Here is a 46,004-nt window from a genome sequence, read left to right as displayed (position 1 = left end):
ATCGTTTTGCGCTCAACAGGCCGGCTTTGCTGAGCGCGCCCTCTAAAAGATCGTTGGCCAGCGTCAGTTCGACGATCTTGGCATGCAGCGCCTTCAAATCGACCGGTGCTTCGTTCGCCCCGCCTTGTCCGGCCCGAACACCCGGCCGCGCTTTCCAGCAGATGGTTCTTCCAGGTCGTGACCTGGTTCGCGTGAACGTCGAACTGTTGCGCCAGCTCGGCCAGCGTCTTCTCCCCCTTCGCGGCGGCCAAACCTTGCCTTGAAAGCCGGTGAATGTGTCCGGCGGCTTCTCTTCTCCTGATTCGCAGCCAGAAACCTCGCCGCCGTCAGGCACGAAATCCACTTATGCCACTGTCCGAATTTGCGGAGCCAGCTCTCAGTTCCAGTAGAACCTCAACTTCAGGGCTACCAGACTGGGCGCGTCTCGCCACCGCGCGAAGGCGCGGATTTGTTTGCAGGGGCGCGTCATATGCGGGCGGTGTGGCTGTCACATGAGGGCACGTTACGTCCCCCGGCGCGGTCAGGTGGACACTTGGTACGTCTGCAGAGCGCCTATCCCTCTGGGGTAAGCCTTCACTGCCAGTCGATCGCAGGCTGGCCCATCGACGCGGATCGGTGCACTGATCGCCGCGGAAATGACGCACGCCGCCGTGGCGTTAGCCCTAGAGATTGGAAAGAGATCGAAGCCCCCATGACGCAGCGGATAAACTCCGGCTCCATGCCGCCGAACGCCCCCAAGTCGATGCCCTTGCACTGCGGCGGGTTATGCTGGTCGATCCGAGGCTGATCTACGAGAAGAAAGAGAGTGCGCTCTGCGCGAAGACCGAGCAACTCTCGACGATGCAATCCGTGATCGATCGATCACCATGACGGCCGACTTCAAAACGGTCTGGTGCGACCCCACCTTGCCCAACCGAGAACGCAAGCGGCTCCTTGCCTATCTCCTCGAAGCGTCACATGGCTCAAGTGCCAGGTCGACGGAGAGACCCGGATCCACATCCGCTTCAGAGGCGGATGGACCGAAACATTGACCACCCAGAAAACCTCCGCACAGCAGGTAACGACCCGGCCCGAGGTGGTCGAATTGGTCGACAACCTTCGCGACGACTGCGCTGAAATCGCTGACATTGGAATGCAAGCGAAATCCGTCCCGGCGGCTCAGCGCGGGGCGGCAAGGCTGCCGCCCAGTTCACCGACTTGCGCGCCATCTATTCGTCAAGCAATATGGTCTGCGCTCGCGCTACGACCGGCGGCGCGAGCGGGAATGCTGAAAAAGCAGAGCCTGCGCCAAACTCAGAATTACCGAATATGCCCTGGCCAGATGTGCGAGATACGGCATCGTGAAAAGACATGCCTACAACGGCTATATCTGCCTCTGTGAACTCCTAGACTACGTCCCAGCCAAGCAATCCAGCCGATGGAACCAGCTTGCCCATCGGGCAGCATGTCGGGGTGTCCGGTTGCCAGCCACACCCGCACCCCGCCATCGCAGCGCTTCCAGGCCGCGCATAATCCGAAGCAGCGCCTCCACGTCCAAGTCGGCTCGACGATGGCCCTGCGGCCATTCACGCTCACCACTTCCATGCGCCCGCCAGCCGGTTCTGAACCCTTGTTCGACTGCTCTGGTACAATCATCGCCGGCACGAACCGCAGACGCCCCATTCGTCAAGCCGACCCTCACGATGCGCCTTGCGCCAGGCAAACAGACGCGGGTTTGAAATCCCGTGACGCCGCGCTGTCGCGGATGCCTGCCGGGGAGCCGAATAGCTCTCCTCGAGGATCCGCAGCTTCTCCTCCTCCGAACCAGCGGACGGCGGCCAGTGTCAACGATCTCGAGACGGCGAATCTGCCCCTTAGCCTAGTGTGCTTGTAACCCAACTTGCGAGAAATAGCGACATTCAAGGAAGACGCATGAGGATTCTAGGGTATCTGAAATCAATTCCAATACACCACCCTCTCCATCACGGCAGAAAGTGACGGGATTTTATCTGGCGGCAAAGCTCACCAACACGGTCGAACAACAGGCTCTGGCTCCGCCACCCATCGAAGTCCGGCACATAAAAACGGATTGGCGCCTATCTGTTCACGCGACAGCGACGGGCATGAGAATCCCGCTCCGCCCGACGTTCATCACAGCATCGAAACTTGCGCGCGACTGAAAACCTGCTAAACGGCCACCGAATACATAACAGTCAATTCCATACGCCATCTTCTTGATTGAGCGGCTTGGCGGGTGCAGAGCCGTCAGCTCGCCGGGCCTGACGTACTCTTGTACGACGTATGGGTTGCCGGCTGCCCGGTCAATGTGTTCCTCCCACACTTCTGAAGGTGTGAGATGCCCAACCAAGACATGCTCGCCACGCGTCGCATTAGAGGGTTTCAGAACAAGACCGGCCTTGTTCTCCCGGATGTAACTGATGAGCTCGATCCGACCTCGCTCGGGGTGGGTTGTTACTCCCGGCCTAACAAGACGGGTCCATGGAATATGGCGCGCAATAAGTTCGACCTGCTCGGCGTTGAAGTTCGACTTAAATCTATCGTCGCTGAATACGGCAAGAATCGCTTTGTCAGACAATATCCACTGGGATATCCACGGATTTATCGAAACGACATCCCGCAAGGCACACGCATCTAGATATTCTTTGCATTCTCTATATTTAAAAACTTCTCTTACATCCAGTTTATTGTAAACAAGCTCAATGAGCTTTCCCTCCGGGCCGACTAACCCACGAGGCGTTCGCTTCATAGCGGTAACATCCAGCAACGCCGCTTCGACGCCCGCGTCCATTAGGCCTGTCACAATCCAATCTACTTCGTTTGTATAACGGCCGCGAAAGTTGACTACAGCAGCGGTTCTCAGCTCGGAGCCAGTTGCAGCGCGATAGGCAGACACCAGCTCCCTAACAAAGCAGTTCGGATCTCTCACGAAAGGCTGCTTACTCACGTCAAGCGCCAGGCCCTGTGCCAATGGATTGGGAATACGGCTCCAGACATTTGCAGCGAGCCCATTTTGAATAACGCCGCCCGGCCCTTCGGTATTTGTCTCAAGTATCTTATAATAGCCATCGCTACCGAATAAGCCGTCCAGTCGGCATATTCTTACAATCGGCCGATTTTTTGGGAGACTAGTGATCCAATGCCCCAAATGTTTATAGGCCGGAAACAGGTCGCGTACCTCTTCGTTGCAACAATACAGCTCAGCAGCGACATCAAGGAGCTTGACCACACCCTCAGCGGTTGTGCTTAGGTGATTCGCCAGATCGCAATCTATCGTAAGGGGCCGGAGACATACGGGATAGGCACGCCCCTCAAAGTGCATGCCGGCGTCTGCAATTGCGGTGGAAAGTTCGTCTTGAGCCTCCCAGATGGCGGTGGACTCGGAACTTGCGAAAGCGCAGAGTCGGCGCTCAATTTGTGCATCCGCCTCGCTGATTGCAGGCACTATTGCAATTTCCGCGGGGCCCGATCCTATCTGAGTTGTCACGAGCATCTCCTATCGGGTTGCTCTATTGTATGGCGGTGCGAGATCGACACGTTTTAAGACAACGCGAGTTTAGCTCTGAGACCGATCCCGGCCTTCTAGGCCGCACACGTCGGAGCGCACGAATCTCAGCTTCATGTACCGTCGAGTGGCAGCTTTTTTACCCGGTCGGTCGCTAACAAGACTTGAAAATAGCGTTTAGGTATTTGAGGAACGCCGGTAGCTCGACGCTTCCAAGACACCGCTGCCTCTCTTGCCGATACCGAAGCAAGTCGGCCCGCCGTGTGAAAGTCACGCTGGGATCGTGCGGCGGAGAAGCTCATTGCTGCGACTTCCAGCGTCATGTCCACCAGAGAACAAGATCCGGCCGCGCAAACCCGAAAAAGTTGTTCAGAAGAACGCGACGCTTTCCGCTGCCTGATTGACCGGTGACCCCATGAACGAAGCCGCCATCAAGTAGGGCGATATCCCCAGCCTCGAGCTTGACTTCGCGACTGGGTATGGCCTCGAGATACGTTGCGGAGTAGGGATATCCCGTGGTCTCCAAACCCTGCGATTTTCGGTCCGCGACTGTCGGTTTGTGACTCCAGAGCCTCAAGTTTCCACCTTCCTCAGGCATACTGGGATAAAAGTTGAGCGCTGCGACGGTATTGTGCGCTACCGCAGAGAGCTCGTAATCGTTCCCGGCACGTAGCACTTGAGCGACATCGTCGTGGGGGTCCAAGGCAAATGTGCCACTGCCAGACCAACTGAGAGCGCGACAGACGTTAGCCTGACCGTGTTCTGAACGGGCCAGCCGCAATTCGATGCCCTCTTTCTGAAGCTCGCGCTTCAGCGCTTCGAATAATGCTCGGACCGGGTCAACTAAATTGCCAAAAAGAGCCTCAACGTGCGGCCGCGCATTTTCCGCCTGCCTGAAATAAGTGGCTGCATCCTTCCTATAGTGGGAAGCGCCGACATATTGTCCAGGGACACCATCGTTGCGCTCGTTAATTCCGGGACTGCCAAAAAAATTCGCGGTGATCTGGTCAGCTATTTCGCTGCTGAAAGCTTGCTTGATATGCAGAGCCGTGATCTCACCCTTCAGGACCGAGATGATCTCCGCAGTGCTGATCGACCCGGTTCGTTCTTTGATCGTAATAGGCGAGATGGCCGGCGTTTGAAGTGCTTGGTTAGTTGCCATTTGTTTTCTCCTGTAGTGCCTGATCGAGAATGGCAATGCCGTGATCGAGTTCGTCATCTGAGATGGTTATCGGCGGAAGGACTTTGATGACGTCGCGATTTGGCCCTGAAGACTCGATCAGAAGGCCGTTTTGGAACGCGACATCGTGCACGCGACCGACAAGGGCCTGTGAACGGCACTTGAGGCCGGCCATCAGACCGCGGCCGCGCTTCTGTTCAATGGAATTAGGAAATTTCGCAACGAGGCGATCAAGTTGTTCTTGCAGTTTGACGGCCGTCCGCTCGACGGCTGTAGTGAACTGCCTATCGGACCACATTGTGCACATGGCCGCGGAAGTCACGAAGGCGAGATTATTGCCTCTAAAGGTCCCGCTATGTTCTCCCGGCTTCCATATATCCAGGTCGGGGCGAATGAGAACTATAGACAACGGGTTGCCTGAACCGCTTAGCGATTTTGAAAGACACACGATGTCGGGCTCGATTTTCGCGAACTCGAATGAGAAGAAATCGCCCGTTCGTCCCGAACCTGCCTGAATATCGTCGACGATGAAAACAACATCGTGCTTACGGCAAATGCGCTGAATTTCTGAGAGCCAAGGTGCGGATGCGGTGTTCATACCGCCTTCTGCCTGGATGGGCTCCAGGATGATTGCGGCCGGCTTTTCTATCCCGCTGCCTGGGTCGGCCAACACGTGATCGATGTAGCTCGCGGAATCGAAAGTTTGGTTCGGATAGTTCTCGTAAGGGACACGGATCACATCGTGGCGAGCAACGCCGCCAAGCTGTCTGGTTGACGCTGAACCCGACACAGCCAAGGAGCCGAGCGACATGCCGTGGTACGAATTTGTGAAGGCCATGACACTCGAGCGGCCGGTATATTTTCGCGCCAGCGCCAACGCCGCTTCGTTAGCGTTTGTCCCGGTCGGCCCAGGAAACTGTATCTTGTAAGAAAGGCCCCGAGGCTTCAGGATCGACTCAACGAAAACTTTGATGAAATCACGCTTTGCGACTGTATACATATCAAGCGACAAGACAATATTTTGCTCGGCGAGATATTCGATTGCCGGCGCCATGATACCCGGGTTATTATGACCGTAGTTGAGCGCGCCCGACCCTACAAGGAAATCAATATAGGGCTTGCCGGACTCGTCCCAGATTGTCGCCCCAAGTGACTTTTTAAAGACCGTTGGAAACGATCGTCCATAGCGACGAACGTTAGACTCGTAAGCTGCAAAAATGTCGATATCCATTAAAGGGCCTCTCTGTACGCGGCTTGCGATCAACGTTGCAGGTTCTATGTTCACGCATTCCAAACCGTTGAGTTGGACGATTAGCTACGGCCCATCTCGGACTTGAAGTAGCATGGTCGGCGACTTGCATGCGCAAAGAGTCTGTAAACTTGTTTGACGAATCTGTTGCATCGCTTTGGATAGGGATAGGGACCCGCCTTGGGGCAACTTTATCGGCGGGGTTGTTCACGGGGGCCAATGACATAACCACCCCGGTTTGCCAGCATGATTGAAACCACGATGCTTAGGTATTTTTCTATTCCGGCCGTGACGGGATCCTTGCCCACGAGTAGCTGTGACAGATAGCGATTTCTCTCCTTCGATGTGACGGCGAGACCGGTGCTCGCTCGAGTTTCGTCTTGGAGCGCGGACGAGCCAGACCGCGGTTTGCGATAGAACTGGAGCTGACCGGCGCGCCCTCTAATCGAAGCCGTGGTCGCCGTGCCAGTGATTGGGCCGATCCCTTGGGGGCGCGTTGGCCCACCTGGCTTGACGGCATTTACAATTCCTCAGTCGGCCCTCGCGAGTGACGGCCGCACTGCGGCCGCGGGCCGAGCACGCGAGTGGTGTTCGCCACCCACGAGGCGACGCAGACGGCGCCTGCTTCGAGAAGGCGCGATCAAAGCGTCATCAACAACCCCGGTGTTCGCCACCGCACCGGTGGTGATAACGGGGCGCCTTTGGAGCGCAGCACGACTAGATGTTCCCACCCGGTCCACGTTCATACATCGAAAGCGAGGCTGTGCTCAGGCGACGACATTGGCGATTTGTCCGATGCCGCTTTTTGTACGCAAGGTTTCACTCAGTCGGACATCCGACAAATTGTTGGATGTGAGACAGGGCGCAAAATCAGCCAACCGGTTGTTTTATCCAATTTCCTCTCTGGCACGTTCTGTGCAGCGCGGCTTGCGAACGCATCAGCAAGAAAATAGTCCATGATCACACTCACTGAAAACGCTGTCGCCGCCGTCAAGGCCGCGCTTTCCCGCGCCGACGAACCGGCAGAAGGCTTTCGCATCATGGTCGAGCCGGGCGGCTGCGCCGGCCTCAAATACCAGATGGGTCTGGAAAGCGTCTCGCGCGAGGGGGATGCCATCATGGAGGCGAACGGGGTCAAGGTGTTCATCGACGCAAGGTCCCAGCCCCATCTCGCCGGCATGACCGTTGACTTCGTGACGAACCTGGATTCCCCGGGCTTTGTCTTCGACAATCCCAATGCGCGGGACAAATGCGCCTGCGGCAAGTCCTTCGGCTAGGCGTCATAACGACAAGGATCGGCGCCGTGCGGGATGATACCGACAACGTCTACCTCATCAGCGACAAGGTCTATTTCATCAACCCCAACAATGTCGGCGCTTTGGACATCCCCAAAGCGGCCGGCAAGGTCGGCGCCGTCGCCTACGGCGATGGGCTTAAATTGACGATGGCTTTCGACCGTAAGACGCAGACGATCTCCGCCGCAACGTTCCAGACCTTCGGCCGCGGCTCGGACATAACCGCTTCCTCGCCGCTTGCCGAATTCATCGTCGGCAAGACCATCGATGAAGCCCTTCAGATCGCCGATGAGGACATGGCGGATTTTCTCGGCGCCATGCCGCCGGACACGACATACTCATCGCTCGACCGCCTCATTCTGGAGCGCGGCTTGCGGCTGATGAGCGAGTTCTTCCGTGCTGTGAGGCAGGCTTTCGAGGAGACGCCAGGATTCTCACGCCTGGTCCTCGTCAAGGCGTCATCACCATGAGCGACGTGATGGCGGCATTTTTCGTGGTGGTAGGCATCGAGGAACCGGAGACCCTTCCCCACCGCTTCCACCCGCTGAAACCTGATTCCGCGTGGAGATCGGGCGTGTGGGTGTTCCTTATCGGGCCCCGACAGTGGAACGAGCTGGAAAGCGTGCGGCGGGTCATCTCCCACCTTTTGCCGCGTCTCGGAAGCCGGCACAGATGTTCCATTGCTCACTCGAAGGCCGCCTGAGCAATGTCATATGCGGTCAAGGAAATTTTCTACACTCTTCAAGGTGAAGGACGAAATGCCGGGCGGGCCGCCGTATTTTGTCGTTTCGCCGGCTGTAACCTTTGGTCGGGACGTGGAGGCGACCGGGAAAGAGCATTCTGCGGATTCTGCGACACTGATTTCGTAGGGGTAGATGGCCCCGGTGGCGGACATTTTGCCACCGCGCGGGAGCTTGCGTTGGCGGTCGAGCAAGCCTGGCGCGGGTCGGGACCTGGGCAGCGTCTTGTCGTGCTCACCGGAGGAGAACCCCTCCTCCAGATCGATAAACAACTCCTGGAAGCGCTGCATTCCTTGGCGTTTGAGATTGCCGTTGAGACCAACGGTACCATTCCCGCGCTCCCCGGCATCGACTGGCTGTGCGTCAGTCCGAAATGCAATGCACGCCTCGTGGTCACGGCAGGGGATGAGCTAAAGCTTGTATACCCTCAGATGGCGCGGAGCCCGAACATTTCGAAGTTCTCTCGTTTGAGCACCTTTTGCTTCAGCCAATGGATGGGCCAGGGCGCGATACGAATACGGCCGCTGCAGTGGCCTATTGTCTTGCCAACCCACGTTGGCGCTTGAGCCTGCAAACCCACAAGCTTCTCGGGATCCCATGAAAATTACGCAAGTGTTCACCTTCGAGGCAGCGCACCGTCTTCCGCGTGTGCCAGAGACCCACCGCTGTCACCGCTTGCATGGCCATTCATACCGTGTGGAACTGCGTCTGGAAGGGCCTGTCGATCCAGACACGGGCTTTGTCATCGATTTCTTCGATGTTGAGGCTGTGTTCGGACCGCTTTTGCAACGTCTCGACCATCAGTATCTGAATGAGATTGAGGGTCTCGAAAATCCGACCGCGGAAAACATTGCAGTCTGGATCTGGAACCAAACCAAGCCGCTTATTGGCCAGATGTGCTCGGTAACGGTCTATGAGACGCCGCTGTGCTGGGCTGAATACGAGGGTTGACCTGATGCAACGAGATTCGGGAACGGCACTGGTCCTTTTCTCCGGCGGGCAGGATTCGACAACCTGCCTGACCTGGGCGCTGGAGAACTTCGAGCGCGTCGAGACAATCGGCTTCGACTATGGGCAGAAGCACCGGATCGAGCTCGATGTGCGGCCATACCTGCTCGGGCGCATTCGAAAAGACTTTCCGGCCTGGCGTGGACGACTAGGCGAGGACCACATGATTGACATGGCCGTGCTCGGCCAAATCAGTGATACCGCGCTCACGCGCGACGTCGAGTTCGCAGTAAACGCGAACGGCCAAGCAAATACCTTCGTGCCTGGCCGCAACCTTCTGTTCCTCGGCTTTGCGGCCTCGATAGCTTACCGGACCGGCGCTAAACACCTGGTGATCGGCGTGTCCGAGATGGATCGTTTCGGCTACCCGGATTGTCGAGATGACGCAGTTAAAGCGATGCAACTTGCCCTGAACCTTGGAATGGAGACGGGTCTCGTCATTCACACACCCCTTATGCGGCTGGGCAAGGCGCAGACCTGGGCGCTGGCGGACTCGCTGGGCGGCGAGCCGCTGGTGAAGCTCATCTGCGAAGAAAGTCACACCTGCTATAGCGGAGACCGCGAGCATCGACATAGCTGGGGTTTCGGTTGCGGGACCTGCTTCGAGTGTAATCTTCGCGCAGCAGGATGGGAGCAATTCCGATCGTCCAAAGAGGCACCCTTGGCCTCCCATGAATTGGCGTAAGCGCCCTGATTCAGGCCGACGGTGGCAATCTGCTCCATAGATCGTTTCCTTCTCTTGGTGGTGTTCAGCACGACCAGGGTACGCGCCTTCGATGCCGTTTCGAAGGACTGTTCCATCATGGACGTTGATCATCTTCGCCGTTCGCGTGGTGCTGTTTTGGCAGCACCATGGCTAGGAGGCTGCGGTTGTCTTGACCCCGATCAGATCGAGCGTGGAGCGTACTGCCGAGAAATAGGAGAGGTTGTGTGGTTTCGACGAGAGGCGGTTGATGCCCCAGCGTGCCCTTATGTGGAGATCGTCGATGCGCACCCATAACCAGCATGGCCGCACCATTCATTGAAGCGACGAATGACGGCCTCATCGGCAATCGATGCCGGCGCCTGTGTAAGCGGCGCGGCGCAGGCTCCTGCGGCGAAGCTTTGCGGATATCGCTCTCTGGCCTAGCTCGGTCCAACCAAAGGATTGTCAATCGCGCCTGCGAATGCGCCCAGTAGAGCACCTTGGCAGTGCTACACCGATAAGAAGCCAGTTTCGCTTTGAGAAGGTATCCCACTTGCTTGGCCGCAGCGAATATCCCCGGCAGAAATTGGCTGCAGCGCGTGGCGCTTAGCGCTCGCTGGGCGGAGCTGGTCCGGGTTGCGCAGCCCGGTGAGCGCGGATCGTCTTGGACTGGTGTGGTGATCAGCCGCGGTTGTTGAAGCGCCAGCATTCATGTCCGATTTCGATAATCTCACAATAATGTGGGATGATCGAGCAGCGCGCTCGTTGTCGCGTTGAAGAAGCGACGGCGCCCGCCGTCGCGGATGAGCGCGCGGGCGATGGCAATGGCTCGATGCGAGTTCCCGTTCCGGGCCAACAATCAGCACACCATCGAACAAACGCTTGCAGGGGGAGATCTCAACCGCCCGCGGTGGCGAAGAAGAGGAAGAAAATGATGGAACGCAAGCTTGCCGTGATCGCAGCCCTCCCTGAGGAGTGTCGGGAGCGTGTCGAGGCTCGTTTCGAAGGTTTAGATGATGCAGGTATCGAGAGCTCGGCGAGCCGCGCCGTGCGGCTGGGAAGGCTCAGGCAGAGATTGTCTCCGATCCGCAAGATCAACCACCTTGGGTCTCGAAGAGGGATAAGCAGGGCCGATATGTGACTGTCGACACCTGAAGATGGGGGGACAACTTGATCTCATCGTCGCCTCCCCTTGCGCGCCCCTTCCTATAGAGCGGCTCGGTGAAGTCGTAGCCCCAAACTTCGCTCCGCACGAGTGTCAAGAGAGCGCCAGATGGACGAATCCGCTCGAAGGCCATGCGCGCGCTGAACGCGCCGTTTCGGTCAAGACAGATGAAGGGACGACGGTCTGGTCGACGCTCGCAATAGCTATAAAGCAATCCGTCGTTAAGCCGTTAGGCCGGATATCGACCTGCCTGTTGTCACGCTCGCAGGGACGCCTTTTCGCCCCGCCCCTGCTGGCCCAGTTCACCTCCGCGCCAGGGTGGCCGGCGATGTGCTCGCCGAGCACGACCACGAGCACGCTTGGTCACAGCTTCCGTACCTGATCAAGTAGATGCCTGAGCGCCTGCGCGACACGTTCGTGGTTTGCAATTTATCAAATTCATGGCGATCATTGCCGCAGCCGCTAAATGACAAAAACTTAAACGGCCATGTCTGCTGTCTCTTATGCGGCTCCAGCCCACATTGAGCACAAGCAAAAACTGGTAAGCATGCCAGCGCCACGACCACCACGTGGCGGCGGCAGTCATCAGCCCACAGGGTTTCCCGACGGCCATCGGACAAACTTGGCGCAGCGCTGTCACGGCAGACACGGCACGTCGAGACCTGTCGAGCGTCAGCCGTTGCGAAAGGTGTAGCCGTAACCGTTGATCGCCGGCGCGCCGCCGAGGTGGACATAGAGGACCCGCGATCCCCCTGGAAAGAAATCTCTCTGGATGAGGTCAATCATCCCTTGCATCGATTTGCCCTCATAAACCGGATCGGTAATCATACCCTCGAGCCGAGCGCACAGGCGGATTGCCTCCTTGGTTTCGTCGGACGGAATGCCATAACACGGATACGCATAGTCTTCGAGCAACACCACGTCGGCCTCGACGAGGTCCGTTCCCAGCTCAACGAGCATCGCTGTCTGTTGGGCAATACGAAGCACCTGCGCCTTTGTCTTTGTAGGCGTGGCGGAGGCATCGATGCCAATCACGTTGCGCCGTCGACCGTCCTCGGCGAACCCGACGATCATGCCGGCATGTGTTGAACCGGTGACAGTGCAAACGACGATGTAGTCGAAGGCAAACCCAAGCTGTTTCTCCTGGGCGCGCACCTCCTCGGCGAACCCGACATAGCCGAGTCCGCCATTTGGGTGAACAGATGCGCCCGCTGGTATCGCATAAGGTCTGCCGCCCCTCGCCTTGACCTCATAGAGCGCTTTTTCCCAACTGTGGCGAATGCCGATGTCAAAGCCCTCGTCGACCAGGCGCACCTCTGCTCCCAAGATGCGGCTTAAGAGAATGTTGCCGACCCGGTCGTAGCCGACATCCTCATGCGGAACCCAGCTCTCCTGAACCAGAAGACATTTCATGCCGATCTTGGCGGCAACGGCGGCGACCATGCGCGTGTGGTTGGACTGCACGCCACCGATGGTGACAAGGGTATCGGCATCCGATGCGATCGCGTCGGGGATAATGTATTCGAGCTTGCGGAGCTTGTTTCCGCCGAACGCCAGGCCGGAGTTGCAGTCCTCGCGTTTGGCATAGATCTCCACGTTACCGCCCAGATGCTCGCCGAGCCGGTCGAGCTTCTCGATGGGTGTGGGTCCAAAGGTGAGCGGGTAACGCTCGAATTTTTCCAGCATATTCTCTCCGGATGATCATTCAGGTGAAATAGCCACGCCAAACTCGTCTCATAAGCGCTGCTTGGATAGTCGGCCGCGCTCTCCGATCACGTGTCAGAGCCTTGGGGAGTCCCAGCGCTTTCCTTTCGACTGAGACCAAGCGAATCCACATGTCGGCATGCTGCGGGTGAGGCGACCATGACCCAGGAAACCTACAACGACACCCTGTCGGCACCTGCGTTTTTGCCAGATTTGCGAGCGCAGCCAGACCTCCAAATCAACAGACTTCGATAAAAGAGCAATGGCTTCTTTTTTGTGATTGGACCGGCAGGAACCGCACAGTTGCCGAGCCGAATTCTGCGAGGCGATTTTGTGGCGCTCAACGGCTCACAGAAGTTTCAGCTGCTCGACCGAAGTGCTCGTCTACCTGATCGAGGCGGGTGCCAATGCCCTCGAAAGGCTGGCCTCCCCGCGTCCGTAAGTCGCCGCATCATAGTTGACGAGCGTGTCGGTCCTGGCTGTCTCCAGCAGCTGATTGGTGATCTGTGTCGGTGTCGCGGACGTGAATTTGCTGCCAAGGATGGCGGCATAGCCTGCAACCACAGATGCCGCGACAGACGTTCCGGTTAGGCCAGTCTTGTCGCTCTCGACACCCACCGTCAGGAAGTGGTTCTGCACCTCCGAATCTGAACCGGCGTAATTCGAATAGGAGGCGAGCTTTGCCTTGTTTTCGGGAGTGCCATTGCGCTCTAGCGCACCCACAAAGATTGTCGATTGCTTCCCAATCAGGTCGAGAGCAAGGAAATCAATATCCCCATCGGCAAGGGTATCTACCGCTACGGACCCGTTGCCGGCTGCCTTTGTGAAGACCGCAGCACCCGCCCGAGCCGCGTCGACAATCGTCTGCTCAAGCCGGTACCCGCTCACTGGTTCCTCAAGGCCATAGCTCAGATTAATGACATTGAGGCCCTGCTTCAGCGTGAGCGGAACCTGTTCCGAATAGTCAAGCTCGGTTATGCTTGCGCCAGGCGCGACCATGCCGGCTGCTTGAGCGACCCACTGCCCATGTCGCTGCCATTGGGAGCCATGGCCGAGATCCCCCACCTGTCCCATGTTACCTGTGAAATCATCTATGATAGTTACCGACACGCCAGACCCATTATAGCCCGAGGCCCATGCTGCGCCGACGTCCGGGCTCATCCAGCAAAAGGTGCCGTCGGCATTTTGTGGGCAACGCGAGCTGCTGCCGTCCATGGCTGGGCTGGCAGCCACGCCATCGCCGGCGACCCTGGATTGGAGGTCATCGGCGAAACCGGGTGGTGCCGACGTCCATAGGACAAGACTGGCAAGGTACGCCACCGGCAACAATCGCTTTATCTCCATTCAACTCTCCTGTTTGAACTGTTCTTCATAAACAAGACGAAGCATTTCACCCACGGTAGAAAGACTTGGGACCAGAGACCGATGTTCAGCAGGTTCAGATGAGCGTTCGCCGGGTATTTAATGTGTCCGCCGGCCGGAGCAGCGACGCCACGGACGGCAATTCACCGCCTGGGCGCCGCGATCCACACACGTTCGGACGCATGAGGGTAGGGGTGGCAGTCTAGTGAATCGAAACGGGTGCCAGCGCCCTTGAAAGGCTGGCTTCGCCGCGGCCGTAAGTCGCCGGATTGTAGTTGACGAGCGTATCGGTCCTGGCTGTATCCAGCAGCTGATTAGTAATCTGTGTCGGAGTTGCGGACGTGAACTTGCTGCCAAGGATGGCGGCATAGCCTGCAACCACAGGTGCCGCATAGGACGTGCCGTATAGGCCAGTCTTGTCACCCTCGACACCCACTGTCAGGTACTGGTTCCGCACCTCGGGGTTTGAGCCTGGATAATTCGAGTATCGGGCCAGCCGCGTCTTGTTCCCCGGAGTGCCATTATGGTCGAGCGCACCCACGAAGATTGCCGATGGCGCCCCAATCAGCCCGAGGGTTAGTCCATCGAAATCCCCTTCGTGGGGACTACCTACCTCGTTGCTGCGGTTGTCGGCACTCTTTGTGACGATGGCAGTGCCTGCCCAGGCGGCATCGACAATCGCCTGCTCGCGCGGATGCTGGCTCAGTGGCTCTATGATGCGGTAGCTCGCATTGATGATATTGAGGCCGTCCTGCAGCCCGATCGAAGACCCTTCGAGATAGCCATACTTGAATATGGTTGCGCCAGGGGCGGCCATGCCGGCAATTTCAGCGACCCAATCTCCATGCCGCTGCGTCTGCCGACCGCGACCGAGATCTGCATCAAATGGCTGTCCCGTGAAGTCATCTATGACATTTATCGATACGCCGGAACCGATAAAGCCTGATGTCCATGCTTCACCAATATCCGGGCTCATCCAGCAAAATGTGCCGTCGGCATTTTGTGGGCAGCCCGAGCTACTGCTTTCCGCGGCTGGAGTACCGGTCGTTCCTTTGCCGCTGACACCGGCATCGACATCACCAGCAAAACCGGGTGCCGTCAGCAGGCCCATGAAAAGACCGGCAACGAGTGCTACCGGGGACAATTGTATTTTGTGCATAATCAACTTTCCTATCTGATTGTTCTTCATCAACGAAATTTACGGCCTTGCCTTTACCATCGCTAAAATTCACCCCTGAACCGAAGGTCTAGTTTCCATCGGCTTGGCTTCAGGTTTGTCATGTATTTCAACGTGTCCGAGGGCCGGAGTTGCGAGGCGGCCAGACGGCAATTCACTGTATGGAAGCCGCCGACGGCGCCATAGTCAGCCGTGCAAGGTCGTTCCGTCAGATTCCCGCCCAAAATTGAACTGACGGTGAGAGAAAGCGTCGTGGACGGCGTCGGTCGCTTTTGCAGAATAAAGCCGAGTTTCACACCTGGGTCGATTCGGACCTTTTCGGCGCGTTGGCCGGTGCTCGCGCCCCACAGGAGACCGAAATCATCCGACAGCTGCGTCAACATTTCAAATCGCATGTCGATCCATTTGCTGTGGTACCACTTGTCGAAAGACACTTTGGTACCACCCGACAGCTCGTATCCGCCTTGTCCCAGATGGTTGGCGGCCGCGGTTAGCTCCGAACCCTGATAAATGCCGACAAGGCTGGTCTCCTGTGCGTTCGCTGTCATAGCGCTGACGAAGAATGCCATCACGAACAGGACGTAGCTCGCCAACCGTATGCACATCTGCAGCGCCCATTGTTGGACCCGCCAGCAAATCATGTAATCGACACGCGTACTGAAGTCCCTCGCCGCATCTTCAAACCGCACGGAGGCTCTCGCCGCAGACGCAGGGCCGCCAGCGGGCAACGTATTCATTCGCAACAAATCTGTGATCCCCCGCCCTTCAATTTTGTCGGGCCATCTCTTCGCTCTTTCCTGGCAAGCAGCTCGCGCCATCTCAACGGAATTAAGCGTAATTCATGCCAATCTGGAGGACGGGGTAAGGGAACAAATTGTCTGTTTGTTATCAGCGGCTTAGACAAAAACGTCCGAGATGCCTGCCAACCAAGGTTGTGTCGTCAAACCGACAAAGTCCGACACAATTGTCGGATGGCTACGACCACGCTGAGTGTGAACCCACCCGCATGGGCAACACTCGCTCCGGCCATGCATCGGAGAGCCTCGCGACGGCCATCAAGTTTCATTCGACGCGATCCTGTTCAGCCGGGCATTGCGTCGCCTAATTTGAAGTTTTGAACGCGAGTACGTCTGAAAAGGCATGCCCGGCAGAGACGGAGCTCTCTGCCGGGCCGGGTTCGCCTTGGGAGGTGGCGTAGCTAGCGACTTTCGCGGCGGTGGGCCCACTCAATCCGTGCGTTTTGCGCAATAGCGAGCATTTACTGTGCCAAGCCAAAAGCGCCTAAAAAACACCCGGGGGTCAGCTTCCTCACGTCGCGTCCCCGACATTGTCGGCTATCGGACAATGCCCGAACGTGATCTCGGCATCGACCTACGTCTGAACCAGAGCGCACCCGCAAAGTTTCGCTGCCATCTCGACCTGGCGAATTGGTGACAAGGTTTTAGCCCGAACTGTTCGCCGGCTGATGGCAGGGCGGATGTCGCTTTTTAAAGAGGAACTGACTGTACCTTCAATTCAAGAGGCAGGGTGCGGCCACGAGAGATGGCGCGGCGAACGCGGTTGGGCAGTTGATCGCGGTCGCCACGATCGGCATTGACGCGCCGTGGGCCAATCAGCCCTCCGGCGATCTCGCGATGTGACGCCCAGCAAGTAAGCCGCGAGCGCACGAAGAACGAAGGTTTAGACGCGTTTTTCCGGCTTGGCCCAGACTTAGAGGATTGAGGCACTCGAGCGCACCTCAGGCGGTGCTTCGGAAACATCGCGGGTCAGGTCGCCTCGGCAAGGAGGTAAATAGGGTGAAAGATATCCTCGCCTGAGATGGCGAGCGGGCGACAGCCAGGGCCGTCGCACGACATGGCAACGCCGAGAGCTCGAACGGCGGTACGGCGATGTCGCCGAGGATGCGGACAGCTGTTCTGGGACGCACCGTAGCGGAGACCTGCCAATCGGAGCCGAACTTTGACCCTGATCGGCCTCGACTTATACCCCCCGCTTGCATAAGCGCGACGAGGAGCGGGCGCCGGGGCGGAGCTGGTCGGGTTGCGCAGCCCGGCGAACGCGGATTGTTTGGGCGTAGGCGCGTCAGGCGCGGTTCTTCAGGCGTGTCATTCGCCGAATGCCAGGTCGGTGGTGACCATGATGGATGTGCGTTCGTAGTAATGAAATGGAAGAGAACCTACCCGTGGCTGCGGGCGAAGGGGACATAGTCGAATCGTCGAGGACGACGACGGAGGGCGAGGTAGTCAGCGATGCGCCCATGCTTGCCGTTTCGGTGCTCCTGACCTCGACAATCAACTTGAATGAAAGTGACGAATCGGAGCTCTGATGTTGTTACGGCGCCTCAAGGGAGGAGCAGCGATATGCCGAGCGTTTGATTGCGCTGTGGCACATCTTGAGTTTCATTCATAAGCTCATCGTCCCGCGACTGGTACCGAACCTCCTGGGGCCTGTCGAAAAGCTCAGCCTCTTGCCGGGCTTTGCCCGCGGAGCTGGATCGCCAAATCAGAAAGAGCACACTTGCGAAATAGCCCAGCTGAAGAAGTAGCGAGCAGCCCAGCGTCGTGATCACTGCTAGACGGAACGAATGCGAGGCGAAGTAAACCGTCACAGCGTTGCCGCACAGGACCAGCCCGGCGAGCCGACAAAAGGTGATGAAGCGCAATGCCGTTCTCCTGATTTCGTCTCGTCAATCATGCAGCTCATGCTGCGATCTGGTCGGCCGCGACATGGGTCTGGCAGTTCTTTGGGCAGACGCGGCCGCAGGCTCCGCAGCCAATGCAGCGGCCGGCATGGTCGACAACCATGACCATGCGATTGAGCTCACCATCGAAATCGTCGTCACTGCCGTCGCTGGCGCCGAGGATTTCACCCGTGTCATCGACGCCGTAAAGATGCATGACCTCGCGCGAGCAGACTTTGAAACAGCGGCCGCAGCCAATACAGATCTCGCCATCTATAACTGTCAGGTATTGCGGCACCCATAAGGAGCCGTCGCGGCGGATGAATGTCCGGATCGCCAATGATCGGATATTCCGCTGCAGTGCCTTGGCGATGATGAAATTGGCCAGCAGCCCGGTGTCCGATTTCCCTTGGCATGAGCCATGGAAGGCGAGCACGGATCAACCGCGGGAGGCGGATTGGCAGGCAAGGGCCTCGCCGTCCTGTGACGGCAGGGCCATGCGCCGCGTGCGACATTCGGTTTCCTCGATTTCAGGCCTCGATTTCTGCTTTCGGGTACGCCAACTCCGGGCCCGGTTGCGCAGCCGACGTCCGACCTGGGCGGGCCGATCCCACGCCATCCCTTGGGCTGACCACGTCCCGGGTCGTGACGTCTTCCGATAGGCCAAATTCGCCTCGAACATCTCTTCCGCGCCGACCCGGTGAGGGGTCACTAAGGTTCGAGCCTTGACCTCGAGCAAACGATCACCCCTGTGCTGCCTGGACATATTTGCTGCGGGCGCGCCGCAGAAACTGGCGGATTGACCAGTTTCTTTTTCACTTGTCGTCTCTTCGCTCATCAGGCGACTGCGCTTTGATTTTCAGGAGCCTTTTTGCGGAACCACGCAAAGGTCCCCGGAGCATGCGTTCTCACCCGTGTAGTTGGCCAGGGCTTGGAGCAATGGGGTAAGGTAGTATTGTTTGATATGGTCCGGCATCGTCCCTGGATTCCCCAGAGATTTCAGCGCCACCTCGATCAACTCGATCGCGCGACCCTTGTTTCCGCTCTCGTAATAATACTGAGCGACCGGGACGTACCACCGGAATTTAAGAGGTCCCTCGCCGTGCGGGGGATTCAGTGTCAGGATCTGTTCCGAGAGCTCGTCGCCCATCGCGAAGCGTTCAGCACGGGGGATATGAGAGTTGTCCATCTCGGGATCGAAGAGTTGGTTCAGGGCCATGACCATCCAAGAGACGGCCTCGAATTTTTTGTCGATGGCGTCCTCGACCAACTGGCGCATGGCTGGCAAGCCGGTCTGCATGTCGCGCAGCTTGTGAAGCAGTAGATCCGCGTGCGTTTCTCGGAACCCGATATAATCCGGCACTGAGGCGAGGCCTTCTTCGATGGCTGAGAGTGCCGCCGTCCAATCCTCGGCCTGCATCGCCGGCTGAAGCTTGGCGTAAATCGGTCCGGTCAGCGCTAGTTCGCGCGCCGTGCATTGGTTAGTAGCGATCCGCCTTGCATCGGCGCGTTGAGCTTGATCGCTGTTGCGCCAACTGCCGTTGAGAACTTTCGGCAAAACGTCATCGAGTTCCGCCGGGTGTCCTATGAAAGCGATGTGGCCGTCGCGGTCGACTAAGAACGAGGCGGGAATCCCGAGGGATGAACTGGGTTCCATCCACAGTCTATTCATTTCGCCTGTGTAATCGAACGCGATACGATAATTCAGATTCGGGAACCTCTCTGTCAGCCAAGCATCCAACCTAGTCCGCGCCTCCTCCGCGGTCGGGCCCTGTTCCCTAGCTGCAACTCCGACGACCTCAAATCCGCTGTCTTGATATTTCTCCTGCAGCTGCATCAGGTGGGGCATCGCCGCCACACAGGGTCCGCACCAAGTCGCCCAAAATTCTAGGAGGTACACCTTGCCGGGGTGAAAGTTGGCGAGGGGCTCGCCACGCAGCCAGTCGTCCACTTTGATCGGCGGAGCCGGGGACTCCCTACGCAACACCATGTTGTTCTCCAAAGCTCTACTATCACACCTTTCGGCCGTTTCTGACGAGCCGGTTCTCCTCTCAGAAATGGAAGAAACCGGCTCGGTGACCAGCACTCGTCTTGCGCGTTCGCATGCGGCTAGTCCTCACCCATTGTTGCCGCATCTCAACCAGCAATGGTCGTGCCAGCCCGCTTAGTGAACGGTAAGTGTGTGGTTAGCTCGGAAAACCTTTGAGCAGCGAAGGCGGCCGATTGTTTTGAACCCAACATGTTTCCTGCCGCTGTCTGGTTTTCGACACGCATCTCACGCTTCTCACGCTTGAGAACCGAAGGCAGCTTGGCTGTCTCGCCTGCGGCAATGTTTGGCGTCGGTCCGTCTAACAGCATCATTTCGGGGCCGGTCGAAAGTGCGCGGGCGATCTCCACGACCGGCTCCCGCCTGCAGCCACTGCGTCCTGGCCTTCTGATGGCCGAGCCTTCCTTCTTGGGACGGGTCGGTGAGGCGGTGAGCCCCAGCGCGTCTACTGCGAGCCGCCGCCGTTACCGCTTATGATGTTTCGCTAGACGGCGGATCCCGCATTCACCAGCCGATATTTCGTGAAAGAGCTTTGGAAGCATTGCAGGTTTCCTGCGTAGACCACCCGCTGCTGCGGGCATTCGCGACCGCTTCGCTGAATCGGAGGTCCAGGTGGGCCAGTCTGGTCTCAATTGTCTGGTGGCGGCCCGTAGAGATGTCGGCTTATGCCGCGCAGATCTCGTCAAGATTCGGTGGGTCATAAGGCCTTCGGTTCATTGAGCAAAGGATTGTCGGATCTCGCGTAGAACCCCAGTACGGGTCCGATATCAAAGATCGTCCCTGGCGGAAGGCGCCGGACGGACGCAGGCCATTTTTCGGTTGAGACGCCGATGCCGCTCGCAAGCATGCTGGCAAATCGGGGCATCAGCGGTGCGAGTGTCTGCGCCAGGATCGCAGCGGCTGTAGCCTGAAGCGCGAGCGAAGTGCGGGTGCGGGCGGGATAGAGACGTCGCGCCGCTGCATAGTCTTGCGCCTGACGGTAGATCAGGCAATCGCGCACAAAATCGCAGGCCTGCGCGGCCGCGCGACGGAGCGAGAAGCCATCGTCCGAATAGGCGCGTTCCATCGCCGCGCGATGGGTCTCTATCTGAGCAAAAAAGGCGCGATCGGCCGGAGCCCAGTCGCCTGCGTCAGGCACGCGGCCGCCAAAGTCCTGCTGGATGTCCCGGTATAGCGCATCAAGCCAATTCAGCCAGATCCCCTGAAATATCTCGTTCTCGGTGCGGCGCAGCGCGTCCAGCGTGAAGTTCCTCCGCTGACCTTCCGGGCGTGTCAGGGCCAAATGGAGACGCACGACGTCGACTGTCTTTGAGTCCAGAACCTCCTTGCCCCAGACCGCATGGCCGCGGCTGGTCGAGAACTTCTGGCCGTCGAGCAGATAGAACTCGTTCACATGATACCGGATACGCGGCGTCCAGTGGGAGAACACCTCAGCGTAAAGCGCGGGATAAAGTAGCGCGTGGTAGAAGGAATTGTCGAAGCCGAAGAAATGGACAATCTGCCAGTCATTGCTGGGCATCGCCGCATTCCAGTCGCGCTCCAGCAAGCGAGCTAGCGCCTGGATGCTGTAAAGGACTCCGAAAGCCATCTCCGGCCAAACCCAGATCACCTGCCCCGGGAGCCCTTCGGCCGCCAGGCCCCAGTCCGACGGGTGGGTGATGGGCACGGAAAAATCGCGACGTTGGCGTACACGCGCGAAGAGGTCCATGATCCGAGCGGGAGCGCCCGACGCCCTTAAATGCCGGTCGATCTCGTCGTAGCATCGATCCAGCGCAAGTTCGGGACGGCGCACGGAGCCGACCACCGGCGCCTCGGCCGAGTGCCGCGACCGGACTGCACCTAAGTCATGGCATAAGTTCGGCGCGCCGCATTCCTCGCAGATGTTGCCGCTAGTGGAGCCGCCGCAATCGGGGCAGTTGCCGCTTACATCCGGTTCATAAAGGTAATTGCCTGTCACTGCATCAAATAGCGCAGGGCTCTGGCGCAGATCTACCGCCGTGCTGCTCAGAAGAGTGCGGAAACACCTGGCTTGAAACTCTGCGTAAGCGTCATCCCCCAACGTGGGCAGGAAGCTGTGGACCTCACAGTCGAGAAGTGCAAGCGTGGCTCTGATCTCGTCTGCGTAGTGGCGCGCCACCTTTGCGGGCGTCGATTGATCGGCATCGGCACGGGTGGCGACGTAGCTCTGGTGATCGTCGCTCCCAGTCAGGTGGTAGGCTTCGGCCCCATTCATGCGCAGGAAACGCGTGTAGACGTCGGCGCCAAAATACGGGCCTGAAAGATGCCCCAGATGCAGATCGCCGTTGGGCGTCGGCGGCGTGGAGAAGACGAAGATCGGCCTGCGGGGAGCCGCGACCTGTGCAGCAGCTTCGAGGGCGGCCTTGCCGTCGCGCCAGTAGACATCAAGGAAATCTAGGTCTTCGTCCCCATCATTGCACAGCACATGCGCTTCAAAAGGGTGAAACAGAACGACGTCGCCGGCTTTGATCGGGATTTCCCCAAGGTCGGTCCTGACCTTGCCCACCCCAGACAGGACCACGAAGGCCTCGATTTCGTCGTGCCGATGAGGCTCGGATGTGACCCCCGGTGCCACCTTGCCGAATGAAAACCCGGTGCCCGCGCTTCCCGTTCCAAGCGTGGCCATGTCGATACCGAACGCACGCGACAGCTCCGTTCGAGAAAACCTGTATTTGCGCATGATGAAGCTCAGCCGTTGAAGCAGTGGTGTCTTCGGCTGCGAACGCAACAGCCTCTGCTGCAAGTTGCGAAGCCCGGACCGGTTGGCGGCCCCCGAGACAATCCCGGCTCTAGCCGCCGGGCGGGCTAAGGCTGCGCGCCAGTAGGAATTTGGCGTCAGAGAAGACCGCCCGGTGACTACCTCCATCCGACGTGCCGACGCATGCTCCCCGCATTTTTTTAGCGGTCGATCAGTTTCGTGTGCATGCCTCGCTCAGTCGCGATAGAAAATGCCGTTTGGCGGCTTGAGATTGTCTAGATCGGCCACTTTGCCCTCGGGCGGATTAAGAGCGCGCTTAAGCACGTTGTATTCAGCGCGGGTCGGTCCGCCGGTCGAAGCACGCTGGAACACCAAGTAGAGCGTTCGCCGCGAACGATTGCTTTTATTCGGCTGCGAGTAATGGGGTGCGTAATCGTCGAAGATGAAGATGTCGCCAGCCTTCCATACTACGGGTTCCCAGGAGAATTTCTCGGCGACCTCAGGATCAATCACCCCACCGGCATCCATGGAAAATACTCCCTTCTTGTGGTTGCCGGGGCTAAAGAAAAGGCCGCCATTGCCCGGGTCGGAGTCATCAATGCCTATGGCGACGACCGCATGGACCATTCGGTCGGGGAGCCTGTGTGGAATGTGATAAATGTCCTGATGCGGGCGATAGCCGCCGCTGTCGGGATAGTGGAAAATCAGCAACTCCTTGAGCCTGCGGGAGCCTTCCTCAAGCAGCTCCTCGACCGCAGAGTTAATGCGCTGATCGGCGAGGAGCAGATCACGCAACGGATCATGGAAGTCGAGAAAATTCTCGACCTTAGAGGTGATCTTTCGATTGTCCGTCGTCTTCTCGAACCACAGCATCCATTTATCATCGCTGACGTCCCAGCCTGAAATATCGTCGACAAAGCCGGAGATACGCTCCACAGCCGCGGGATCGAAGAAGTTTTCGATCCTGACATATCCGTCTTTCTGCCACTTTTCTCTTTGTGCATCAGTCAACATGCGAAAAGTCTCCTGTTGGAAAGACTGGTTGGCGAACATTTCGGTTAGGGCAATCGGGCGCTCGTCAGGTTGTGGGTCGACGGAAACAGTCCTCCACGGCATATGGGCGACGCTAAGTGGGGTCTCGTCTCCGGCCTCCGCTGCAGTGAAGGCGGAATCATCCCTTGGATGCCACCGCCAATGATCCGCAGTCGCCCGGTCATATCCCGCTGCCCATTTCTTCTGCGACGGTGTCGGACCAGCACTCGACTGAGGTAGGGCCGATGAAGCCGGGATGCTCGGGGTTGGCACGCGGCGCGCGCCCCAGAAGGCTGTCGAGGATGCGACGCGCTCGCCAGGCCAGCAGGCTTAGATTCGGATCAGCCAGCCCACGCTGTCCTAGGCTCGCGTTCTGTACGAAGATGCGGCTGTCACGTGGTCCGTCCCAGCACACCGAAAAATCTTCGCGAATAGCCAATTCGTTGTCGATCTTTTCAAGCCGGTTCGCCATCGGTTCCAAGAAGCCTGGCTCCGCGTTCTCGTAACCGGTGGCTAGGATGACGATGTCGGCGGTGACTTCTTCGACCACCTCCATGCGGCGCCGCAGAGTGAGTCTGTGACCCGCGCCGGCGTTGATGCAGTGCGAGACAGTGCAGCCCGGCCGCAGTGTGATTTCGCATTGGTTTGGCTCTAGAAACGCGTGACGGTAAAGCGCCTGGTAGATCGCGCGCAACGTGCTTTCCGAAATGCCGTCCGAAGCAAGCACGAAGCGCCGCAGGAACAGCTTGCGCCACGACTCGCTCATTGCGGCGAAACGATCCGAAAAGCAGGGCATGAACAACTCGTTTGTGAACGGGCTGTTGTCGATGGGCAGGTAGTTTTCGCGCTGTGAGACCCAGGTTATCGAGACAGGCCGCCGTTCTTTTGGCAGGCCAACAAGGTGCAACAGCACCTCGGCTCCGGACTGTCCTCCGCCGACTACGCAGACATGCTTTTTGTGCACCTCAGCATGAATGTGCAGCAATTCAGATGAGTGAAAAAGGTTGCGACCAGTCCAGCCCTGAAACTGAGGCGGAATATGCGCCTGCTTGCCAATGCCGACCACGACGTTTCTGGCACCGAGAACCGCGTTATCGGTGCGCACGCGAAACTCGCCGTCAAAGCGGATTTCGCGCACGGTCTCGCCGCCGCGGACAAGCGGGTTCCTGTGGAAGGCCCAGTTCAGGTATCGCTCGAACTCAGCTCTGAGCACGGCTTCGAACTGTGCATTCAGGAAGTGGTACAGACGCCCGTTCTCATGCAGGTAGTTCACGAAAGTGTAGGCTGATCGCGGGTTCACCAGCGTGACCAAATCCTTGAAGTGGCTGACCTGGAGCTCCGAGGAATCGAATGCGCTGCCTGGGTGCCAGCGGAAGTCGACTTGCCGATCCAGGAACAGTGCGCCTTGCCCAATTTGCTCGTGCATCTGGCACGCCAGGCTCAAATTCGACGGCCCGGCTCCCACTCCAATGCAAGAGAGCTCCACTTGTCTTGCTCCTTTAGGTGCTTCCCAGCTAGGCGATGTTCGCGAGGAATATCGGCTCTGGCCATCGGCTTCAGTCTCCACGCGGACGATCTCGCCTTCGGTGCCGGTGGGTTTGCTGGATTTTGTCCCCGCTTTCGCATGGTCGGGTATGAAGCCCATGGATCCCGGCCAAGTGATGCGATCGACACTCATGTCCACGACTTGTGGGCGTGGACGGGATTGACGTATCTCCGCCCGCTTCAATGATCGCTTCTCCGTCAGCGAAATGCTTTCGAGTCTTGTTCCGTGTTTCAATCGGCAAAGTCGCCCGCCTCCACAGTGACACGCCGACCTGTGACCGACTTGGGGATCGGCGAGGGCGCGGTCTAGAATGCCGCGACATTGAGCCTGCTCATAGGAGGGCATCCGCTGATGTTTTTCGGAAGATCCCCCGCATCAAACGTGCCAGAAGGAAACTTTCATGGAAGCAACGGTTAGCGGGTTTGTGGTCCTGTCGGGTGTCCGACAATGAGGGGGGAAACCTTGCGCCGGTGGCCGATTTGCCGCGTCGCCGTCCTCTTGCCATGAGCCGCTAGCTAATCGGGCAGCTCCGCATCGGAATTTTCTCTCAGGACGGCCAGCACCCAGGTTCACGGACTGTGGCGCGGTAAAAGGCTCTTGCCCTTCTCGCGGCCGGAGTCTGAAAAGGCGCCTTCGGAAGCCGGGGGGCTCAGGAGGTCTCTCCCGTCTTGCGGAAGATTGAGAGATCCGGATTTTGAGACGCAGAACCCAGCTAAAGGCGGTCACACCGCTATGTCGAGGCCGTGTGCCACATCCTGCAGCACCACGAGCCTGACGGTGCTCATGTGACCAGCGAGACGCATTCGATCCGCAGCTTTGTCGAGACTGCCCAAGGCGGGTCGGGAAGGAGATATTTTGGGAAGGCGAAGGTGTTGACGGGTTGCGCCGGAACGCAGGAATAACGAGGCGCTGATCCAAAAAGAAACGTTGTTTCGGGCCAATCGGGGTTGGACCTGCTGATTGTCGTCAGACGAAGCGAGCCGAATGTTGCGCTACGGTGCTGATGAACGAAATTCTCGCCGGCCCGAACTTTACCGCCTTACGAGGAGGTTGCACGAAAAGCGCGGCCTCGCCCAATCGTCACCACAAAGGGGGCCGACATGGCGGCCGCAGTGTGCAACCTAGTTAAGAAGCTGGCGCAACGGAGCCGAGCGAGGCGGAACTCGAGGGGACGAGGATGAAAGCGCCCAAATGCTCAAAGAGACGGCCCACGTCGAGAAAACCCGTGCCTGGCCGAGATCGGGCAAGGGTAGCCAAGGCTACCCAGCCGTGGCGAGGCCCGTGGTCACGCTTTAGGCACGCAATAACGAAATGGAAAAATCTGCGCGAAACGGTCGCACCGGTATTGACATTAATTGACACACCCCGCGAACACTTGCATAAGCCACATAGTGGTAGTGACTAGGTGCATGCCGCACCCAAATTTTCCCAAGGGGCGAGGTCTGATCTATGGCGGCACTGGCGAAATTCAGACCAGTTGATTCCGGCCAGCACGACAAGGACGAACTCCGCGAGATTGTCCGTGAGCGCTCTTTTCGATTCGGACGCTACACGCTCTCGTCGGGCATAGAGAGCGACATCTATTTCAATATGAAGCCTACCATGATGGTGGCGCGAGGCGCGCAACTTGCCGCTCTTGAGTTCCTAAAAATAGCCAAGCAAGTGAAAGCAGAGTACGTCGGCGGACTTGAAATGGGAGCGGTCCCCGTAATCGGATCGATGGCGGCTGTCAGCTCGGTGATGAACAATCCCATAAACACGATTTTCGTTCGCAAGGCTCCAAAGGCCCATGGCACAAGGGATGTGATTGAAGGTCTTGGGCCTAAAGAAGATCTTCAGGGAAAAGTGGTCCTGATCGTTGACGACGTTGCCACAAGCGGCAAGTCGATATTGAAGGCGATTGAAGAGGTTCGCCGCGTCGGCGGCATTGTGGGTGACGCTGCTTGCCTCGTGGACCGTGACGAGGGAGCTACGGCCCTGCTAGTCCAACATGGCGTCACGCTGCACTCCGTACTGCATGCGAGCGAATTTGTGGAACGCCACTGACAATCTCGTACAACGTCTTTCCGGCGACCTAGCCTTGGAGGACATTCCGCCGCTTTGCAGCGAGTGCAGGCGCCTCGCGAGTAAGAGCGATTGCCCTTGCCCATCTTCCCTGCTTTTGGTGCAACATATGCTCGCTGCCGTTCACCAGCGGCTTGACGCTAGTGACTACCTTTCAGAGCAACGCGCCCTAAGACTGAAGGCTTTTACCGGCTATCTGGCGGCGGTCGTTCGAATAGCTTCAGAGAGAGGCGACGCGGCACCCTGGATTGATCTAGCAACCCGGTTTAGCGCTCTTTTCGGTCCCGACGAGGTTGCCCATTAATCTCGCGCTTATCGCTTTTTTGTGGAACGAGCAGCCCTCCGTCGGGAACTGCGTCATCGATCGCGAGCGGCATGCCGGCGCATTGCGAGCGTAAAAGCGCCGAGCAGCCGGTGCTAGATCTCGAACGCGACGACGCCGATTGGCGCGATGCGCGTCGGTCGGGGGCCCTCGTGCCCAAGCATTGTGCGTGCCCATTCCGCAGCATCATGATATTGTTCGAAAATCGCCGCCGCTTGGCCTCACCCGTTGCGCTGCCGGGTGAGCGGAAATCGACCTGCCGATCCAGGAACAGTGCTCCTTGCGCAGTCCCTTCATGTATCTGACATGCAAGGCTCAAATTGGATGGGCCAGCATCGATACCAATGCAAAAGAGCTCCACTTATCTTGCTCCTCTGGGAGTGTTTTCCAACTCAGCGGGATGCACAGTAGAGCTTCGAACGGCATCGGTTCGGCTTCGCAACCGTCATCGGGCCAAAAACAGCGGCAATGTCGGCTTGTCAAAGATCCATCTGGTCACACCGCCAAAGAGCCGCTCACGCAGCCGACGGCTGCCATAGGCGCCCATGACTATCATGTCGGCAGAAATGTCGGTTGCGTGCTGCGCAAGCACCGTGGCCGCCGATTTGCCGGCACTTGGCAGTAGGTCAACCGACACCCGAGCACCGTGCCGGGTGAGATAGGCAGCGATGTCGGCTCCAGCCTCCGCCCCGTTCCCGTTATAGTGGGCCTTTGGATCGACCAGGGCGACACGAACTTCCTCAGCAACGCATAGCAGACCCAGCGCTTCGCGAACCGCACGGGACGCCTCGACTCGCGAATCCCAACCGACCAGGACGCGCCGTGGCCACAGCGTCGCCTTGGCCGCCTTCGGCACAACGAGCATCGGCTTTCCCGTGTCGAACAAGCAGCCGTTGACCACAGGAGGTCCGAGATTCTCGTCGTTGAGGAGCCCCGGTCCGGTGATCGTGAGGTCGGCGCAGATCGCCCGCTGTCGTACCAGTTCACCGAGGCTCGCCGGATCGTAATAGTCGGTGTCAACGTCGTAGGCGAGCGACATAGATTCCAGCAGTTTCTTGATATCTCTGGAGCGATTTTCCAGCCTGACCGCGTCCTGTGCACATCGATCGATTTGCCGCAACCGTTTGTTCGATATGGCAATTACCTGTCCACGTCCTACCGGCCACTCGAGGACACCCTCTCCGATCCGATGCCACATAAGGAGCGTCGGAGCGGGTATAATCAGTACGGAAAGATGAGCGCCGATTTCCGCACACAAGCCGGCAGCAGTTCTGACGTCCTGATCGGAATGGTCAGCGCCGGTCAGACAGAGTACGGTTCTATAGGCCATTTTCCTTCTTCTTCCTGAGTATTCGTTGAGGGCGTTTCAGGCCGCGAGACCGGCTCACAGCGCGAGGAAAAGGGAGTGGCACCACACCGGACACTTGATTCAGCCGTCCAGCTTCTCGAGCGAGTAGCCGGACGACCTCACGGTACGGATGACGATATCGGTCGAGGCCGTCTCCAGCGCCCTTCTAAGCCGACTGATGTGGACATCGACTGTGCGTTCACCGACATGGATATTGGCCGGCCAGGCCGCGCCGATCATCTCGTCCCGGCTGAAGACCTTGCCGGGAGTCTCGAGCAAATGCCGCAGCAAGTTGAACTCGATCGGTCCGAGATGAATGTCATGGCCATTGCCGCAAACCCGGCGGGCATCGAGATTCATCTTAACGTTGCCAAAAGAGAGCCAGCCGCCGTTTTCAACCCCGCTTGAACCCGGCTTCGGCAGCGCCAGCCTCGTGCGCAGACAATCGAGCAGCTTGGCCGGTGCCATTGGGCGCACAAAGCTCTCGTCAATGCCGGCCTTCAATAGATCCAGGTGCTGGTTCTCGGCGCCGGGCGCGATCAGGGCAATGATGGGCAGGCCGCCGGTCCGGGGCTCCCGCTTGAGCCGGGCGCAGATTGCGGACCCGGTAAGGCTCGTTGGACCGCAGTCCAGCACGACGGCCTGGAATTCCCGTTCGTCGGCCTTTGCAAGCGCCTCCTTGGCCCCGCCTGCCGGCTCACTGACGAAACCGTCCACCTCCAGTATGTGGCTGAGGAAGAGATAGAACTCCGCATCTTGCGAACAGATCAGGACGCGTGGCTTCATCGGCGCTACCCCGAGAACCAAATTGGCCTCGAACGCGTCGGGTGGCCGTAGCGGCTCCTCAAGGCCTGACATGATCCTCTTGCTCGAAAATGGGTTTCATGCCCGTGCCACCTCGGGATAGACGTCGATGGCTGCGATCGCATCGTCGACCAGTTTCGTACCGGCCGCGGCGAGTTTGCAGAACGTCTCGAAGCCGAACCGATGGACGTCGCGCAGGGTCTTAGACAGGACGACCAGCCGCCCGGCGGTGAAAAGCACGCGCCCGAAGCCCTCATGGCTCATTTCGATCATCGGCGATGCCATCAGGCCGGAGCGCTCCTCGATCGCAAGTGCGACGGCAGTGTAAAACTTGTCGAGTCTCCACAGCACGTCCGGATCGGGATCGCCGATGATTGGAATCGCACGGCGCTGTTCCTTGCTGACGATGAAGTCGGCCAGCAACTCGGCGTCCGCTTTGCCGTCCCAGGACCCGTGGGAATCTTGAGCACGGATCAGCCGCACGAGGCATTTGACGAACGGGCTGGCAAGGGCCGCCTCGTCATCGTTGACAGCAGGGCTGATCGCGACTTCAAACATTTTGCTCTTTCCTCGTTTCAGTCCTCGTCCTCGAAGGAGGGTTTCTTTTCGGCGACACCAGCGTCGGCCAGCACCTTGCGCAGCCAGGGCGGAGGACATGTCCTCAGCATCATCTGCGTGCGCAACAGCACCTCTTGGATCGTTTGTGGCTGCGGCGCCTTGATCGGATGGATTTTGGCAGAAACAACCTTGGCTGCCGAAGGCCCACCGATGGCCAGACAAAACAGCAGATGGCAGCCCTTCAGCGCCTCCACCTTCGGCGTGATGCGGTCATCGCCCTCGGTCCGACGCTTCCCGCTCTCATCGGAAACGTCATCGAAGGCCACGGCTTCCACGAGATGCCACTCCTCGCGAGTCACGTCGTAGACAGCAAAGCGCTTGGCCGACCCGAAATGGGCGTTGAGATTCTTCATGTCTTGCGTGGCGATGGCAACGCGCAATGCGCCTGCTCGTCGTTCTGGCATCGTTGCGCGAACTTCGTCAGTGACGAGTGAGAGGCGACGAACGGAGCTCATCTGGCATTTCTCGTTTCCGAAATGGATCAAGCGCCTCAGGCGTCGGCGCGTGCTGATTGGCCTGGAAGATGTTAGCAACCTCGAAGATCAGGTCGCGGGTCCCCTCATAGAGGATTGTGAGCTTGTGCTGGCTGCCGAGCCGGTCGAAGATTGGGAAGCCGACGCGCATGAGCGGAATGCCAAGGCGTTGCGAAGCCTGGCGACCGTGGGAGTGAGTAACGAGAAGATCCGCGCCCTCGGCAAGAGCTTCCAAATCGCCGAGATCGCCGATCTGAACCCACTCCGCCGGTACCTTTTCCAGAATCTTCGACATATCGGTCGTCGTGACCGCCGCAGCGATTTTGGAGCCCATGCCAGCGAAGAAGGTTGCGAGCTGATAGAGTTGGTCTGGTTCGGCAGCGATCGCAATTTTCTTGCCTCCGAAATGAAAATGTCCGTCGAGCAAAGCATCCTGCAATTGCGCCCGGCGACGGCGCACCCGGGTCGGCACCGCCGCGCCCGAAACCGCCGACAGCACCGAGACGAACCGGTCGACAGCCTTCAATCCGGTCAGCGACTGCAACACCACGTAAGGCACGCCGGTCAACCCGTGCAGCGTTTTCGCCGGGTGGCGCATGTGCTCGCCGATGACGATGCATTGCGCGGCTGTGCCAAGCTCGCGGATTTCTTCAACGCTGGTGCCGCCATAGGTAGTCGTTACCCAGCGGTCAGGGACCGTACCGTCGAGCGAGCCGGAGACGTCCGGCAGGATGATCGGCTTGAGGCCAAAACTTTCAACCATGTCACGCAAATGCTCGACGTCAGCGACAGTGAGGTTGCATCCGGGCAGGATTGCGATCTTCTTCGGTTGCCTGGTCCGTGCGCCCGACCGTGTAATCCCGTCGATCATCGCCGCGACAGCCTTGGCCCAGCCCTCTTCGATCGCGCCGTCAAAATCAGGCGTGTTGGCCAGCACGACCTCCGTACCTGCGAGCTCTTCCACGTGCTTCAGCTTGACGTTGGCGATATCACTCGCGCAATCTTCGCCACGGGTCTCGACCAGCGCTGTCGTGCAAACTCCTATCAGCTTTGGCTTAGTGCGAATTTTGAGGTTGAGGATCGCCTCTTCCAGATGGTCCGCTCCGCCGAGTATGGTGTTCACCTCGTCCATCGCCGTTGTCTGCAAGGGGATCGCTTCCTTGAAATGCCGCACGAAGAGCACGAGCGCGAAGCTGGTGCAGCCTTGCGTGCCGTGGAACAGGGGCATTGCACCGTCGACTCCAAGAAAAGCGAAGGCGGCACCCAGCGGCTGTGACGACTTCAGCGGGTTGACCGCCGCTGATTTGGTATTGCGAAGGATGCGGACCATCGGATTTCCTCAACGCTCGCCTAAGCGCTCAGCCGCCGCGCCGGCGAAATCATCGAGAGCGTTCACAGTATCGGTTCCGTTCTTCGTGCTCGCCAGATCGTCCTTCACGGCAGGCTGGCAATCCCACGGCGCCGGCTCCTGCACCTGGCTCCAGATCGGGTTGTGAATGGCGAGGTCGATCTGCCGTACAAGTTCCACCATGCCGTCATAGCCGGCATAAGGATGTTGGCGCTCCTGGTTGATATCCAGCCAGGGTGTCTTGGCCTTCAGGGCGATGAATTGCGTGCGCCCACCCGACAGCATGATATCGGCCTTGCCTTCTGAGAGCATGGCGTAAAGATCGCGCGCTGCCATCTGCTCGAACATGTGGTTTTCGTCCTTGAGGATGCGTTTGATCCGTTCCTTGTCTTCGACGGTGGATTTCTTGACCGAGGTGCCGACGATCTCCATGCCGATCTCCATCAGCGCGTGGACAACTGACCAGGACTTCACACCGCCTGTGTTGAGCAGCACGCGCTTGCCTTGCAGCCGCCGGCGGTAGGCCTCGAGCTTCTTCCACGCAATCGCCTCCTGCTCAGCAATCAGCGTGTCTGTGCGATCGAGGATCTCCGCATCGGCGCCCTTCCTCACCAGCAGCTCCGCAAGCTTGCGAAGTGCTTCCGACGTATCGGTTATGCCGTAGAAGGAGCCCTCGAAGAACGGGATGTCCCAGCGCTCCTCCATCTTGCGGGCCAGATTGATGAGTGCGCTTGAGCACACCATCATAGCCGCCCGGGCGCGGTGCGCGGATGCAACGTCGATGTAACGCGCATCGCCCGGGATGCAGGCGCGCACCCGGATGCCGAGCCGATCAAGCAGCGGCTTCACCAGCCAAAATTCGCCGGAGAGGTTGAATTCGCCAAGGATGTTTATGTCGTAGGGCCCGGCGTCGTCTGGTTCCACCGTGCCAATGACATGATCGAGCAGCGCTTCGGCGGCGAGTTTGTTGCCGAGGTGCTTGGAGCCGGCCAAACCAGGCGCATTGATCGGCACCACGGCCAAGCCGAATTTTTCGGCCGCGCGTCTGCACACGGCATCAATGTCGTCGCCGATCAGCGCCGTCACGCAGGTTGAATAGACGAAGATTGCCGGCGGCGCATATGTTTCCTTGATCTGGCGGATCGCTTTGAACAGCTTCCGCTCGCCCTGGCCCATCACGACGTCGAGTTCGGTAAGGTCGGTCGTGAAGCTTGTCCGCCACAGGGTTGGCCCGGACGAAGCTGCGCCTCTGTTGTCCCAGGAATTGCCCTCACAGGCGAGGGGTGCATGGACCAGGTGCGCAACGTCGGTGATCGGCTGCAGGACGATCTTAGCGCCGTCAAAGGCGCAGCCGCCGGCCGCCGCCCCGGGGGTCAGTGGCTTCGAGCAGCCCTCCTTGCGCGCCTTGGCATCCTTGCTGCGGTTTTTATCGCAGGCGGGCTCGTCGAAAACATCCTGGATCTTGACACTGAGCGAGGTCATTGCGTCAGTCCCCGAAGTCCATTGGGCGATGGGCGGCCACGGCGAAAAGCCGGCACCGGCTCTTAGCGGGTGAGGTCATAGGAATAATCCGTCACGCCAGTCTCGCTCGACTCGCGATCGAGCTTGTCGAATATCTTGTCGAGGATCGTCGTCAGCACGCGTAAACCGCCCTGGTAGCCCATCAGCGCAAAGCGATGGTGATGGTGTCGGTCGAAGATTGGAAACGTCAGCCGGATCAACGGCGTGCCGGTATCGCGCTCCAGATACTTGCCATAGGAATTGCCGATCAGCAGGTCCACCGGCTCTGTAAAAAGCAACGAGCGCATTGCCCAGAGATCCTTGCCCGCCCAGACCTGCGCATCCTGGCCGAAGGGCGAGGATGCAAGCAATTCCTTCATCTCGGCCTCCCAGGCCGATGTGCCGTTGGTCGCGAGGCAATGTGTCGGCTCGCCGCCGGTCTCCATGACGAAGCGGGCCATGGCGTAGACGAAGTCCGGATCCCCATAGATTGCGTACTTCTTACCGTGCAGCCATGACTGGCTGTCGGCCATTGCGTCAACCAGTCGGCCGCGCTCCATCCGGATTGTCTCGGGGATCTCCTTGCCGGAAATCGCCGAGACCTTCATCAGGAATTCGTCAGTCGCCTGGACACCTAGCGGATAATGGAAGGACGCCGTCGCCTGCCCGACCTCGTCGCAATATTCCAGCGTCTTGCGGGTGTTGTAACGCTGCAGCGACAGTGTCGCCTCGGCGTTGAGCGCCCCTTTCACGTCTGCAATTTTTGTGCCTCCGTCATACATGCGGTATTCGCCGTCCGACGGCGTGTCGAACTGATCGGAAGCGTCCTGAATGAAGGTATAGGTGACACCCATCAGGTCGAGAAGGCGCTTGAGTTCCCGGTTATTTCCGACGCAGAATCCGTCGAAGCCTGGAATGATGTTGAGGGTGCCAGTGACTTGCGAGCGCTCGCTGCCCTTCCAGAAATGCTCCAGCACGCCCTTCACCATACCGTCATAGCCATCGACATGGCTGCCGACGAAGGCCGGCGTATGAGCGAAAGGCACGTCGAAGTCCCCCGGGACAGAGCCTTCGTTCTTGGCGTTCTCGATGAAGCTGCGCAGGTCGTCGCCGATGACTTCAGCCATGCAGGTGGTCGAGACGGCGATCATATTGGGGTCGTAGAGCTTGTAGGTATTGGCGAGCCCGTCGACCATGTTCTTCAGGCCGCCAAACACTGCCGCGTCCTCGGTCATCGAGGAGGAAACCGCTGACGAAGGCTCCTTGAAATGTCGCGACAGATGCGAGCGGTAGTAGGCAACGCAGCCCTGGCTACCGTGGACGAAAGACATGGTCCGCTCGAAGCCCGCGGCCGCGAACACCGCGCCGAGCGGCTGGCATGCCTTGGCGGGGTTTATGACAAGCGCCTCGCGAGCGAGGTTCTTTTCGCGGTATTCCCAAGTCTTGGTCAATTCGCGTTGGTCGGTGACAATCTGATCAGGGTGCGGACATTCAAAATTCAGTTTCTTCTCGGCAAGCATTTGTCTGTATTCCGGCTCGCGGAACAGGGGAGCATGGTCGAGAACTTTTTCGGCCGATTGCGGCATGGTGGTCACCTTTTCCATCTGGCCGCGCCAAGCGGCAGCACAGGAACATCAAGACGTTAAGGGCCTCCGCGTGGATCGAGTGCCCAAAGTGTTTGTTGGCCTCCCTGCTTGGCACGGAGGCCAAGTCCTCATTCGGCGGCGACCGCCGTCGGCGGCGCGTCCTCTATCTTCTTCCACGGCGCGCGGTAGAGACCCCAGACCGGGTTGTTGATGGCCAAATCCATGTCGCGGGCGAAAATGGCGAAGCCGTCATAGCCGTGATACGGGCCGGAATAGTCCCAGGAGTGCATTTGGCGGAACGGGATGCCCATCTTCTGCACCGGGTACTTCTCCTTGATACCGGAGCCAACGAGATTAGGGCGGATGCCTTCGATGAACTTCTCCAGCTCGTACCCGGTGACGTCGTCATAGACGAGCGTGCCATTCTTCACGTAATGGCCGGTGCGCTGATAGTCGTCGTTGTGGGCGAATTCGTAGCCGGTGCCAACGATCACCATGCCGAGGTCCTCGTAGGCAGTGATGACGTGACGGGGGCGCAGGCCGCCGACATAGAGCATCACCGTGCTGCCTTCGAGTCGCGGTCGGTACTTGGCTGTGACGGCATCGACCAAGGGCCGGTACTTGGCGATGACCTTTTCGGTCTTCTCCTCGATTTGCGGGCCGAAATGCTTGGCGATGTTGCGCAGGGAGGCTTCGATCTGGGAGGGGCCGAAGAAATTGTATTCCATCCAAGGGATGCCGTACTTTTCCTCCATGTGCCGGCAGATGTAGTTCATCGACCGGTAGCAGTGGATCAAATTGAGTTTGGCCTTGGGCGCGCGCTCTATCTCGGCGAGCGTGGCGTCGCCCGACCAGTTGCCGACTACCCGAAGCCCAATCTCCTCGAGCAGGATTCGCGACGCCCAGGCATCGCCGCCAATGTTGTAGTCGCCGACGACGTTGACGTCATATGGGCCGGACTCGAACTTGACATCTTCCTTATCGAAGACCCAATCGCGGATCGCATCATTTGCGATGTGGTGACCGAGCGATTGTGAAACGCCGCGGAAACCTTCGCAGCGCACCGGTACAATCGTCTTTTCGTGCTCCTTGGCCTTCTTGCGCGACACTGCCTCGATATCGTCCCCGATCAGGCCGATTGGGCATTCCGACTGAACCGAGATGCCGCCATTGAGCGGAAACAGGTCCTCGATCTCGTCGATGATCTTTTCCAGCTTCTTGTCGCCGCCGAAAACGATGTCCTTCTCCTGGAAGTCGGAGGTGAACTGCATCGTCACGAACGTGTCGATGCCCGTCGTGCCGACGTAATAGTTGCGGCGTTGCGACCAGGAATATTGCCCACAGCCGACCGGCCCGTGCGAGACGTGGACCATATTCTTGACCGGACCCCACACCACGCCCTTGGAGCCGGCATAGGCGCAGCCGCGGATTGTCATCACGCCCGGAATGGATTTGATGTTCGATTTGACGTCGCATTCGGAAAGGCCCTTGTCCTCCGCTGTGGCCTCGTCCTTGCTCATTGCGACACTGAGGTGCTTCTTGCGACGCTTCGCCGCCTTGTCTGGATATTGCGACAGCACGTCTTCGATAAGCTTCGCATGCAAAGCGCCGTCATTCTCATAGTCGAGGCCCATGGGACCTGCCCCTTTCAAGGATCGTAACGCCTCGCCAACGAGGCCTTGTTTCGTATAAAGGGGCGCCAGATCACAGTCGGCGCCCCCTGTCGGGTAGGGGCCCTTACTGAGCGACGGCCAATGTCGCTTCCTTGGCCTGAAGCTCCGCAAGCATCTGCTCGTCGCTCTTCATGATGCCGAAGTCGAGCAGCATGTCCTCGAGCTCTTCCATGGTGATTGGGGTCGGGATGGTGCCCTGACCCGAATTGAGATGGATCTTCTGGGCCAACGCGCGGTACTCCCCTGCCTGTTTGGAGTCCGGCGCATATTGGATAACGGTCATCTTCCTTAGTTCGGCGTGCTGGACGATGTTGTCGCGCGGCACGAAGTGGATGAGCTTGGAATTGAGCCTGGCGGCCAACGCCTCGGAGAGGTCGAGCTCGCGGTCGGTCTGGCGCTCGTTGCAGATCAGCCCGCCGAGCCGCACGCCGCCCGAATGGGCGTATTTCAGGATACCCTTGGCGATGTTGTTGGCGGCATAGAGCGCCATCATCTCGCCGGACATGACGATGTAGATTTCCTGGGCCTTGTTTTCGCGGATCGGCATCGCGAAGCCGCCGCACACCACGTCGCCCAGCACGTCGTAAGAGACATAGTCGACATTGTCATAGGCGCCGTTCTCCTCGAGGAAGTTGATCGAGGTGATGACGCCGCGGCCGGCGCAGCCGACACCCGGCTCGGGGCCGCCGGACTCCACGCACTTGATGTCTTTGTAGCCGATCTTGAGCACGTCCTCGAGTTCGAGGTCCTCCACAGAACCTTCCTCGGCGGCGAGATGCAGAACAGTATCCTGCGCCTTTGCGTTCAGGATCAGGCGGGTAGAGTCGGCTTTGGGGTCACAGCCGACGATGAGGATCTTCTGTCCGAGGTCGACCAGAGCGGCGAGCGTATTTTGAGAGGTGGTGGACTTGCCGATGCCTCCCTTTCCGTAGAATGCGATCTGACGCAGACCTGACATGTTGCTTTCCTTCCTTCTTTCCATCCATAGCGGCTATCCGCGACTTGAAGTCCGGTCGGCAGAACCCGGCGCCTCGCACCGATCGTCTCAAAACTCGTGCCAATTTGGCCAGTTGGATCGAAGAAGAAATTTTATGTTTGCTTTTCAGCTATTTAACATTTGGCAAAAATATTAAATTGGCTAAATAAACTTGTGTGGCGGATCTGACAAAGGCGACAGTAGATGTCGGATGGCGATGAGTGAGACGTCGGCCGCAGAGGCCGGAAAGAAGCAAGTTGTCAAAATCTGATGGCGCCCCCTCCCGACGCCATGGCGATGTGCCAGTTTAGTGATTGCCAGAATCGACCAAGACAGAGAGGGCACCCATGGAACGAGGTGCTATCATTGGATTCGATCTCGCAAAGCGGGTCTTCCAGGTTCACGGCGCGGTGAGTAACCGGAAGGTTGTCTTTCGCAAGAAGCTGTCGCGCGCAGTTGCTGCCGTTTCTCGCCGGATAGCCCTGCTCGGGCATGCCGCTCGGCTCCTGCCGCCGGCCTTTGTGAAACCATTTGTAAAGCGGCAGAAGAACTTGGCTGACGCGGAGGCGATCACGGAAGTGGTCTCTAGACGACAATGCGCTTCGTGGCTGTCAAAACCGAGGAGCAAAAAAACTTGGTGCGCCAGCGCACGAGCCTAATCCCCTCACAGGGCTTCCTCAGCCGCTTGCGTCTCGACTTCTGCATGTCTTCGGTCCTGTAGCCATGCTGCCCGTTCATCCTCAGACTCCATGCGCTGGAAATAAACCGGAGAACTCACCTGCTCACACAGTCCGCCTTGAAAACTGTCAGAAAATCAAATTTGACAGGAGCATGGCCATGAGAAGGTTGACCGAACAGATTCTTGCCCACGCGAAAGGGCTGCCAGAGGGCACGCCGGTCGCAGCTAAGAGCTTGCTTCACCTCGGGAATCGCGCCGCGGTGGATCAGGCATTGTCGCGTCTAGCAGAGCGGACGCAGTTGATCCGGGCGGGTCGCGGCGTCTATGTCCTTCCGGTCACGAGCAGGTTCGGCATCCGGGCTCCCTCCGTGGAGCAAGCGGTCGAGGCGCTTGCCAGCCAGCGCGGGGAGATCATCGTCCCGAGTGGGGCCGCTGCCGCCAACATCCTAGGTCTCACGACACAGGTGCCGGTCCGGTCGGTCTATCTGACTTCCGGCCGCACCCGGAAGGTGAGCCTCGGCAAGCAGGTCGTCGAGCTTCGCCACGCGCCTAGTTGGCAGCTCGCCATGGCGCATCGGCCCGCTGGCGAGGCAGTGCGAGCGTTAGCTTGGCTTGGGCCGGAGAAGGCTGAAGCCGCCCTCCAGACAATGAAGCGGAAACTCCCGCCGGGTGCCTTCAGCGAGCTGGTCGCGGTAGCGCCGCAGCTTCCGACCTGGCTGGCGCGCAGCATGGGCAAGGCCGCACATGGCGGTGGCGATATCGACTAGCGCACGGCCGATCCCGCCTGCCGCTCCCTAATGGATGACGATGGGTCCTGCCTGCTTCATATGAACCTCTCCGAGCCAGATCTGGACGCGAGCCAGCCGCAAGACCGGTCGCGGCATTGCAAGGCGTCCTGTGACTGTCCATACCGGGTAGACGTGTTGCCTCCCGGGACCGCTCCAGCGATGCGGCTCCCGTTTGGGAGCCTTGGAAGGCATTGTGGTGACATGCGTTGGATTTTCAGTTTGATGACGAGCTGCGGCGCTTTCTGAGCGCGTAAACCGGGTCATTGGGATGCGCTGCTCCGATCGGTTGCCGTAGGCCGAACCGTTCTGCCTCGGGGACCGCTGGTGGGGTCTGCTCTTCGAACCAATCGTAAACCACGGTCCGTTCGGCGATGCGCCACGCGCCCTCCCTCTTCTGAAACAGATCGCAGTAACGGCCGCAGAGGAGCACCTGACGTGCTTCTCCGTCTTCGTCTGGTCCGCGTTGCAGCCCGGTGAAATAGCTTTCGACCAAGGCCTCCGTCGGGTCGATGAATTCGATCAATACGTTCGTGATCTGGTGGATTAAGCGCGGTCCGGTCTTGAAGACACCAAGCGCAAACTCGATGAAGCCCTCGGCTGAGCCACAATAGGCGCCGTGATTGTCATGCGCATCGGGCCAATACGCACTGCGCAGCGCAGCCTCATCGGCGCGGTCTATGCCGCGGCAATACCGATAAAGGCAGTCGCGGATCGCCTCGCGGTCGCCCAGTTCGGTGATTTTCGCATGGCCCATCGCTCTCTCGCAAAATCTGAGATTGGAAGAGGCGTTTCGTGCCTGTAGATGCGTCCAAAGACGAACCGATCGGCTTGAAGACGCCAGAATGGAGACGAACTTCACGTGTAGCAAGCGCTCATGGAGGCCTCGAGGCCGCAGAGGAGGCAGGCAGGCAAGCGGCCGGACACGTTGCTTTGCGGTGTGGGCCTCGTCATTCCACCTAAGCTTCCCCAGCTTTTGGTTGAATGGCGGCTGGATCGAACCGGGCCGCCGATGAGCTATCGACTTCCAGCGCGCGTTCGGGGCAGGATCGCACGGCCCGTGACGCGAGCAGTTCGTCCCCTTGCGCGACATTGATATCGCCAGGCAGGACGTATCCCTCATCATCTAGCGTGAAAATGCTTGGCGCTTGCGCCGAGCATCGCGCGTGACCCTGGCATTTGGCATTGTGGACGATAATGCGCATAGCGCTGACCTCCATTGTCTTGCCATGGCTCGGGACGGCCATGGTCATGACCAGTCCAGGATCAGATTTTCGATTCCGAACACATGGCCGCCACAGGTGATGGGCGCTGTACCTTCCTTGATCCGGAAGGTCGGAAGGCGCGCCAGCCACTCCTCCAGGCCAATGACAATCTCGCGCCGGGCAAGGTGTGAGCCAAGGCAACGGTGGGGACCATAGCCAAAGGCGGCGTGGCGGTTGTGCTCTCGCGCCAGATCAACCGTGTTGGGGGATTCGAATTCCTCCGGGTCGCGATTTGCAATCATCGTGGCGCAGGAAACATAGTCCCCCTTTCGGATCGGCGCGCCTTCGAAGTCGATATCTTTCGTAGCCACGCGGATCAACTGAATGGGCGGATAGGCCCGCAGCAATTCTTCGGTTGCGAGCACGATGCGGTCCGGTTCGCTGCGCAGCAGTTCCTGATCCTTGAGGTTGCGCGCAAGATAAGCTAAGTCAAAGCCTATAGATGCTGCGACGGTGTCAAGTCCCGCGACGAAGACAAGCACGCCGATGCCTCGGATTTCGTCGTCGGTTAGCCGCCGGCCCTCAACCTGTGCCTGCACGATGAAGGTCATGAGATCGTCGACCGGATCCTTGCGGCGATTGTTTGCAACTTCATCGATAAAAGCCACAATTTTGCGGGCAGCCACAGGTCGTTCCACATCGTTGCCGTGGAGCAGATCTTTCGCCCAGCCGACAAATGTATCGAGGCCCTGATCCGGCAAGCCCAGAAAGCGAAGGAAGATGCCGACAGTGAACGGAAAGGCAAAATCCTTCATGACGTCGCAGCTCGTGCCCGATGCGGTGATCCCGTCGATCAGGGCTATCGCTCGCTCACGGACAGCCGGTTCCAGTGCCGTCACCCGCTTGGGCGAAAGCAGCGGACTAAGTAGCGAGCGAAAGGCGCCATGGGCCGGTGGATCGAGCTCAAGCGGGATCGTCGGCCAGGTTTCGCCCAGTACGGAGGAGAAGATGCTGCGATGGCTGGAAAAAGTTTCAGCGTCCTGCAGCACCTTACGCTGGTCTGCGGCGCGGGTGATGACCCAGGTGCCCCGGCCATCTTGCGTGTTGTAGGGGGAATAGAAGATCGGAGGCCCGTCATGTGCGCAAGCTACCGCTGCGTGTGGATCCCCGTTGGGCGTTGGTGGCATGCCTGGCGACGTGAACAGGCTGAAGTCCCTCACCATTTCGCGCGGGACATGATCTGGAATCGGGTTGATCGCCATTGGGCTTCTCCTGCCGTCTAACCGCAAACTAAGGCCGCGCGGCATGGCACTTGGCCATCCGGCAAGCTTGTAACCCTCTTGGCCAGACTGCCGCCTGCCCGCCAAAGACCGACGAGCGAAATCGTCGGACACGGCATTTTCAGCTTCGAACGGCGAGCCGGAAATGAAGCTCTTCCCCACAACGGGTTCAGGCCGGTCATCTCTTCAGGATGTCTGTAGCGCGGCACGCGAGAAGCGGTACCCGTCGACATCGCTTTCGCCGATTCCCGCGAGCGCACGCGATGTGGGCATGAGCAAACATGCGGGTCGTATCTCATGCCCTGTTCGATCGATGGCCGTTGGCCGCTGCCAGGCGAACTGCTGGTGTCCACGCCAGCCACGCCGGTCGGGCTTTCACAGGCAGTGCCTTTGGACAGATCGGCTCGACGCGGACCCGAGATGTTGTCTTCCTTGGCTGCATTGATCGCGATGGTACCCACAACATGAGCTCCAGGCGGTAGCTGCCGCCGCCTCACGAGAGAGCTTCAAAAGTCGTGCCAGCGGCGCGGAAAGAGCCCTGCAGAAGATTTGTACATATCATTCAACAGTTTGATCGAATGCGCAGCCGCAAGCCTGGCGGCGCGCAGCCGTGTCGCGGACCTGACAAAGCCGACAGCAAAGTCGCGGCAGATTCAATGCTCCGCGAGTGCAAGGCGGTTTCCCGCCACCTCGGGACGGTGCCCGCCGGACGTGCTGGCTTTTTTTGTACCCGCTGCCGATTTCGAAGCTGTCTGGCGAGCGTCGATAGGGCGAAGCGCGTAAGGCCCGTATCAATCCTCGGGAACGAAGGCCACAGGGGCTCTCGTCAGGTTAGCCCCGATCGACTCCTGTCCTCCTCCCGACTATGAGCCCAGATTCTCGCTGCGAATTCGAGTCACCTATGCTCTGTGCGATCCGGCGACCCTTCGGTCCGACTTCCGACAGTTTTGTCCAGCTTCGGACAAAGAGGTTCGCGGCTTGAACGCATAAAGGCGATGCCCCTCTACCCAGAGCTCACGATCAGGTGATTACGGGCGCGCTCGGTCTCGGCGAAGGCAGGATCCTAGCCGCTCAAAGCAAAGAGTTGTCGCTGCAAAACACAGTGTGAATCCCAGCCTAAAAATCAAATGGCATGGCGCTTGCGTCGTACTGGGCAGAACCCATCACAAGGTGGCCAGGAGTAAGACCATTGCTGACATCGCGACGCCCCGTACAAGCGCGTAGTGAAACCCGTTTTCGTTGCCGCCAAATCGAGACCTCGTTCTTCAAACGCGCTCGCGAGCGGTTTTGCCAAGGCTGATCCAATGCCGACACAAAACGGGCGGCGCTCGGCCGAATTGCCGGCCGAGGTCGATGCCGCGTCAGTCTCAAGCGAAAAAGCAGCGCACCAGTTTTCCTCCAGGAGCACATTGATGACCGTCAAGAAAAAAGTTCCCTTCGTCACCTTTCACACGCGTGTTCGCGATGATTCCATCGAGGGGCCGAACCCGTACCGCTGGGAAGACAAGACATCCGAGGATTATTTCAGCGGCAAGCGCGTCGTCCTGTTCTCGCTGCCCGGTGCCTTCACGCCGACCTGCTCGACCTTCCAGTTGCCCGATTTCGAAACGCTCTACGAGCAGTTCGAGAAGGAAGGAATTGACACGATCTACTGCGTTTCCGTCAACGATGCCTTCGTCATGAATGCCTGGGGCAAGGGCCTGGGGCTGCAGAACGTCCAACTCATCCCAGACGGCTCGGGCGAGTTCACCCGCAAGATGGGCATGCTGGTTGCAAAGGACAATCTCGGCTTCGGCATGCGCTCCTGGCGCTACGCTGCCGTGATCAACAATGGGGTGGTGGAGCAGTGGTTCGAAGAGGACGGTTTCTGCGACAACTGCGAGACCGATCCCTATGGCGTATCGTCGCCGCAGAACGTCCTTGAAGCGCTGAAAGCCAAAGCCGTGACGGCTGCATGAGCTAGAGGAGTCAACGTCTCCCAAATCCCCTTGCATAAGCCCAGGGCGCTCGGAGAGGAGTTTCACGCTAACTATGGAGTCCTCAGCAAGCCTGCTTCAGCGTCAGAAGCAATCGTTGGTTTTGACGCCGCAAATGATGGAATCCATTCGCCTGTTGCAACTGGCGCATCCCGAACTGCATCAGTTCGTCGAGAAGGAAATCGAGAAGAACCCCTTTCTGGAACGGGCACCAAACCGGGCGCCGAAGGATGTTCCCTCGATTTCGGCCGGGAACCCGCGCATCGGGCCGACCGCGGGCGGTATGTCCGATCGGGCCTCGCAGTGGAAATCAATCCGCGGCAAAAACAATGTCGCATCGGGGGGAAACCATTCTTTCGAAGATTACTGCACGTCCATCGAAACATTGCACGACCATGTCGCTCGTCAGATCGCTCTCAGCGCATTCGCGCCGCTGGAGCGGCGAATAGCTGGCGAGCTTGCCGGTCATCTGGAAGACACCGGATACCTTGCGGTGAACCTTTCGGAACTGGCCCGCAGCCTGAATGTCCGGGAGGCTGTTGTGGAACGGGTTCTTGGAACCTTGCAGCAGTTCGATCCACCGGGCATTTTTGCGCGAACTCTCAGCGAATGCCTTGAGATACAGTTGCGGCAGCTAGACAGGTTCGACCCGGCGATGGCAGCGCTGGTCGCCAATCTTGAAGCGCTAGCGCGACGCGATTTTCAAACATTGAAGCGCCATTGCGGTGTCGATGAAGACGACCTTCTCGACATGTTGCACGAAATCCGCGCGCTCGATCCCAAGCCCGGAAACCGATTCCAATCCGGAGGGCCTGAATCGATCATACCTGATGTCTTGGTCCATCCCTCTCCTGGAGGTGGGTGGCAAATCGAACTCAATCCAGACACGCTGCCCAAAGTGCTGATGAACCAAAACTATTTTGCCGAGGTCTCGCGCCTAAGCGCCCAAAATTCGAAAGATCAGTCTTTTCTCAACGAATGCCTCCAAAACGCGAACTGGCTGATCCGCAGCCTTGATCAGCGCGCCAAGACGATCCTCAAGGTAACGGCTGAAATCATCCGCCAGCAGGACGCCTTTTTTGAACATGGGGTCGCCCACCTGCGGCCTCTCAACCTCAGGACTGTCGCGGATGCCATCAACGTGCACCAATCGACGGTAAGCCGGGTGACGTCGAACAAGTACATGCTGACCCCGCGCGGCGTGTTCGAACTGAAGTATTTTTTCACCGTCGCGATCGGCTCCTGCGAGAGCGGCGACGCGTACTCCGCCGAAGCTGTCCGCCATCAAATCAAGGCGATAGTTGCCATGGAATCGCCCTACGAGGTGCTTTCCGACGACGACATCGCCACCCGGCTCAAGGACACCGGCATCGACATTGCTCGCCGCACCGTCGCGAAATATCGTGAGGCGCTGAACATCCCGTCCTCCGCGCGACGTCGCCGCGAAAAGCGCCTGCGGCTTCGATGCCAATCAAGCCCAGGCGGCGGCGGCGGCGAAGGCGGCTCTTAATCCAAAGCGAACCCGTTCTTGATCCGTGCCAAGTGGCTTTCGCCTTCCTCCGGGCCAAAACAGCTTTCGAAATCGGGGCATTCCTGACAACTGGGCGCGGTGCATAGCGAAAAGCCTTCAGCCTCGCAGAGCTTACGATAGAAATACTTCTTCCATTTCATGTTTTTGGTGTTGCCGGCCGCCAGCGCCGGGAAATGCCTGGCGATCAAGCGGCTGAGTTCGGCCCGATTGAAAAGGCCAAGGTCCTGCCACAGATGGTCATTGCGCAAACTACGCCTGGCAATGATCTTGGCGAAGAGGGTGCTCGCCGGATCGCCTGGCCTGGCATTCCCAATGAGCAGGCCGCGCAGAAGCTCTTCCTCCATATCCGGCTCCGGATCGGTCAGCTTTTCCAGCGCGAAGGCGTTGACGGGCACAGCCGGGAAATAGCGTGTCATGACATCTCGCAGCTCGGCACGCGAAAGGCCGGTTGCTTCGGTCGCGGTCGCCTTGCCGGCCTCGGCCTCCTCGAACGCGAGGTAGGCAACACATGCAAGCGCATGCCGGTCGAACGCCGCCCCCACGTCTGTCGGCGGCCATTGGCTGGTGCTGAAACAACCACGGTGATCGGCGACTGTGGCGCCGTTCTCCTGGTCGTCTCCCCAGCTCATGCAGCAAGCTTGTCGGCCGCAAGGTGGGTCTGGCAGTTCTTTGGGCAGACGCGGCCGCAGGCTCCGCAGCCAATGCAGCGGCCGGCATGGTCGACAACCATGACCATGCGATTGAGCTC

The 46,004-nt window shown here is 58.9% G+C and carries 39 protein-coding genes and 3 pseudogenes; 12 read left to right on the top strand and 30 right to left on the bottom strand.

What is annotated here, in order from left to right:
• From CK220_RS31695 to ectB, 5 genes and pseudogenes are all read right to left on the bottom strand, one after another.
• Positions 1–312 (bottom strand): annotated as a pseudogene (locus tag CK220_RS31695) (transposase); the annotation flags it as partial.
• A 1,319-nt stretch (positions 313–1,631) separates the two neighbouring features.
• Positions 1,632–1,781: a transposase gene (locus tag CK220_RS32690; protein WP_245429443.1), complete on the bottom strand. Its 150-nt coding sequence runs from the start codon at positions 1,779–1,781 to the stop codon at positions 1,632–1,634.
• Between the two features lie 302 nt (positions 1,782–2,083).
• Positions 2,084–3,484 (bottom strand): hypothetical protein, encoded by a 1,401-nt coding sequence (locus CK220_RS29320; RefSeq protein ID WP_141245254.1) that lies wholly within the window; start codon positions 3,482–3,484, stop codon positions 2,084–2,086.
• A 337-nt stretch (positions 3,485–3,821) separates the two neighbouring features.
• Positions 3,822–4,664, bottom strand: a complete 843-nt coding sequence (locus CK220_RS29315) for a hypothetical protein (RefSeq protein WP_095814851.1) — start codon at positions 4,662–4,664, stop codon at positions 3,822–3,824.
• Complete coding sequence (ectB, locus tag CK220_RS29310; protein ID WP_095814850.1) at positions 4,654–5,913, bottom strand: diaminobutyrate--2-oxoglutarate transaminase; 1,260 nt, start codon at positions 5,911–5,913, stop codon at positions 4,654–4,656. Before ectB ends, CK220_RS29315 begins: the two co-directional genes overlap by 11 nt.
• A gap of 974 nt (positions 5,914–6,887) precedes the next feature.
• Here ectB and CK220_RS29305 point away from each other — a divergent pair.
• From CK220_RS29305 to CK220_RS29275, 7 genes and pseudogenes are all read left to right on the top strand, one after another.
• Complete coding sequence (locus tag CK220_RS29305) at positions 6,888–7,208, top strand: iron-sulfur cluster assembly accessory protein (protein WP_095814849.1); 321 nt, start codon at positions 6,888–6,890, stop codon at positions 7,206–7,208.
• 26 nt (positions 7,209–7,234) lie between these two features.
• On the top strand, positions 7,235–7,696 hold the full coding sequence (locus tag CK220_RS29300) for an iron-sulfur cluster assembly scaffold protein (RefSeq protein WP_095814862.1): 462 nt from the start codon (positions 7,235–7,237) through the stop codon (positions 7,694–7,696).
• Positions 7,693–7,929, top strand: a complete 237-nt coding sequence (locus CK220_RS29295) for a hypothetical protein (RefSeq protein WP_095814848.1) — start codon at positions 7,693–7,695, stop codon at positions 7,927–7,929. Before CK220_RS29300 ends, CK220_RS29295 begins: the two co-directional genes overlap by 4 nt.
• A gap of 3 nt (positions 7,930–7,932) precedes the next feature.
• Positions 7,933–8,567 (top strand): annotated as a pseudogene (gene queE / locus CK220_RS29290) (7-carboxy-7-deazaguanine synthase).
• Entirely contained in the window at positions 8,564–8,917 is a 354-nt protein-coding gene (gene queD, locus CK220_RS29285; RefSeq protein ID WP_095780046.1) for a 6-carboxytetrahydropterin synthase QueD, read from the top strand. The pseudogene queE and the gene queD overlap by 4 nt, the downstream one beginning before the upstream one ends.
• A gap of 4 nt (positions 8,918–8,921) precedes the next feature.
• Positions 8,922–9,659: a 7-cyano-7-deazaguanine synthase QueC gene (gene queC, locus CK220_RS29280; protein WP_095814847.1), complete on the top strand. Its 738-nt coding sequence runs from the start codon at positions 8,922–8,924 to the stop codon at positions 9,657–9,659.
• Between the two features lie 931 nt (positions 9,660–10,590).
• On the top strand, positions 10,591–10,800 hold the full coding sequence (locus tag CK220_RS29275; RefSeq protein WP_176479250.1) for a hypothetical protein: 210 nt from the start codon (positions 10,591–10,593) through the stop codon (positions 10,798–10,800).
• 696 nt (positions 10,801–11,496) lie between these two features.
• Here the strand turns inward: CK220_RS29275 and CK220_RS29270 are convergent.
• The 11 genes from CK220_RS29270 to CK220_RS29215 all read right to left on the bottom strand — a co-directional run bounded on the left by CK220_RS29270 (position 11,497) and on the right by CK220_RS29215 (position 25,220).
• Entirely contained in the window at positions 11,497–12,510 is a 1,014-nt protein-coding gene (locus CK220_RS29270; protein WP_095814845.1) for a 1-aminocyclopropane-1-carboxylate deaminase, read from the bottom strand.
• Between the two features lie 402 nt (positions 12,511–12,912).
• The gene (locus CK220_RS32180) at positions 12,913–13,872 is read right to left on the bottom strand and encodes a S8/S53 family peptidase (protein WP_176479249.1); all 960 of its coding nucleotides are present in this window, start codon (positions 13,870–13,872) and stop codon (positions 12,913–12,915) included.
• A gap of 220 nt (positions 13,873–14,092) precedes the next feature.
• Positions 14,093–15,079: a S8/S53 family peptidase gene (locus CK220_RS29260; RefSeq protein WP_245429442.1), complete on the bottom strand. Its 987-nt coding sequence runs from the start codon at positions 15,077–15,079 to the stop codon at positions 14,093–14,095.
• Between the two features lie 32 nt (positions 15,080–15,111).
• A complete protein-coding gene (locus CK220_RS29255; protein WP_245429441.1) occupies positions 15,112–15,756 on the bottom strand; it encodes a hypothetical protein in 645 nt (214 codons plus the stop codon).
• Positions 15,757–17,408: 1,652 nt separating this feature from the next.
• Entirely contained in the window at positions 17,409–17,729 is a 321-nt protein-coding gene (locus CK220_RS29245; protein WP_095814842.1) for an exopolysaccharide production repressor protein, read from the bottom strand.
• Between the two features lie 37 nt (positions 17,730–17,766).
• Complete coding sequence (gene fdxB, locus CK220_RS29240) at positions 17,767–18,081, bottom strand: ferredoxin III, nif-specific (RefSeq protein ID WP_095814859.1); 315 nt, start codon at positions 18,079–18,081, stop codon at positions 17,767–17,769.
• A 525-nt stretch (positions 18,082–18,606) separates the two neighbouring features.
• A complete protein-coding gene (locus CK220_RS29235) occupies positions 18,607–19,737 on the bottom strand; it encodes a TlpA disulfide reductase family protein (protein WP_176479248.1) in 1,131 nt (376 codons plus the stop codon).
• A gap of 146 nt (positions 19,738–19,883) precedes the next feature.
• Positions 19,884–20,144: a hypothetical protein gene (locus CK220_RS29230; protein WP_141245252.1), complete on the bottom strand. Its 261-nt coding sequence runs from the start codon at positions 20,142–20,144 to the stop codon at positions 19,884–19,886.
• A gap of 347 nt (positions 20,145–20,491) precedes the next feature.
• A complete protein-coding gene (locus CK220_RS29225) occupies positions 20,492–22,540 on the bottom strand; it encodes a class I tRNA ligase family protein (RefSeq protein WP_245429440.1) in 2,049 nt (682 codons plus the stop codon).
• 204 nt (positions 22,541–22,744) lie between these two features.
• Positions 22,745–23,524, bottom strand: a complete 780-nt coding sequence (locus CK220_RS29220) for a phytanoyl-CoA dioxygenase family protein (RefSeq protein WP_095814857.1) — start codon at positions 23,522–23,524, stop codon at positions 22,745–22,747.
• 199 nt (positions 23,525–23,723) lie between these two features.
• Entirely contained in the window at positions 23,724–25,220 is a 1,497-nt protein-coding gene (locus tag CK220_RS29215; RefSeq protein ID WP_245429439.1) for a lysine N(6)-hydroxylase/L-ornithine N(5)-oxygenase family protein, read from the bottom strand.
• A gap of 1,317 nt (positions 25,221–26,537) precedes the next feature.
• On the opposite strand from CK220_RS29215, the gene pyrE reads away from it, so the two are divergent.
• A complete protein-coding gene (gene pyrE / locus CK220_RS29210; RefSeq protein ID WP_095814839.1) occupies positions 26,538–27,134 on the top strand; it encodes an orotate phosphoribosyltransferase in 597 nt (198 codons plus the stop codon).
• Between the two features lie 785 nt (positions 27,135–27,919).
• On the opposite strand, the gene CK220_RS29200 is transcribed toward pyrE, so the two are convergent.
• The 9 genes from CK220_RS29200 to nifH all read right to left on the bottom strand — a co-directional run bounded on the left by CK220_RS29200 (position 27,920) and on the right by nifH (position 37,782).
• Positions 27,920–28,804, bottom strand: coding sequence for a universal stress protein (locus tag CK220_RS29200; protein ID WP_095814837.1), 885 nt, complete (start codon positions 28,802–28,804; stop codon positions 27,920–27,922).
• Positions 28,805–28,903: 99 nt separating this feature from the next.
• The gene (locus CK220_RS29195) at positions 28,904–29,680 is read right to left on the bottom strand and encodes a response regulator transcription factor (RefSeq protein WP_095814836.1); all 777 of its coding nucleotides are present in this window, start codon (positions 29,678–29,680) and stop codon (positions 28,904–28,906) included.
• Positions 29,681–29,704: 24 nt separating this feature from the next.
• Positions 29,705–30,184 (bottom strand): NifX-associated nitrogen fixation protein, encoded by a 480-nt coding sequence (locus CK220_RS29190; RefSeq protein WP_095814835.1) that lies wholly within the window; start codon positions 30,182–30,184, stop codon positions 29,705–29,707.
• A 17-nt stretch (positions 30,185–30,201) separates the two neighbouring features.
• Positions 30,202–30,699: a nitrogen fixation protein NifX gene (gene nifX, locus CK220_RS29185; RefSeq protein ID WP_095814834.1), complete on the bottom strand. Its 498-nt coding sequence runs from the start codon at positions 30,697–30,699 to the stop codon at positions 30,202–30,204.
• Positions 30,665–32,047 carry a nitrogenase iron-molybdenum cofactor biosynthesis protein NifN gene (gene nifN / locus CK220_RS29180; protein WP_095814833.1) on the bottom strand — a complete coding sequence of 461 codons (1,383 nt, stop codon included), beginning with the start codon at positions 32,045–32,047 and terminating at the stop codon, positions 30,665–30,667. The genes nifX and nifN overlap by 35 nt, the downstream gene beginning before the upstream one ends.
• A 9-nt stretch (positions 32,048–32,056) precedes the next feature.
• Positions 32,057–33,547 carry a nitrogenase iron-molybdenum cofactor biosynthesis protein NifE gene (gene nifE, locus CK220_RS29175; protein ID WP_095814832.1) on the bottom strand — a complete coding sequence of 497 codons (1,491 nt, stop codon included), beginning with the start codon at positions 33,545–33,547 and terminating at the stop codon, positions 32,057–32,059.
• Positions 33,548–33,609: 62 nt separating this feature from the next.
• A complete protein-coding gene (gene nifK, locus CK220_RS29170; protein ID WP_095814856.1) occupies positions 33,610–35,151 on the bottom strand; it encodes a nitrogenase molybdenum-iron protein subunit beta in 1,542 nt (513 codons plus the stop codon).
• Positions 35,152–35,279: 128 nt separating this feature from the next.
• Positions 35,280–36,785, bottom strand: a complete 1,506-nt coding sequence (gene nifD, locus CK220_RS29165; protein WP_095814831.1) for a nitrogenase molybdenum-iron protein alpha chain — start codon at positions 36,783–36,785, stop codon at positions 35,280–35,282.
• A 103-nt stretch (positions 36,786–36,888) separates the two neighbouring features.
• Positions 36,889–37,782, bottom strand: coding sequence for a nitrogenase iron protein (gene nifH / locus CK220_RS29160; RefSeq protein ID WP_095783679.1), 894 nt, complete (start codon positions 37,780–37,782; stop codon positions 36,889–36,891).
• A 365-nt stretch (positions 37,783–38,147) separates the two neighbouring features.
• Here nifH and CK220_RS32680 point away from each other — a divergent pair.
• Both CK220_RS32680 and CK220_RS29155 read left to right on the top strand, forming a co-directional pair.
• Positions 38,148–38,482 (top strand): annotated as a pseudogene (locus CK220_RS32680) (IS110 family transposase); the annotation flags it as partial.
• Between the two features lie 155 nt (positions 38,483–38,637).
• Positions 38,638–39,246: a DUF6088 family protein gene (locus CK220_RS29155; RefSeq protein WP_095814855.1), complete on the top strand. Its 609-nt coding sequence runs from the start codon at positions 38,638–38,640 to the stop codon at positions 39,244–39,246.
• 235 nt (positions 39,247–39,481) lie between these two features.
• Here the strand turns inward: CK220_RS29155 and CK220_RS29150 are convergent, their stop codons facing one another.
• From CK220_RS29150 to CK220_RS29140, 3 genes are all read right to left on the bottom strand, one after another.
• Positions 39,482–40,021: a nuclear transport factor 2 family protein gene (locus CK220_RS29150; protein ID WP_095814830.1), complete on the bottom strand. Its 540-nt coding sequence runs from the start codon at positions 40,019–40,021 to the stop codon at positions 39,482–39,484.
• Between the two features lie 202 nt (positions 40,022–40,223).
• Entirely contained in the window at positions 40,224–40,469 is a 246-nt protein-coding gene (locus tag CK220_RS29145) for a ferredoxin (protein WP_095814854.1), read from the bottom strand.
• A gap of 44 nt (positions 40,470–40,513) precedes the next feature.
• Entirely contained in the window at positions 40,514–41,731 is a 1,218-nt protein-coding gene (locus CK220_RS29140; RefSeq protein ID WP_095814829.1) for a cytochrome P450, read from the bottom strand.
• Between the two features lie 1,430 nt (positions 41,732–43,161).
• Between CK220_RS29140 and CK220_RS29135 the strand changes: the two genes are divergently transcribed.
• Together CK220_RS29135 and rpoN are read left to right on the top strand one after the other, a co-directional pair.
• Positions 43,162–43,707: a peroxiredoxin gene (locus tag CK220_RS29135; protein ID WP_095814853.1), complete on the top strand. Its 546-nt coding sequence runs from the start codon at positions 43,162–43,164 to the stop codon at positions 43,705–43,707.
• Positions 43,708–43,780: 73 nt separating this feature from the next.
• A complete protein-coding gene (rpoN, locus tag CK220_RS29130) occupies positions 43,781–45,235 on the top strand; it encodes an RNA polymerase factor sigma-54 (protein ID WP_095814828.1) in 1,455 nt (484 codons plus the stop codon).
• On the opposite strand, the gene CK220_RS29125 is transcribed toward rpoN, so the two are convergent.
• Together CK220_RS29125 and CK220_RS29120 are read right to left on the bottom strand one after the other, a co-directional pair.
• Positions 45,232–45,885, bottom strand: a complete 654-nt coding sequence (locus tag CK220_RS29125; protein WP_095814827.1) for a nitrogen fixation protein NifQ — start codon at positions 45,883–45,885, stop codon at positions 45,232–45,234. The two genes, rpoN and CK220_RS29125, sit on opposite strands and share 4 nt — an antisense overlap.
• Positions 45,882–46,004: 4Fe-4S binding protein (locus tag CK220_RS29120; RefSeq protein WP_176479247.1), on the bottom strand; the 123-nt coding region annotated here is incomplete at its 5' end. The genes CK220_RS29125 and CK220_RS29120, both read right to left, overlap by 4 nt.

It is taken from the genome of Mesorhizobium sp. WSM3860, from assembly GCF_002294995.1.
In the GTDB taxonomy this organism is placed as follows: Bacteria; Pseudomonadota; Alphaproteobacteria; order Rhizobiales; family Rhizobiaceae; genus Mesorhizobium.
The sequence above is the reverse complement of the archived record's forward strand: the minus strand, read 5'-3'. Positions and strand labels throughout refer to the sequence as shown.

What these genes read in the sequence shown, in the direction of transcription:
- CK220_RS29315 (WP_095814851.1), bottom strand. Translation starts at nt 4,664, where the DNA reads ATGGCAACTAACCAAGCACTTCAAACGCCGGCCATCTCGCCTATTACG.
- ectB (WP_095814850.1), bottom strand. Translation starts at nt 5,913, where the DNA reads ATGGATATCGACATTTTTGCAGCTTACGAGTCTAACGTTCGTCGCTAT.
- CK220_RS29305 (WP_095814849.1), top strand. Translation starts at nt 6,888, where the DNA reads ATGATCACACTCACTGAAAACGCTGTCGCCGCCGTCAAGGCCGCGCTT.
- CK220_RS29295 (WP_095814848.1), top strand. Translation starts at nt 7,693, where the DNA reads ATGAGCGACGTGATGGCGGCATTTTTCGTGGTGGTAGGCATCGAGGAA.
- queD (WP_095780046.1), top strand. Translation starts at nt 8,564, where the DNA reads ATGAAAATTACGCAAGTGTTCACCTTCGAGGCAGCGCACCGTCTTCCG.
- queC (WP_095814847.1), top strand. Translation starts at nt 8,922, where the DNA reads ATGCAACGAGATTCGGGAACGGCACTGGTCCTTTTCTCCGGCGGGCAG.
- CK220_RS29275 (WP_176479250.1), top strand. Translation starts at nt 10,591, where the DNA reads ATGATGGAACGCAAGCTTGCCGTGATCGCAGCCCTCCCTGAGGAGTGT.
- CK220_RS29270 (WP_095814845.1), bottom strand. Translation starts at nt 12,510, where the DNA reads ATGCTGGAAAAATTCGAGCGTTACCCGCTCACCTTTGGACCCACACCC.
- CK220_RS32180 (WP_176479249.1), bottom strand. Translation starts at nt 13,872, where the DNA reads ATGGAGATAAAGCGATTGTTGCCGGTGGCGTACCTTGCCAGTCTTGTC.
- CK220_RS29260 (WP_245429442.1), bottom strand. Translation starts at nt 15,079, where the DNA reads ATGAAGAACAATCAGATAGGAAAGTTGATTATGCACAAAATACAATTG.
- CK220_RS29235 (WP_176479248.1), bottom strand. Translation starts at nt 19,737, where the DNA reads ATGGTGTTGCGTAGGGAGTCCCCGGCTCCGCCGATCAAAGTGGACGAC.
- CK220_RS29220 (WP_095814857.1), bottom strand. Translation starts at nt 23,524, where the DNA reads ATGTTGACTGATGCACAAAGAGAAAAGTGGCAGAAAGACGGATATGTC.
- CK220_RS29215 (WP_245429439.1), bottom strand. Translation starts at nt 25,220, where the DNA reads ATGAGTGTCGATCGCATCACTTGGCCGGGATCCATGGGCTTCATACCC.
- pyrE (WP_095814839.1), top strand. Translation starts at nt 26,538, where the DNA reads ATGGCGGCACTGGCGAAATTCAGACCAGTTGATTCCGGCCAGCACGAC.
- CK220_RS29200 (WP_095814837.1), bottom strand. Translation starts at nt 28,804, where the DNA reads ATGGCCTATAGAACCGTACTCTGTCTGACCGGCGCTGACCATTCCGAT.
- CK220_RS29195 (WP_095814836.1), bottom strand. Translation starts at nt 29,680, where the DNA reads ATGTCAGGCCTTGAGGAGCCGCTACGGCCACCCGACGCGTTCGAGGCC.
- CK220_RS29190 (WP_095814835.1), bottom strand. Translation starts at nt 30,184, where the DNA reads ATGTTTGAAGTCGCGATCAGCCCTGCTGTCAACGATGACGAGGCGGCC.
- nifX (WP_095814834.1), bottom strand. Translation starts at nt 30,699, where the DNA reads ATGAGCTCCGTTCGTCGCCTCTCACTCGTCACTGACGAAGTTCGCGCA.
- nifN (WP_095814833.1), bottom strand. Translation starts at nt 32,047, where the DNA reads ATGGTCCGCATCCTTCGCAATACCAAATCAGCGGCGGTCAACCCGCTG.
- nifE (WP_095814832.1), bottom strand. Translation starts at nt 33,547, where the DNA reads ATGACCTCGCTCAGTGTCAAGATCCAGGATGTTTTCGACGAGCCCGCC.
- nifK (WP_095814856.1), bottom strand. Translation starts at nt 35,151, where the DNA reads ATGCCGCAATCGGCCGAAAAAGTTCTCGACCATGCTCCCCTGTTCCGC.
- nifD (WP_095814831.1), bottom strand. Translation starts at nt 36,785, where the DNA reads ATGGGCCTCGACTATGAGAATGACGGCGCTTTGCATGCGAAGCTTATC.
- nifH (WP_095783679.1), bottom strand. Translation starts at nt 37,782, where the DNA reads ATGTCAGGTCTGCGTCAGATCGCATTCTACGGAAAGGGAGGCATCGGC.
- CK220_RS29155 (WP_095814855.1), top strand. Translation starts at nt 38,638, where the DNA reads ATGAGAAGGTTGACCGAACAGATTCTTGCCCACGCGAAAGGGCTGCCA.
- CK220_RS29150 (WP_095814830.1), bottom strand. Translation starts at nt 40,021, where the DNA reads ATGGGCCATGCGAAAATCACCGAACTGGGCGACCGCGAGGCGATCCGC.
- CK220_RS29145 (WP_095814854.1), bottom strand. Translation starts at nt 40,469, where the DNA reads ATGCGCATTATCGTCCACAATGCCAAATGCCAGGGTCACGCGCGATGC.
- CK220_RS29140 (WP_095814829.1), bottom strand. Translation starts at nt 41,731, where the DNA reads ATGGCGATCAACCCGATTCCAGATCATGTCCCGCGCGAAATGGTGAGG.
- CK220_RS29135 (WP_095814853.1), top strand. Translation starts at nt 43,162, where the DNA reads ATGACCGTCAAGAAAAAAGTTCCCTTCGTCACCTTTCACACGCGTGTT.
- rpoN (WP_095814828.1), top strand. Translation starts at nt 43,781, where the DNA reads ATGGAGTCCTCAGCAAGCCTGCTTCAGCGTCAGAAGCAATCGTTGGTT.
- CK220_RS29125 (WP_095814827.1), bottom strand. Translation starts at nt 45,885, where the DNA reads ATGAGCTGGGGAGACGACCAGGAGAACGGCGCCACAGTCGCCGATCAC.